The following is a 48,773-nucleotide window of genomic DNA, read 5'->3' as shown; positions in this document are numbered from 1 at the left end:
GATCTGTCGCTTTCGCGGTCCTGACGGTCTAGTAGAGGGCGTTCGCGAGCCGTCGTCGCGCCGCGACCACGCGCGGGTCCTCGGTGCCGATGAGCTCGAAGTACTCCACCAGGCGGACCCGGAGCGCTTCGCGGTCCGGTCCGAACACCGTCGGCACCAGGTCGAGCAGGCGCCCGAAGGCGTCCTCGACGTGCCCGCCGCTGATGTCGAGGTCGGCGACCGCCAGCTGTGCCTGCACGTCCTGCGGGGCGGCACCGGCCGCGGAGCGGATCTCGTCCGCCGTCCGGCCGTTGAGCCGGTCGAGCAGCGACACCTGCGCGAGTCCCGCGACGGCCATCTGGTCGTGCGGGTCCTGTGCGATCGCGGTCGTGTACTCCTGGATCGCCGTGGCGTAGTCGCCCTGCTCGATCGCGTCGTACGCGGCCTGGTGGTGCGGCGGGAGCGGCTCGGGCTCCGGCTCGCCCTGCTCGGCGGCGGCGTCGGGTGCGTCGGCACCGTCGACGGCGACACGCCCGGACACGCCGTTCTGCTCGGCGGCCTGCAGCACCTGCTCGAACACGTCGCGGACCTGCGCCTCGGGCAGTGCGCCGACGAACAGCCCGAGCGGGCGGCCGCCGATCAGCGCGGCCACGGTCGGGATCGACTGCGCCTGGAAGGCCTGTACGAGCTGGGGGTTCGTGTCGGCGTCGACCTTGGCGAGCACGACGCGGCCGTCGTACTCCGCGGTGAGCTGCTCGAGGACCGGTGAGAGCTGCTTGCACGGCCCGCACCACTCTGCCCAGATGTCGACGATGACCGGGACGACCATCGAGAGTTCGAGGACGTCCTGGAAGCTCTGGTCGGTGACGTCGACGACCAGGGACGGCACGGTGACGGCGTCGCCGTTCGCGGCAGCCGGGCCGCCGTTCGCGGCTGTGGCGCCCGCGTTCGGAGCGCCGGCAGGAGCCTGCTGTGCTGCCGGACGTTGGGCCCGCTCGACCAGGGACGACAGGTCGACGGCGCCACGGAGGCCGGACGGGGTCGGGGGGACGTTGCTCATTGCACCTCACTTGCTGCGGTCAGGCCCTGCGTGAACCCGAGCAGGACCAGTTTGTCGTCCGAGCCGACGGCCGGCACGGAGAAGAGCAGTTGGACGCCGTAGGTGGCGCTCACGCCCTTCTTGCTGGAGTCGACGCCGGACAGGGCCTTGACGGCGCCCTCGGTGTTCACCTCGGCGCCGTCGGCGGTCGGCGTGACCTTCTCGATCTCGTCGAGGCTGACCGACACCAGCGCGCCGGCACCGTTCGTCGCGAGCGCGATCGCGGAGTCCGCCGGGGACTGGGACGAGTACTCGATCTTCGCGGTGTCGGGCAGGGACGCGGACTTCTTGTCCTTGTAGTCCTTGCCGATCTTCGCGCGGAGGTCGTCGCCGTCGGACTGGAAGTCCTTCGCGTACTGGCTCTCGGAGTCCTTCGACAGCACGTCGCCGTACGCGGTCCCGATCTGGTCGGGTGCGAGTGCGAGCAGCTTCGAGTCGGACGCGATCTGCGCGGCACCGATCGACACCGGCGCCACGGACGGCAGCTTGGCGTCGGCCTCGAGCGAGACGTCGTACATGACCTTGTAGTCGTCGCGGGCCGATTCCTGCACCAGCGTCAGTGCCTGCGGCGCTGTCTTCTCGTCGGCTGGGTCGGACGCCACGACGAACACGGTGCGCGGCCAGGTGTCGGTCTGCTCGGGCAGCGACACCGACAGGCGGGCGGACGAGATCGCCGGCGGTGCCTGGACGTCCTGGTCCTTGGCACGGATGGCGTAGTTCGCCTTGCGGAGCTCGAGCGCGGGACCGGTGAAGCGGGTCTCGGCGAGGGCGGCGTCCTTATCGGCATCGGCCTTCGTCGCGACCTCGACGACGCGGTCGACGATGCGGCTGATCTGCTGGCGGGTGGCCGCGGTCGGCGCGTCCTGCTGTGCGGCGCCCGTCGCCGAGGCGGTGGGCGTCGGGGTCGCCGACGCGTCGCCGCCGCCTTGGGGCCAGTACTCGGACGAGCAGCCAGCGAGTGCGAGGGTCCCGGCCAGCACGACCGGGACCGCGATCATCGAGCGTCGACCGCGACGGGACCGACTCGGCACCTGCGCCCCGGCTGCGGCGGCGCGGCGCGAGGCACGCACGCGCGGCGGCCGGGTGCCACCGCTGCGCCGACGCGGACCGCGCGAGCGGCGCTGGTGCAGGAACGCCCAGATCAGGAGCGCGATGCCACCGAGGACGAACACGCCACCGGCCGTCATGAGCGGTCCCACGGACGGGGTCGCGGTGTCGCGCGGCCACGTGACGGACACGCTCGACGGAGCGGCGCCGTCCTTGCCGACGATGAGCAACGACACGTCCTGGGGCAGGCGCACGGTGAACTGGCCCGCGTCGTCCCACTCCTGGTACCAGAGGTCACTGCCCGCGGGGTCCGGCACCGACGACTGGCTGCCCGACTGGCGGGCGACGAGCTCGGACTGTTCGGCGTCGTAGCGCAGGGTCTCGTGCTTCGTGGAGCCGACCCAGCCGTCCACGTCACTCGTGCGACCGTAGGCAGCGAACGCGGCGCCGTCGATCTTGATCCGCTGGTAACCGGGGTTGGCGTTGAGCACGGACCCCGGGATGACCGTCACCGGGGCCTTCGTGGTCGCGGACGTCTGTGCGACGATCGAGGACGGTGGAGCGAACACGGTCCGCTGCGCCACACCGAGGCCGACGAGCAGCAACCCGATGACGAAGGCGACGATCGCCAGGACGAATCGCACGGATCTCTCTCCCTCCGCGCCGGGGTGGGGGAATCGGCGCGCGAACCAACGCCCAAGGGTACGCGAGGGACGCTGGGCGGCGCATCCCCGCCCGCTGTCCACGGCCTCAGACGTGCCCGATGGGGCACCACTACAATCGACGCGCGGGCGGCACGGGGCCGTCCGACGGGCGGCACGAGACCGTCCGGTGCGGACCAGTTGGAGCGACACGTGGCGAACGACGAGGCAGAGTTCGGGGTCGAACTGCGGGGCTACCGCAAGGACGAGGTCGACCGCGCCCTGAACGACCTGCGCCGCGAACTCATCAAGTCCAACAACGACCGGGCCGAGGCGGCCAAGGAGATCCGGCTGCTGCAGACCCGGGTCGCCGACATGCAAGGCGAGCTCGACGAAGCGGGCACCCCGACCTACAGCGGTCTCGGCACCCGGCTCGAGTCCACCCTCCGCGTCGCCGAGGAGCAGTCCACCCGCCTCATCAGCCAGGCCGACATCGACGCCCAGCGCCTCCGTGCCTCGAGTCGCTCCGAGGCCGACCGCACGCTGCGCGAGGCCCGCGCCGAGGCCCAGGAGACGCTCGAGGACGCCCGCACCCGCGCCACCAACGAGCTCGCCCGTGCCCGCGCCGAGTCCGAGGACACCGTCGAGCGTGCCCGCGCCGAGGCCGGCATGCGGACGCAGGACGCCCAGAACGAGGCCGCCGCGATCCGCGGTGCCGCCGTCACCGAGGCCGCCGAGACGCGCTCGGTCGCCATCCGCGAGACCAACGCGCTGCGCGCCACCGCCGAGCGTGAGGTAGCCGAGCTGCGCGAAGCCGTCCAGCACGAGGCCGCCGGGGCCCGCGCCGCCGCCGCTGACCTCGACCGCGAGACCGAACACCGCCGGACCGTGTTCGAGGCGGACCACGCACGTCGCGTCGACGACCTCGACCGCGACGAGCAGACCCGCCGCGCTGCGCTCGACCGCGAGGTCACCGACGGGCGCGCCGCCTGGGAGCACGAGCGTGCCGAGGGACTGCGCGCCCACGAACTCGAGCTCGCGACCGGCCGTGCCGACCTGACCGCTGAAGTCGACTCCCGCCGCGCCGACCTGGCCGCCGAGCTCGCCGACCGGCGCCGGGTCCACGACGAGGAGCTCGCTGCTGCCCGCGCCGAGTGGGACCGCGAACTCGCCTCCGCCCGGGTCGCCCTGGCCCAGGAACTCGAGGCCGCACGCGCCCAGCTCCGGGTCGACCAGGAACAGACCGCGGCGGAGAACGCCCGCCTGGTCCAGGAGACCGAGGACCGCATCACGCGGGAGACCGACGAACACGTCGGCCGGATCGAGCGGGAGCGGACCGAAGCCGTCGCCGCCGCCGAGCGTGCCGCGCAGGACCACGACGCCGAACTCGCCGCCCGCCGCGAGCGCGAGCACGCCGAGGTCGACACCGAGATCGCCGAACGTCGCGCCGCCGAGCTCGGCTCCCTCGAAGCCGAGCGCACCGCGCTCCGCCAGGAGATCGACACCGCACGGGCCGACCTGGCCAAGGAACGTGACACCGTCCGCGCCGAGATCGCCCGCGAGCGCGACGAGGCCGGCACCACGCTCGAGTCGGAGCTCGCGAACCGCCGGGACGACGCCGAGCAGGACTACCTGCGCAAGCACCACGAGACCGTCGCCGAGACGCAGAAGTACCTGGACGAGGCGAACCTGCAGCTGGCCGAGGCGACCCGCCGTGCGACCGAGGCACGCGAGCGCGCCGAGCGGCTGCAGCACGAGGCGAACGACCTCGAGCGCACCAGCACCGCCGCGGCCGAGGAACGCGCACGGGTGCTCGTGGCCGAGGCGAACGAACGGGCGCACCGCATCGTGACCGAGGCCGAGGAGCGCACCGCTGCCGAGATCGCCGAGGCCGAGGACCGGCTCGCGACGATCCGCACCGAGCGCGACGCGGTCGCCGGGTACCTGGAGAACCTGCGCGGGGTGCTCTCGCACGCGGCCGGTGTCGCCGACGACGTGGACACGACTCCGGGCGACGCCCGCGCCTGACCGCTCCCGGGCGGCCCCGCGGCGCTGCTGCGTCTGCAGCGCGCGGGCGGGTGTGCTGCGTCTGCAGCGCGCGGGCGGGTGTGCTGCGTCTGCAGCGCACGGGCGGTGTGCTGCGCCTGCAGCGCGCCGGTCAGCCCCAGTGCGTCGGCAGCGGAGCGCTGCCCGGGACGACCAGGTCCGCGATCGCGTCGAGCACGATGCGGACGTACCGCTCGCCGACCCACAGGTGCTTCGCGCCCGCCACCGGGACCACCCGCACGTTCGGTGCGACCGCGAACCGCCGCGCTGCCTCGGCCGGCTGCAGGAAGTCGTCGTGTTCGGGCACGAGTGCCACGACGGGCACGCGGACGTCGGCCCAGCGCGCGAGTTCGGCCTCGGTGGTCCGGTGCAGCGGCGGCGAGAGCAGCACGACGCCGGCCACCGTGCCGGCATCGACGTGTTCCAGCGCGTGCTTCAGCACGACCTCGGTACCGAACGACCATCCGACGAGCCACGGCGTGGGCAGCGCCCGCGCGGTGACGTCGGCGACGGCGGCGCGCAGGTCGAAGCCCTCGGAGACGCCGTCACCGAACGACCCCTCCGACGTGCCGCGCGGCGAGGTGACGGACCGGAAGTTGAAGCGGAGCACCGCGATGTCGGCCAGGGCGGGCAGTCGCGCCGCTGCCTTCTTGAGCACGTGCGAGTCCATGAACCCGTGCGCGGTCGGCAGCGGGTGGAGGGTCACCAGCGTCCCGCGTGCCGGTCGGCCGTCGGGCTCGGCGAGCTCCCCGACCAGCGTCAGGTGGTCGTCGGTGACGAGCTCGACGTCCGTCCGCCGCGCGGGCAGCACGGTGCCGGAGCGGATCTCGGTCGCAGCGGGTGCCTCGTCGCTCATGCGGTCCTCCAGCAGTGCGTGTGCCAGTGCCGACGTGACGCCAGGTCCGCCGCGTCCCCGAGCACGCCGTCGGCACGCCAGACCACCACGTGCGCGGTGCCCGGCTCGACCGTCAGGCCGCAGCCCGGGCAGAGGTACTCCTTCTGCGCCGACGCCGCCGAGACCGGTTGCACGACGTACTCGCGCCCGCGGCGGGTCTCAGTGCGCTTCCACCCGCTCATCAGGCGGTCGAGACCACCTGGCTCGTCCGGGACGTCGACGTGGCGATCACCCCGAGGGCGCCGCGGTCGGTTGCTGCGCGGCACCTGCGGGACTGCCGATCAGTACCAGTTGAAGGACTGGCTGTGACCCCAGGCGCCACACGGGGTGCCGTAGACGCCGGAGATGTAGTTGAGGCCCCAGGTGATCTGCGTCGCCGGGTTCGTCTGCCAGTCCGCTCCGGCCGAGGCCATCTTGCTGCCCGGCAGGGCCTGCGGGATGCCGTAGGCGCCGCTCGGGTTGTAGGCGTTGACGCGCCAGCCCGACTCCTTGTTCCAGAGCGAGACGAGGCAGCTGTACTGGTCGCTCCCCCACCCGCGGGCGGCGACGAGCTGCTGGGCGATCTCCTGCGCGCTGCCCGGGTTCGGCGTGGCCGCTGCGGGAGCGATGCTGTTCGACGGCGTGACCGACTTCTTCGTGGTCGCGGTGCTCGACGTGGTGTCGGTCTGCTCGACCGGCGCGGGGACGACGACCGGCGGCGCGGGCTTGGTGATGTCGTAGCCGTCGCGGGTGATGTCGAACGCGGCGTAGGTGCCGTGCGCGGAGAACTCCTGCGGCGCGGCGGGAACCTTCGTGAGCACGGGCGTGGTCACGGCGGCCTGGGCGACGTCGGCCTGCAGCGGGTTGAAGAGCGAACCGCCGGCCATCAGCGAGACGGCGAAGAACGACAGCGCCGGGATGGTGGCGCGACGACGCATGAAGCCGTTCAGCGTGGTGGTGCGCGTGCCCGTCGTGGCGACGGGGGGCTTCGCGGCCCAGGCACGGCGCTGCTTCACGACGCGCGGGTCCGACAGGGTCACCGGCATCGCGTGCGCGAGGTCCGGGCTGACGCGGTTGTCAGCGACCGACTTCGGCGCAGGGGCCGCCGGAGCGACCGAGGAGCCCGCGGTGCGAGTTCGGTTCTGTGCCGCGCGGCGCTCGCTGACCACGGGGTGGTCGAACTGCTGCCGGGTCGCGCGGTCGGAGCGGATGTCTGCCGTGTGCCTGCCCATGAGTCCGACCAGGATAACGGAACGATCACGGAAAACGAAGCGCATCCTGCCAGCGCGTCGCGATCGACCGCGCGCCGACGTCAGCGGAGGTCAGCGGACGGCGAGCATGACCTCGACGACGGCGTCGAGGAGCGCGTCGACCTGGGCCTCGCGGTAGCCGCCGTGCTTCGGGCGGAACACGATCGACCGGACCTCGGTCAGGCTGAGCGGCTTGCCGTCACGGAAGTACCCGCCCAGACGCCGGGCGAAGGCATCGACGTCCTTCGGGTGGTAGCCGGTCGCGAGCACGTTGACGCGGTGGAAGCGCTGCCCGTCCGGCCGGTCGAGCCGGGCGACGACGTCGGAGGCCTTCGTGCGCGCGTCGGCGTACCAGGACTTCTGCCCGGAGTCAGCGATCTCACGCTCGCGCTCCCGGTTCGCGAAGGCGTCCTCGAGACGCTCGAGCGCGGCGTCGACGTGTTGGGTCGAGTACCCGCCCTTCTTCATCGAGAAGGCGGTGGCACGGATCTTGGCGGCTTCGATCCCGGGCGCGCTGTCGTCGGCCGTGTAGGCGCGGCGCGCGTCCTCCAGGAAACGCTCGACCTCGTCGATGTCGTAGCCGAGGACCGAACGGGGAGCTGTCGGGAACGTCGTGGGCACGGCGACATTCTGCCAGCACACTCCCCTGGCGCCAGCTGGACGCGCGGAGCGCTCACCCCCGGGGTCACTCAGTCGCTCGGTCGCTCCGTCGCTCAGTGGTTGACGATGAGGTACAGCACGTACGCGACGGCGGCCGAGGGCAGGATGCTGTCGATCCGGTCGAGCAGTCCCCCGTGCCCGGGCAGGAACGAGGAGATGTCCTTGATGCCGAGGTCGCGCTTGATCATCGACTCGGTCAGGTCGCCCAGGGTCGCCGAGCCGGAGATCAACACCCCCAGGATGATGCCGAACCACCACGGCATGCCGAGCATCAGCCAGGAGACCAGGATGCCCATGACGATGCTGGCGGCGACCGAGCCGGCGAAGCCCTCCCACGTCTTCTTCGGGCTGATCCGCGGCGCCATCGGGTGTTTCCCGAGGTTCAGTCCGGTGGCGTACGCGCCGGTGTCCACCGCGACGACCACCAGGATGAAGCCGACGACCCACAGGTTGCCCTCGGGCAGCGCGGACAGCAGAACGACGCACGCGCAGAGCAGGGTGACGTACGCCTGCACGAACAGACCGTTCGTCAGGTCCCGGGCGACGTTGCCCGGGGAGGGCTTCTGCCGGGCCACCGCGACCTCGACCAGGCGCCACAGCGTGATGAGCACGATGCCGCCGAGGATCGTGAAGAGCGCCTGGACCTGACCACCGAGGAAGGCCGCGGGCACCATCGCGACACCGACGATGACGCTCGGGACACGCGGGACGTCGCGCCCGGCGAAGCGCATCGCACTCGCCAGCTCGTACACGCCGAACCCGGTCAGGAACGCCGCCACGATCATGAAGACCGGCGGCTGGATCAAGAGCGACCCGAGCATGACCACGGCGAAGGCCAGTGCGATGGCGATGGCGGCCGGCAGGTTCCGGCCGGTCCGTGCGGTCAGGGCCTCGTTGCGCGCGTCGAACGAGGCGCGACGTGCGTCGAACGACGCCCTGCGCTGCCGGAGCTGGGCTTCGAAGTCGTCCCGCGCGGCGCGGGCCCGGGCATCGAAGTCGTGCCTCAGGCCCTTCGCCGCTGGACGGGGGTCATCTGCTGTCGGGCGGTCTGCGCCCTCGTCACGACGCGGCATCAGACCTCGAGGAGTTCGGCTTCCTTCTTCTTGAGCGCTTCGTCGATGAGGTCGACGTGCTTCTTCGTGAGGACCTCGAGGTCCTTGTCGCTGCGGGCGATCTCGTCGTCCGAGATCTCGCCCTTCAGCGCGTCGAGGTCGTCCTTGGCCTTGCGGCGGATGTTGCGGATGACGACCTTGTGGTCCTCGCCCTTGCCGCGGACCAGCTTCACGAACTCCTTGCGGCGGTCCTGCGTGAGCTCCGGGATCGTGACGCGCACGATCTCGCCGTCGTTCGTCGGGCTCGCACCGAGGTTCGGGAAGGTCGCGATGGACCGCTCGATCTCCTTGAGCGCGGTCTTGTCGTACGGCGTCACGATGAGCGTGCGGGCCTCGGGCGTCTGGAGCGACGCCAGCTGCGCGAGGGGCGTCGGGGAACCGTAGTAGTCCACGGGGATCTTCTGGAAGAGCGCGGCGTTGATGCGGCCGGTCCGGACGGTGGCGAAGTCGTCCTTCGCGACGTCGACCGCCTTCGCCATCTTCTCGGTGGCCTCGGTCATGACATCACTGATCACGGTGGTTCTCCTTCGGTACGTCGTCGAGTCTAGTCAGCCGAGGGGGTCAGTTGCTGACCACCGTGCCGATGCGCTCACCGCGGATCGCCGCCTGGACGTTCCCCTCGCCCTCCATGCCGAACACGTGCATGGGCATGCCGTTGTCCATGCAGAGCGAGAACGCGGTGGCGTCGACGACCTTGAGCCCCTTGAGCAGGGCGTCCTGGTACGTCACGTGGTCCAGCTTCTGGGCCGACGGGTCCTTCTTCGGGTCGGCGGAGTAGACCCCGTCGACGCCGTTCTTGGCGACGAGGACCTCGGTCGCGCCGATCTCGAGCGCCCGCTGCGCAGCGACGGTGTCCGTGGAGAAGTACGGCAGTCCCGCACCGGCGCCGAAGATGACGACCCGGCCCTTCTCCAGGTGCCGCTCGGCGCGCCGCGGGATGTAGGGCTCCGCGACCTGGGTCATGCTGATCGCGGACTGCACGCGGGTGGCGGCACCGGCCTGCTCGAGGAAGTCCTGCAGCGCGAGGGCGTTCATCACGGTGCCGAGCATGCCCATGTAGTCGGCGCGGCCACGGTCCATGCCGCGCTGCGAGAGCTCGGCGCCGCGGAAGAAGTTCCCGCCGCCGACCACGATCGCGACCTCGACCTCGCGCGCCGCCACGGCGATCTCCCGCGCGATGGTGCCGATGACGTCGGGGTTCACCCCGAGGGAGCCGGCGCCGAAGGCCTCTCCCGAGAGCTTCAGCAGGACGCGTCGTCGTCCGGTCTTCTCGTCGGTCATGTGTCGCACCCTTCGTCGAATGTCTCGTGGGAATCTACCCGGCCGCAGCCGGTCCGGCGGAGACGCGTCGAGCCTCCAGACCGGTGCACGCGCCGCAGCGCGCAGAAACGGGGCCAGGAACCGATGTGGTTCCTGGCCCCGTCACGGGTTCGTTACGCGCCGACCTTGACGCGGGCGAAGCCCTGGATCGTGATGCCGGCGTTCTCGGCGGCCTTCGCGACGGAGATCTTGTTGTCCTTCGCGTAGTCCTGGTCGAGCAGCGCGATGCCCTTGATGAAGGCGTTCACGCGACCCTCGACGATCTTCGGGAGAGCAGCCTCGGGCTTGCCCTCTTCGCGCGTGATCGCCTCGACGGTCGCGCGCTCCTTCTCGATGGCCTCGGCCGGGACCTCGTCGCGCGTCAGGTACGACGGGTTCGCGAACGCGACGTGCTGTGCGATCGAACGGGCCTCGGCCGCGTTGTCGCCCTGGTAGGCGACGACGACAGCGATCTGCGGGGGCAGGTCCTGGCTGGTCTTGTGCAGGTAGATCTCGAAGGCCGAGCCCTCGACACGGCGGACCGTGCGGACCTCGAGCTTCTCGCCGAGCGCCGCGGCGCTCTCGTTGACGACGTCGAGGACGGTCTTGCCGTCGAGCGGGGCCTGGTTGGCCGACGCGACGTCGGTGGCACCCGCAGCGGCGACCGCGGCGAGGACCTTGTCGGCGAGGGTGGTGAACTTCTCGTTCTTCGCGACGAAGTCGGTCTCGCTGGCGAGCTCGACGACGGTGGCGGCACCGTTGTCGGCGGTCGCGACGACGACACCTTCGGAGGTGGCACGGTCGTCGCGCTTGGCGACGGCCTTGGCACCCTTGATGCGGAGCAGCTCGACGGCCTTGTCGTAGTCGCCGTCGGCCTCGACGAGCGCGTTCTTCGCGTCCATCATGCCGGCCCCGAGGTCCTCGCGGAGCTTCTTCACGTCCTGTGCGGTGAAGTTTGCCATTGCCTGGCGTCCTTTCTGGGACTGTGCGTGTGTGGGAGAGCGGAGCCGAGGGCGCCGGGCCGGGTGGCCCGGCGCCCTCGGACGGTCACTCGGCGGGGGTGGCGTTCTTCGCGTCGGCGGCGATCGGCTCGCCGATCTCCTTCGCGGCGACCTGCGCGTCGGCGTCGTTCTCCTCGACCGGGGTCTCGGCGGCGGGCGCGGCGGTCTCGGCGGCCGGGGCGGCGGTCTCGCCACCGAGGAGCTCCTGCTCCCACTCGGCGAGCGGCTCGGCCTCTTCCTCGTCGCCACCGTTGTGACGGGTCTTGAGGCCCTCGGCAGCGGCGTCCGCGATGATGCGGGTCAGCAGGCCGACGGAGCGGATCGCGTCGTCGTTGCCCGGGATCGGGTAGGCGATCTCGTCGGGGTCGCAGTTGGTGTCGAGGATGCCGATGACCGGGATCCCGAGCTTCTGCGCTTCGTCGACGGCGAGGTGCTCCTTCTTCGTGTCGACGATCCAGAGCGCGCTCGGGGTCCGCGTGAGGTTGCGGATGCCGCCGAGGGTCTTGTGGAGCTTGTCCAGCTCGCGCTTCTTGATGAGGAGCTCCTTCTTGGTGAAGCCCTTCGTCGTGTCGTCGAAGTCGATCTCCTCGAGCTCCTTCATGCGCGCGAGGCGCTTGGAGACCGTCTGGAAGTTCGTGAGCAGACCGCCGAGCCAACGCTGGTTGACGTACGGCTGGCCGACGCGGGTCGCCTGCTCGGCGATGGAGCCCTGGGCCTGCTTCTTGGTGCCCACGAAGAGGATCGTGCCACCGTGCGCGACCGTCTCCTTGACGAAGTCGTACGCGCGGTCGATGAAGGCCAGCGACTGCTGCAGGTCGATGATGTGGATGCCCGAGCGCTCGGCGAGGATGAATCGCTTCACCTTCGGGTTCCACCGACGGGTCTGGTGTCCGAAGTGGACGCCGCTGTCGAGCAGCTGGCGGATGGTGACGACGGCCATGTGCCGTCCTCCTTCATGTGTTCTCGGCGCACGGCATGGCCGTGCACCTGGTGCGGTTGTGTCGATCACGACCGGAGGTCGTGGTCCCTGGTGCCCTGGCACGCGACCGCCCGTTCGAGAACGGGACCGGTGATCGGGTGCGCCACGTGGACACGCGAAGTCAGCGCGCACAGCGCGCTGCTGAAGCGATACTAGCAGGAACAGACAGGAGGCACGGTGCGGGTCGGACCCGCACCGTGCCTCCTGTGTGTGGCTGGGTCTACGCCTTGGCGTCGACCGTGTCGCCCTCGGCGGTGATGCCCATCTCCTCGAGCGAGCGGCCCTTGGTCTCCGGGATCTTCGCGATGACGAAGAACAGCGACAGCAGGGCGAACAGCGCGTAGATGCCGTAGGTGACCGTCAGGTTGAACCCGGACAGCACCGGGAACGTGATCGTGACCAGGAAGTTCGCGATCCAGTTGGCGGACGAGCCGATGCCGAGCGCCGTGGCACGGATGCGGTTCGGGAACATCTCGCCGAGCAGCACCCACATGAGCGGACCCCACGTGGCACCGAACGACACGACGAACAGGTTCGCGAAGACCAACGCGATGATGCCCCACGAGCCGGGCAGCTTCGGCGCACCGTCCACGATGGTCGCCTGCGAGAACGCGATGGCGACCATGAGCAGCGACACGAACATGCCCGCCGACCCGGCGATCAGCAGCGGCTTGCGACCGAGCTTGTCCACCGTGAAGATCGCGATGAACGTCACGGCGACGTTCACCACCGAGGTGATCGTCGAGATCAGGAAGGACTGGTCCTCCTTGAAGCCGACGGCCTGCCACAGCGTCGTCGAGTAGTAGAAGATCACGTTGATGCCGACGAACTGCTGCAGCACGGCCAGGATGATGCCGACCCAGACGATGGGCTGCAGACCGAAGCGGTTGCCCCGGATCGAGCCCTTCTTCTCGTTCGCTTCCTTCTTGATGCCGTCCTGGATCTCCTCCAGGCTCGTGTTCACCGTGTCGCGCGGGACGATCTTGCCCATCACCTCGCGCGCGTCGTCCGTCCGGCCCTTGGTGAGCAGGTACCGCGGCGACTCTGGCAGCGTGATCGCCAGGATGCCGTAGACGACCGACGGGACCACGCCGACCAGGAACATCCAGCGCCACGCGGGCAGACCGAAGACCTCGGCCGAGGCGCTGCCCGCCGTGACGGCGAAGAACTGGTCGGAGAGCAGGGCGGCGAAGATGCCGAGCGTGATCGCGAGCTGCTGGAACGAGGCCAGGCGACCTCGGATGGCCTTCGGCGCGACCTCGGAGATGTACGCCGGAGCGATGACCGACGCGGTGCCGATGCCGAGACCGCCGACCAGGCGCCAGAGGACGAAGTCCCACGTCGCGAACGCGAACGCCGAGCCGATCGAGCTGACGAAGAAGAGCACCGCGGCCCAGAACATGACGCGGGTGCGGCCCCAGCGGTCCGCCAGGCGGCCGGCGAAGTAGGCGCCGAACGCGCAACCGATCAGGGCGGAGGCCACTGCGAAGCCGCTCGCGGCGTCGCTCAGGTCGAACTGTCCCTTGATCGCGTCGACCGCACCGTTGATGACGGACGAGTCGAAACCGAACAGGAAGCCACCGACCGCCGCCGCGATGGCGAACAGTGTGACCTTCCCCTTGAACGCACGGTCTTCGCCGTGCCCGGTGGCTGTGGTGGTCACGATGCTCCTGGGTTCTGCCGCCGTGCTGCTGTGGGCACGGTGCTCCGGCGGTCGGCTGGTTCGCCGTCCGAGCGGCGTTGCGTGTTCCGGAGCGGCCCCGACTGTACTCTCCGATCGGCGAGTGGTCATAACCGGGTCGGGGTGGTGCGTCCGGTGGCGCGCGGTTCGGGTGTCGCGCCGGTTGGTGGCGCGCGGGTTGGTGTCGCACGGGGTGGTGTCGGGCGTGCCGGCCCGCGTCGCCGACTCGGAACGACACCGCCGCTGTCGTACGACGTCGGTTCTGTCGCGCGACCGGCGCGCGTGGTCTCCTCCACATCCGGGAGGCGCGCAGCCCCATCCACAGATCGACCCGCCGCAGGCACTCATCCGGCTCCACCCCGCCAGGCTCGCCACATGACGTGTCCGATCCGCCACCCCCGGCTGCTGGGGCTCGTGCTCGTGCTCGTACTCGTGCTCGTGCTCGTGCTGGTGCTCACCGCGACCGTGCTCGCCGGCCGAGTGCCCGTCGCACCCGGGTCCGCCGTGCTCGCCGCGCCGCCGATGCCGCTGGGGTCGAACGTCGACGGGACACCAGCGAACGCGCTCGCTGCGCAGGTCCCGGACCCCGCGCCGTGGGTGTGGCCGACCGGCAGCCGGGTCGTCGAGCGACCGTGGGAAGCGCCCGACGGCGACTACGGCCCAGGACACCGCGGCATCGACGTCGCCGCGCCGCTCGGGACGCCAGCAGTCGCGGTGGACGACGGCACCGTGACGTTCGCCGGCCAGGTCGCGGGTCGGGGCGTCGTGACGATCGACCACGGATCAGGGCTCGTCAGCACCCTGGACTCGGTCGTCCCGACGGTGACGGCGGGACAGCAGGTGGCACGAGGATCGGACGTCGGCACCGTCGCGGTCGGGCACTGCCCGGCGAGCGCTCCGTGCGTGCACCTCGGCGCTCGACTCGACGACCGGTACGTCGACCCGATGCCGTACCTGCCTCGCGCCGAGTGGCCGGTGCTGCTGCCCGACGCGGACTGGCCGGGGTGAGCGCCGCGCTCAGGCCCGGGGGTGGGCGGTGCGGTAGACCTCGCGCAGACGTGCGGAGGAGACGTGCGTGTAGATCTGCGTCGTGCCGAGACTCGCGTGGCCGAGGAGCTCCTGCACGGCGCGCAGGTCCGCTCCCCCGTCGAGCAGGTGCGTCGCTGCCGTGTGTCGGAACGTGTGCGGCCCGCTCGGCCCTGCACCAGGCAGGTCTCCCAGCAGCCGCGCGACGATGCGGTAGGCGCTCCGGACCCCCAGGCGTGCCCCGCGGTCCCCCAGGAAGAGCGCCGTCGACGGCTCCCCGCCACGCACCAGCATGCTCGGCCGTCCGCGGTCCAGCCACGCCTCGACTGCGTCGCGAGCGGGCACGCCGAACGGGACGATGCGTTCCTTGCCGCCCTTCCCGAGCACCCGCACGGTGAGGCGTCCGCGGTCCAGGTCCCCGACGTCGATGCCGACGAGTTCGCTCACCCGGATGGCGGCGGCGTAGAGCAGTTCGACGAGTGCGAGGTCGCGGAGCGCTCCGGGGTCGTCGGTGCTCGCACGGGCGGCCAGGCCGTCGAGCAGCACGCGCACCTGGTCCTCGGTGACGACCCGCGGCAGGTGCGCCGCACCCTTCGGAGCTCGAAGGCGGACGCCGGGATCCGTCGCCACGTGTCCGGACTCGCTCGCCCACCGGGTGAAGGCCCGTGCCGACGAGGACCGCCGCGCGATGCTCGACCGGGCCATGCCGCGCTCGTTCGCTTCCCAGAGCCAGTCGCGCAGCACCTCGAGCGAGAGCGCGTCGACCCGGTCGACCCCGCGGGCGGCCGCGAAGTGCCGGAGGTCCTCGAGGTCGCCCCGGTACGCCCGGACCGTCTGCTCGCTGAGACCGCGCCCGTGTGCCGCGTGCTGCAGGAAAGCATCGACAGCCACCTCGAGCGGCGCCGCTTCCCGTTCCATGCCGCTCAGCGTAGGCGTCCAGCACGCGCACCTCACCCACGGCGTGCCGTCCCTGCCCCCGACCCGCGACGCCCGGGTGATGCACGACGGCTCCACCCGTCGGACTGACGGTGCACCAGACCCTGCAACTCGGCGAGGGCGAGTGCATCGGTCGCGGCGCCGATCGCGAGGCCGGAGCGCTCGGCCACCTCGGCGACCGGAACGGCCCGACGACCGAGCGCGTCGACGACCCGGAGCACGTCGGGGTCCTCGACCGCCGAGGTCAGCAGCGCGGGCTCGTCCGGGAGCAGACCGGTGCGCCCGGCGACCGCGGCTCGGATCGGGTCGCGCGGTGTGACGGCCAACTCGGCGATGCCCTCAGCGACCAGACGATGACATCCCACCGACGCCGGCGAGGTGAACCGCCCCGGCACCGCGAACACCGGACGGCCGAGCTGCGCCGCGTGGTGCGCGGTGTTGAGCGCTCCGGACCGAGCACCGGCCTCGACCACGACGACCGCGTTCCCGATCGCCGCGATCAGCCGGTTCCGGGCGAGGAACCGCCACCGGGTGGGTGGTGTGCCGGGCGGTGACTCGGCGAGCAGCATGCCCTGTCGGCCGACGTTGCCGAGCAGGTCGACATGGCCGGCCGGGTACAGCTGGTCGATCCCGCCGGCGAGGACCGCGACGGTGGGTGCGCCGGCAGCGATCGCCACACGGTGCGCGACCGCGTCGATGCCGTACGCCCCACCGCTCACCGTCGTGCAGCCCGCGTCCGCAGCGGCCGACGTGATCTCGGCGCAGGCCTCGGCCCCGTCGAGGGTGTTGGAGCGCGCCCCGACGACGGACAGGCACGGCCGCGCGAACACCGGTGTGTCATCGGCACGTCCGTGCCCGCGACGCCAGAGCACGAGGGGCGCATGGACACCGAGGTCGTCGACGCCCTTCGGCCATGCGGGGTCCCCGGGCACGACGAGCGACCCACCGACGACGGCCGCGGCCTCGACCACCTGTGCAGCGGTCCGGCGCCCCATCCGAGGTCGCCACCGCTCCAGCGCTGTCCGGATCGCGGTGCCGAAGGCGTCCTGTTCGCCGTCCGCCAGGGTGCCGACCGCATGGCAGGCGGCGATCAGGGCAGCGCCGTCGGCGATGTACGGATCGGTGACGAACGCGAAGGACCGTTCGGCGCCGAGCATCTGCACGAGCGACCCGGCCACGGCGTCCCCGGGTTCGACCAGGGCGCTCCAGGCCACGCGCGCGAGGGCCTCGTCCGGGAGCCCGGTCACAGTCCGCTCCGGAGCGCCAGCGCTGCGGCCACGTGGACAGCGTCCGGGCGTTCGGCAGCGTCGAGGTCGGCGAGCGTCCATGCCAGGCGCATCACCCGGTCCCACCCGCGCATCGTCAGCGTCCCGAGCTCGAGCGCCCGGTCGAGGACCGCCGTCGCCCCGGGCTCGGCACGCCCGGGACCGCGGAGCCACGCACCCGGCACCTCGGCGTTGCGGGTCCAGCCCGAGCCCGCGAGCCGGAGGGCCATGCGGGACCGCGCGGCCCCGACGACGCCCCGCGCTTCGGCACTCGTCGGCGTCGGCCCCACCGCGCTCCGCAGCACTGCCGCCGTGACTCGTGGCACGTGCACGCGGATGTCGATCCGGTCGAGCAGCGGTCCGGACATCCGCCCGAGGTACCGACGAACGGTCGCCGGGCTGCACTCGCACGCCGGACCGCCGATCTCGGGCCGACTTCCGGCATGACCGCAGGGACACGGATTGGCGGCGAGCACCACCTGGCTGCGCGCCGGGAACTCGGCGGCGCCGGCTGCCCGGTGCACCGTGATCCGCCCGGACTCGAGCGGCTGTCGGAGGGCGTCGAGCACGGCCCGTGGGAACTCCGGGGCCTCGTCCAGGAAGAGCACCCCGCGCGTGGCGCGCGAGACCGCGCCGGGCCGGATGGTCCCCGAACCACCACCGATCAAGGCGATCGCCGAGGCCGAGTGGTGGGGCGCCTCCCACGGTGGACGCGTCGTCCACGACCGTGCGCCGAGGCCGGCGACGGAGCGCACCGCCGCGACCTCGAGCGCCGCTTCGGCGTCCAGGTCCGGCAGGATGCCGGGCAACCGCTCGGCGAGCATGGTCTTGCCCGCGCCCGGGGGCCCGAGCAGCAGCACGTGGTGGCCCCCGGCGGCGGCGGTCAGCAGCGCGCGGACGCCGATCTCGTTGCCGACGACGTCGCCGAGCTCGGCGCTCGGTGCATCCGGGACGTCGACCGGTGGACTCCGCACCGGCTCGACGTCCACGGCGGGCAACAGCGCGCCCGCGTCGATGGCGGCGTTCCGGAGGGAGTCGATCCCGTTCACCTGGACCCCCGGGACGACGCGGGCCTCGTCGAGGTTGGCGACCGGCACCACGACGCGGTCGGCCCCGGCGTCCCGCGCCGCGACCACCATCGGGATCACCCCGGGGATCGGCCGGACACGCCCGTCCAGGCCGAGTTCCCCGACGTACACGACCCGCCCGGTGCACTCCGGAGCGGTCCCCGCCGCCGCGAGCACGGCCATCGCGATCGCCAGGTCGAAGCCCGAGCCGCGTTTCGGGATCGCCGCCGGAGTCAGGTTCACCGTGATGCGCCGCGTCGGCAGCGGACAGCCGGCGTTCGCTGCGGCTGACCGCACGCGTTCCCGGGCCTCACCGAGCGACGTGTCCGGCAGCCCGATGATGCTGAAACCGGGGAGCTGCGACGTCAGGTGCGCCTCGACCTCGACCATGCGGCCGCGCACCCCGAGCAACGCGACGGCAGCGGACCGGCCGATGTCGCTCATGCGACCGCCGCCACGTGCTCGACGACGGTGCGGGACCCGACCAGGTGGACGGCGACCGCGTCGATCCGGATCAGCGCCGCTCCGTGTTCCGGGTGCGCCGTGAACCACGCCGGCACGAGGTGTCGCAGTCGTCGGAGCTTCGACCGGGTGATCGCCTCGAGCGGATGTCCGGCCGAGGTGCCGGTGCGCGTCTTGACCTCGACGAAGACGATCGCTTCGGCAGTCCGCGCAACGATGTCGACCTCGCCACGAGCACACCGCCAGTTGCGGTCGATGACCGTGAAACCGTGTCGTTCCAACCACGCTGTGGCGATGTCCTCGCCCCGTTGACCGATCTCTGCTCTTCCCATCCCCCGAGCCTGGTCACGGCCCTCGACACGCACGACGGCACAGCGCCATCTGTGGACAACCCAGCGAGATCATGCGACCTGTGGAGGAATTGCGGGACAGGATTCGACAAGAACGACGAAACCCGGCCGACCAGAGCGGTCGACCGGGTTCGGACGGAATGCGATCAGTGCGCGGCGGCGTACGCTTCCTGCACCTGCGTGGAGATACGGCCACGGGTCGAGACCTCGTACCCGTTCTCCTTGGCCCATTCCCGGACCTTCGCGAGCTCTTCGGAGTTGCCGCGCTTGGGCGCGGCCTTCGGGGCACCCGTGGTGCTGGTACGACGACCGCTGACCTTGCGCGCAGCGGCGACGTAGTCGGAGATCGCTTCACGGAACTTGTCGACGTTGTCGTTCGACAGGTCGATCTCGTAGGCGGATCCGTCGAATGCGAACTCGACGGTCCGTCCGTCGCCGGGGGTGATCGGCGAGTCGTCGAGGTCGTCGACGAGCTGCACGGTGACCTTCTGTGCCATTGGGAACTCCTTGCGTGGGGGACGTGAAATCACCGACAGCGTATCGTGCATTTCCCGGAAATGCCCGGAACCCACGCAGGAGGACAAATGACGATCACTCGTCGAGAGCGAGTTCCTTCGGCAGTTCGAGTTCGCGCGTGGTGAGTTCCTCGACATTCACGTCCTTGAACGTGAGCACACGCACGGACTTCACGAAGCGGTCGGAACGGTAGACGTCCCACACCCACACGTCGTTCATCGTGAGTTCGAAGTAGAAGTCGTGTTCGGTGTCACGGCGTGCGAGTTCGACCTCGTTCGCGAGGTAGAAGCGCCGCTCGGTCTCGACCACGTAGCGGAACTGCCCCACGACGTCGCGGTACTCACGGTAGAGGGCGAGCTCGACCTCGCGGTCGTAGTCGTCGAATTCGTCGTCATCCATTGCGCCCACAGTCTACGGCGCAGCGAGGGGCCGCGGGCCACCCCGGCGCGACTCCGGAAGCGAGACCGAGCTGCCCGAGGTCAGCCGGTGACCTGCTCCAGGTCGGCGAAGCCGTCCAGCTCGACGGTCGTCGGTGCAGCTGCGGCGTGCAACCAGCTCGTCCGGTGCAGCGCGTGGGCCCCGACCTCGCGGATCGCGGCGTAGTGGGCCCTCGATCCGTAGCCCTTGTTGGACGCCCAGGCGTAGTGCGGCGCCTCGTCGTGGGCAGCGACCATCAGTGCGTCGCGCTCGACCTTCGCCACGACGGACGCTGCGGCCACGGAGGCGCAGTCACGATCGGCCTTGACCCGCACGACCACCTCCAGCGGCGCGTCCGCACCGACAGCCGGCGCGCCGCCCGCCAGCAGCGACGGCGGCATCGCCCGCGAGAGCCAGTCGAACGACCCGTCCAGGATCACGACGGCCCCCGCGAAGGACACCCCTGCCTCCCCCAACGACGCCAACGCCCGCGCTCCCGCCAGGCCGAGCGCCGGAACGATGCCCTGCTCGTCGACGTAGGACGCGGGCGCCATGCCCACGGCGGTCCGGGCCCACCGGGTCACGACGGGGACCAGCTCGGTGCGGCGTGCGGCGGAGAGGAGCTTCGAGTCCGCCAGCCCCTGCGGCACCCGACGGACGTCGATGGTGACCGCGGAAGCCCCCACGGCGACGGGGCCCGCGATCGCACCGCGGCCGACCTCGTCGACTCCGATGACGGTCAGTCGTCCGGCCGCGAAGTGGGACTTCTCGACCCGGAGCGACGGACGGACGGGGCTCACTCGCTCCGCTCCTCCACGCCGGCGAAGACGTCCGGGTAGTCGTTGAGCCAGGTCCACCGGCTGGTCGGCCACGAGATCACGAAGGCCCGTCCGGTGACGTCCGACAGCGGCACGAAGCCCTTGGACGGCGTGTCGCCGTTGTACCGGGAGTCCTTGGAGTCGTAGCGGTTGTCGCCCATCACCCAGATGGTGCCCTTCGGCACGGTCACGGAGAAGTCGGTGCCGGAGGCCCGGGTCTCCCCGGTCGGCAACTTCAGGTACGGCTCCTTGAGCGGGACGCCGTTCACGGTCATCTGGCCGAGGTCGTTGCAGCAGGCGACCTTGTCGCCCGGCAGACCGATCACGCGCTTGATGAGGTGGTCGTCACTGTCGCCCGTGCCGAGCCCGACCTGGGTGAGCAGCCAGTCGATGGCCTTGGCGGGCTGCGTGGTCGGCGTGACGCTCGGGACCTCGGAGCCGCTGAGCCATCCGCCCGGGTCCTTGAACACGACGACGTCGCCGTGCTTGAGCGACACGGTGTCGGGAACGAGTTCGTTGACGATGACCCGGTCGTTGATCTGCAGCGTGTTCTCCATCGACGCCGAAGGGATGTAGAACGAGCGGATCAGGAACGTCTTCACCAGGAACGACACCAGCAGCGCCGCGATGAAGATGATGAGCAGGTCGCGCAGGAACGTCAGCACGCCGTTCCGCTGCTTGGTGGAACGCGGCCGACGCCCGTCGTTCTCGGTCGTGTCGGTCATTCCACCCTCGAGTCAGGAAACACAGGCAACAGGGAAGCCCCCCGCCCGATGCACAACCGTACATCGACGAGGGGCTGCAGCAGGACCCGACTGGCGGGCCTCACTGTGAAGGCGATCAGTTGTCGCGCTTCTCCTTGATCTTGCGACGGGCTGCCTTGCCGCGGAGTTCGCGGAGGTAGTACAGCTTCGCGCGACGGACGTCACCGCGGGTGACGACCTCGATGTGGTCGATGATCGGCGAGTGCACCGGGAACCAGCGCTCGACACCGACCTGGAAGCTGACCTTGCGGACCTTGAAGGTCTCGCCGAGCCCGTGGCCCTGACGGCCGATGACGACACCCTGGAAGACCTGGATACGCGAGCGCGTGCCTTCGATGATGTTCACGTGGACCTTGACGGTGTCACCCGCGCGGAAGTCTGGGACGTCGGTCCGCAGCGATGCTGCGTCGACGTTGTCGAGGAGCTGGCTCATGATGGGTCACTCTCTGCGGACGCGCACGGGTCGCCGCGGATCGAATTCGGAAACGAAGTGGTGATGTGCCCGGTGTCGGCGACTCCCCCGTGGCAGAGTCCAGCCAGGGCACAGCGATCCATCTTGCCACAGAAGCGCCGAGACACGAAACGGAGCCGAGACACGGAACAGCGCCGAAACACGGAACAGCGCCGAGACACGGAAGAGGGCCGAGACGCGAGACGCGGCAGGATGGACGCATGACCGAACTCCGCACCCCCGCCGAACTCGACGGACTCCGCGTCGCGGGTCGGTTCGTCGCCGACGTGCTCGACGAGCTGCTCACGACGGTGGACGTCGGCGTCGACCTCCTCGACCTCGACCAGGTGGCGGCCCGCATGATCGCCGACCAGGGCGCCGAGAGCTGCTACGTCGACTACCACCCGTCCTTCGGCAGGTCGCCGTTCGGCAAGCACCTGTGCACGTCGGTGAACGACGCCGCGCTGCACGGCCTGCCGCACCCGTACGTCCTGCGGGACGGCGACGTGGTGAGCCTCGACTTCGCCGCGAGCGTGGACGGCTGGGTCGCGGACTCCGCCGTCACCGTGCAGGTCGGGACGCCGGACCCCGAGGACCAACGACTCATCGACACCGTCGAACGGGCCCTCGTCGCCGGGATCGCCGAGGCACGTCCCGGCAACAAGCTCGGCGACGTCTCGCATGCCATCGGTGCCGTCGCCCACCGGGGCGGGTACGACGTCAACCTGCAGTTCGGCGGGCACGGCGTCGGCCGGACGATGCACGGCGAGCCGCACGTCCCGAACGACGGCCGTCCGGGCCGGGGCCTGAAGCTCCGTCCGGGGCTCGTCGTCGCGATCGAGCCGTGGCTCATGCGCGGCACCGACGAGCTGTACCAGGACGACGACGGCTGGACGCTCAGGAGCGTCGACGGCTCACGCGCTGCCCACGTCGAGCACACGGTGGCGGTCACCGAGCAGGGTCCGGAGGTCCTGACCCTGCGTCGCGCCCAGCGCGCCCGGTAGACGGACGGGAGGCCCGTGGCGGTGTCGCCACGGGCCTCCTGTCCGTCAGACGGTGCGGCTACGGCAGCAGGTCGGGCCGGACGCGACGCGTCCGCTCCACCTGCTGTTCGTGCCGCCACGCGGCGACCCGACCGTGGTGGCCGCTCAGCAGGACCTCGGGCACGTCGAGGTCACGCCACGAGGCCGGCTTCGTGTACGAGGGGTACTCGAGCAGGCCGTCCTCGTGGGACTCCTCGACCAGCGACTCCGGGTTGCCGACGACGCCGGGCACGAGTCGTCCGACGGCCTCGATCATGGCCATCGCCGCGACCTCGCCGCCGTTCAGCACGTAGTCGCCGAGCGAGAGCTCGACCACGGAGCACCGGGACGCGGCCCAGGCGAACACGCGGGCGTCGATCCCCTCGTACCGCCCGCAGGCGAAGACGAGGTGGTCGGAGTCCGCAGCCAGCGAGCGTGCGATCGACTGCGTGAACGGCGTGCCGGCGGGGGTCGGGACGACGAGCGTCGACAACCCGTCCGGCCGGAGCACGGACTCGAGCGCCTGGGCCCACGGCTCGGGCTTCATCACCATGCCGGCGCCACCGCCGTACGGGGTGTCGTCGACGGTGCGGTGCCGGTCGGTCGTCCACGAGCGCAGGTCGTGCACGTGCAGGTCGAGCAGCCCGCCCTGTCGTGCCCTGCCGAGCAGGGAGACGTCGAGCACCCCGAAGAACTCCGGGAAGATCGTGATGATGTCGATCCGCACGGCGGCTACGACACCGTCTCGGGTCGGGAGGTGTCCTCGGGGTCCTCGAACAACCCCGTCGGCGGCGTCACGGTGACGGTGCGCGCGGCGATGTCGACCGACGGGACGATGGCCGAGACGAACGGCACGAGCACCTCGCCACGGTCAGGGGTGTCCACGGCGAGCAGGTCCTGCGCCGGCAGGTGGTCGACACGGGCGACCGTGCCGACGACGACGCCGTCACGGAGGACCTGGAGGCCGACCAGCTGGTGGTCGTACCAGGCGTCTTCCTCGCCGGTTTCTTCATCGGGGTCCTGGTCGACCCAGAGGATCGCCCGCGCGAGCGTCTCGGCGGCGGAGCGGTCCGCGATGCCCTCGAAGAAGGCGACCGGGTGGCCGTTGTACCAGCGGAGCTCGTCGATGGCGAGGGTCTTGCCCGACCAGGGAGAGTCCTCGGGGACCTGGAGCGTGAAGACCGCTCCGTGCGTGAACCGACGATCCGGGTCGTCGGTGTAGAGCTCGAGCTTGAGACCGCCCTTGAGCCCGTGCGCCTTGGTGATGCGACCCACCCGGAGTTGGGTCGCCTCGTCAGGAATCGGTGTCGACCACGTCGACCCGCACCCGCTTGCCATCGGCCAGGGCCGTGACGAGGGTGCGGAGCGCCTTGGCGGTCCGACCGGCGCGTCCGATCACGCGGCCGAGGTCCTCGGGGTGCACATGCACCTCGAGGACCTCGCCCCGCGCGGAGGTGGAACTGGCGACGCGCACGTCGTCAGGGTGATCGACGATCCCCTTGACGAGGTGCGTCAGCGCAGATGCGAGCAAGGAACTACGCCTCGGTCGTCTCTGCTGCGTCGTCTGCCGGAGCGGCCGGGGCCTTCTTCTCCGACTTGGGCTTCAGGACCGCCTTCTTCGACGAGTCGACGACGAAGGCCTCCTTCGGCTGCTTGACCTTGACCTTGGACTCGGTGTCCTTCTCGCCCTTGAACTTGGCCCAGTCGCCGGTCAGCTTGAGGAGGGCCGCGACCTGCTCGGTCGGCTGTGCGCCGACGCCGAGCCAGTACTGCGCACGGTCCGACTTGACCTCGATGAACGAGGGCTCCTCGGTCGGGTGGTACTTGCCGATCTCCTCGATGACGCGACCATCGCGCTTGGTGCGCGAGTCGGCGACGACGATGCGGTAGTACGGCGCCCGGATCTTACCGAGACGCTTGAGACGGATCTTGACAGCCACAAATGCTCCTGTTGCGTGTTGTTGTGGTTGAACCGGAACCGCGGGCGTGGGGGCACGCGCGGTGGAAGCTCGAATGAGATCGTCATCCGCTGGATAGAGGGTCGAGCGGACACGATTCGACCGTTCATTCTTGCAGATGTCCGGCCGAGAAGCGAGCCAGGGCGCGCCGCGTCGTCAGGGTGCGAGCGCCCGGACGGCCTCGAGCGCCTCGGTCGTCGCCCGGACGGCGTCGACGCTCGCGGCATCGCGGGCGCCACCGACCAGGGCGAACGGCACACCGGCGGCCTCGAGCGCAGCGCCCAGGTCGTGCTCGGCACGCTCCTGCCCGGCGCAGACGACGACGTGGTCGGCCGGGATGCGCTGCTCGGACCCGTCCTCGGCGCGGATCCACAGCGCCCCCGGTTCGATCCGCAGGTACTCCTGCACGCCGCCGACCATCCGCACGCCTGCGTCCCGGAGCCGCCCGAGCGCGACCCACCGCGAGGTGAGGCCGACGCCCTGCCCGAACTTGCCGGAACGCCGCAGGACGGTGACCTGGTCGCCCGGTCGGGGCGTCCGCGGCGCGACGGGTTGCCGCTGCGGGAGGTCCCCGACCACGTCGGGAGCGACCGTGACGTCCCACCGCGCAGCGAACGACGACGCGCGCTCGGCCTCGTCCGGCGACTCGGTGAGGAAGGCCGCGGTGTCGACACCGATGCCGCCGCCGCCGATCACCGCGACGGTGCCCTCGGGGACGCCCTCACGGAGCGCCCGCTCGTAGTCGAGCACGTGCGGCAGCCCGGCGCTCGGCAGGTCGATCCGCCGCGGGACCACCCCGGGCGCGAGCACCACGGCGTCGCTGTCGAGCAGGTCCGACGCGGTCGCCGCCCGGCCGAGGTGCACGGTCGCGCCGCGCTCGTCGAGTTCGGCGCGGGCCGCACGGACGGTCGCGGCGTAGTCCTCCTTCCCCGGGACCAGGGCGGCCAGGCCGAACTGGCCGCCGAGTTCGTCGGCCGCCTCCCAGAGCGTCACCCGGTGGCCACGACGGGCAGCGTCGACGGCGGCCGCGAGCCCGGCCGGTCCCCCACCGACGACGTCGACCCGTTTGGGCGCGACGGTGGGGCGGAGCGGGAAGCGCAGCTCGTGGCCGGCGCGGGGGTTCACCAGGCAGGACACCGGCGCGCCGATGATCGAGCGGTCCAGGCACGCCTGGTTGCACCCGATGCAGGTGTTCACCAGGTCGAACCGACCGGCGAGGGACCGCGACACGATGTCGGGATCGGCGAGGAAGGGCCTGGCCAGGGCGACGGCGTCGACGAGCCCGTCGGCGAGGACCGCCTCGCCGTCGCGCAGGTCCGTCATCCGGTTCGACGCGATGACCCGGACGTCGGGGTGCTCCGACGCGCGGACCACCCGGGCGATGCGCGCCGCGTACGCCAACCACGCACCGTGCGGCACGGCGGCCTGCACGGTCGGGGTGCGGGACTCGTGCCAGCCGATGCCCACCGAGATGCCGTCGAGCCCCAGGGGCAGCAGGTCGTGCACCAGCGCGTCGACCTCGTCGTCGGTCGTCGACCCGGGCATCAGGTCGGCGCCGGAGAGCCGGATCGTGACGGCCAGCTCCGGCACCGCGGCCCGGACTGTCTGGACGACCGCCACCGCGAACCGTCGACGCTTCGCCGGGGTCCCACCCCACTCGTCGTCACGCAGGTTGGTCAGCGGCGACTGGAACTGGTTGATGAGGTAGCCCTCGGACGCCATGATCTCGACGCCGTCGAAGCCGATCGCCGCCGCGCTGCGGGCCGCCGCCGCGAAGTCCTCGATGGTCTGCTCGACCTCGTCGGACGTCAGCGCGGTCGGGACCACGCCACGGGCTGCGGCCCACGGCAGCGCCGTCGGGGCGACCACGCGCTGTGGTGCACCGTGCCGGTCGACCAGCCCGGCGGCGAGCGCGTACCGGCCGGCGTGGAACAGCTGCGCCAGGATCACGGAGCCCGACTCGTGCACTGCATCGACCGCGACGCGGAACCGCTCGTCCGCACCGTCGACCCCGAACACCGCGAAGTCGGGCCCGCCGCGTGCCTCGTCCGACACCGCGATGCCGCCGGTGATGATGCACGCCGCTCCGCCGGCAGCACGCTCGCGGTAGAACGCCGCCATCCCGGCACCACCGTCGTCGCGCACCTCCATCCCGGTGTGCATCGAGCCCATGACGACCCGGTTCGCCAGGTGGAGTGGGCCGAGCGTCCAGGGCGAGGCGACGGTCGAGACGGAGTCGAGAACGGCGGTGTCCATGCCCCTACTCTGCCTGGTCGACGACCGGATCGGCTGCGGCCGACGGAGGCAGCACCGCGTCACGGAGCGGCGACGTCGTGTCGGCCCAGTACGGCGGCGCGATCACGGTCAGCCCGCCGTCCACGGACAGGACCTGCCCGGTGATGTAGGACGCCTTGTCCGACAGCAGGAAGTCCACGGCGTCGGCCATGTCGTCCGCGGTGCCCGGGCGCTGCAGCGGCAGCTTCTCGTAGACGGTCTCGATCGGCGCCTGGCCGGGGACCTTCGTGTAGAAGTACTCGAGCGAGTCGGTGTCGATGAGTCCACCGTTCACGGCGTTGACGGTGATCTGCCGCGGGCCGAACTCGACCGCCATGTACTTCATGTAGGACTCGCTCATGGCCTTCGCGGCGCCGAGCGCGGCGTACGTGGGGAAGGCACGGAGCGACCCGTACGACGTGACGACGACGATCCGGCCGCCCTTGTCCATCAACTGCGCGGCGCGCTGTGCACCGAGTACGAACGAGCGCGCGTTCGTGGCGTAGCTGCGGTCGAGGTGGTGCAGCTTCAGGTCCGCGACGGGCTTGAACGCGCTGGCGGCGGCGTTCGCGACGAACATGTCGAGACGCCCGTAGGTGTCACGCACCAGGTCGAACAGCGCGTCGATCGACTCGGGCTGCTCGATGTCGACCTGCGCCGTGATGCCGTCGCCGCCGGCGGCCTTGACGTCGGCCAGCGACTCCTCGGCCAGGTCGGCGTTGCCCTTGTACGTCACCACGACGGTGACGCCGCGCTGGCCGAGCTTCTGCGCGAGCAGGCGGCCGATGCCGCGGGAGGCTCCGGTGATGAGCGCGATGGGTGCGGTGCTGTCGGTCACGTGTGTCCTTGTCGTAGCGGTGGAGCAGGAGACGGACGGGAGGCCTGGGGCGCGGCCGCCCCGTGCCTCCCGTCCGGTGTTCTGGTGTGGTCTAGAACCCGGCCTGGCCGGTCACGACGGCGCGGCCGACGACCAGCTTCTGGATCTCGTTCGTGCCTTCTTCGAACCGCTGCGCCCGGGCGTCGCGGTAGACGCGCTCGATCGCGTTGCGCTTCCAGTAGCCCTGGCCGCCGTGCACCTGGAGCGCCTTGTCGGTGACCCGGGCGAGCATGTCGACCGCGACCATCTTCGAGGCGCTGGAGAGCGTCCCGGCGTCGGGGCGGCCCTCCTCGTACGCACGTGCGGCCTCGATGACCAGCGCGCGAGCCGCCGCGATGTCGGCGTAGTTCTCGGCGAGGTAGAACTGGATCGCCTGCCGGCTGGAGAGCTTCTTGCCGAAGGTCTCGCGCTCGTTGGCGTACTCGACCGCGAGCTCGTTCGCCCGCTCGGCCAGTCCGACGGCGCTCATCGCCACCGACACGCGGCTCGGCAGCAGGAAGCCGCCGAGTGCGACCTCGAGGCCCTGGCCTTCTTCGCCCAGGCGCGCGCTGGCGGGGATCGGGGTCTCGGTGAAGCGCAGGATCGCGTGGTCGGTGCCGCGGATGCCCATCGTGTCGGAGTCGTCGATCACCTCGGCGCCCGGCAGCCCGCTGTTCGGCATGAGGAACGCGACGGTGCCGTCCTGCCCCGTCGACCCCTCGAGCCGCGCTGCGATGAGCCAGTAGTCGCACTTCACGCCGAACGTGATGAGGTGCTTCTCGCCGTTCATGACGTAGGTGTCGCCCTCGCGGCGGACGGTGGTGCGGATGTCCGCGCCGGTGCCGGCGGTGGCCTCGGTCAGGGTGAACGCGACGAGCTTGTCACCCGCGACGGACGGCTTGACGACCTGCTCGATCTGCTCGGGTGTGGCGTACGGTGCCATCGCCCGCCAGGTGCCGTTGATGACGTGCACGAGCATGCGGATCGACGCGTGCGAGCGCGAGACGATCTCCATGACCTCGAGGTAGCGCGAGAACGGGATCCCCCGTCCGCCCAGCTCGGCCGGTGCCGCCAGGCTCAGCCAGCCCTTGTCCTTGAGCTCCTGGAACAGCTGCGGCGGGACCTGGCCGGTGCGCTCGATCTCGTTCGCCCAGTCCTCGCCCGGTCCGCGGACCCAGGCGGTGACCTCGGCCTTGAGCTGCTCGTGGTCGAGCTCGCTCGGGGCCTGCGTCTGGTTCGGGGTCTGGGTGACCATCGACATCGTCTCAGTTCTCCTTCGTCGTCACGAGTGCCGCGGCCTGCTCGCGCAGCACGTTCTTCTGGACCTTGCCGACCGCGTTGCGGGGCAACTCGTCGAGGTACTCCAGGCGTTCGGGCCAGTAGTACTTGCTGACGCCGGCCTGCTCGAGGTACTGCTGCAGACCGTCGAACCCGAGCGGCTCGTCGGTACGCGCGGACACCACGAACGCACACGCCCGCTCCCCCAGGCGCTCGTCGGGCATCGCCACGATGGCGACGTCGGTCACGAGCGGGTGCTGGTAGAGCAGGTTCTCGATCTCGACGACCGGGATCTTCTCGCCGCCACGGTTGATGACGTCCTTGACGCGCCCGGTGATCGACAGGAAGCCCTTCGCGTCGACCTTCGCCAGGTCGCCGGTCCGGTACCAGCCGTCCTCGGTGAAGACGTCGTCGGTCAGGTCCGGCCGGTCGAGGTACCCGTCGAACATCGTCGGCGAGTGCAGCTCGAAGTTGCCCTCGGTGTCGGCCGGCAGCTCCGTGCCCTCGTCGTCGACGATCCGGATCCGGATGCCGGGCAGCGCGCGGCCGTCGTGCCCGTACGCGTCCGCCGGGTCGTCGTCCGGGCTCGACAGCGCGCCGAGGCAGGTCTCGCTCGTGCCGAACGCGCCGAGGATCGCGGTGCCGAGGACCGTCGACGCACGCTGGGCCAGCGCCCGGGGCACGGCGGCACCGGTCGGCACGAAGATCCGCAGCGATGCCGGGGCAGGCGCTCCCGCCTCGACCAGGTCGACCAGGTCGGTCAGGAACGGCGTCGCGCACTGCACGAAGGTCGCTCCGGCGACACCGAACGCCTGGTCCAGGGCGGCGCGGGCGTCCCACACGGGCTGGATCACCTGCGCGGCGCCGAGGCGGAAGGCCAGCAGCATGCCGTACAGGAACCCGGTCTGGTGGGCCAGGGGCGACGGGATGTAGATCCGGTCGTCCTTGGTCAGGCCGCTCTGGGCGACGTGCATCGCGGTCGCCAGTCCGAGGGTGCGGTGCGGGTGCTGGACGCCCTTCGGCTCGCCGGTGGTGCCCGACGTGAACAGCAGCTGGCAGACGTCGTCCGGGGTCGGCGCGTGCGAGGCGATCTGCTCGACGTCGACCTGCACGCTGCCGAGCGCCGTGTCGTAGTAGCGCCAGTTCCACTCGCTCGCGGCGACCCGCTCGAAGGCGTCGGCCGGCACCGGGGGCTGGTTCGTGGGGGTGTCCCCCTGGCCGCGCGCCTCGGAGCGGATCACGATGACGTGCTCGACGCCGAGTCGACGCTTCTGCGCCTTCGCCTCGTCGATGACGTCGAGCAGTTCGAGCGCGGGCCGGCGCTTGCGGAACACGTTCGGCAGGAAGACCACGCGGGCTCGGGACCGGGCGAGCGTCATCGTCGTCTCGCGGGGTCCGAACACCGGCATGATCGGCGTGGCGACCGCGCCGATCTGGACCGCGCCGAGGGTGATCGCGACGAACTCGCGCCAGTTCGGCAGCTGCATCGCGACGGACTCACCGCGACGGACGCCGAGTTCCAGCAGCAGCGCCGACACCCGGTCGGCCTCGTCCTGCAGCTCGCGCCAGGTGGTGTTGACCGGCTCCGGGCCGCCGACCTCGATGACGGCCAGGCCGTCCGGCTCGGTGTCCGCGAGCATCCGCACCCGCTCGCTGAGGACCAGCGGGTCAGCGTCGACTCCCGTCAGCTCGGGCAGTGCGGCGTCCGCGGTCGGCTCCGGCACCGGCACAGCAGGGAGGCCCTCGCCGAGATCCGTCGGTGCGTCGGCGACCTCAACGCGCTCGGTCCGGTCGGCGCGGTCGTCCGCGTCGGCCTTCGCCACCAGGGCGTCGCCGACCTCCATGTCGAGGCCGACCGAGTTCATCGCCTCGAGGAACGTCGGGTACGAGATGCGGTAGGCGCGGGGGTAGGTCAGCGCGGAGACGCCCTGCGCACCCGACGCAGCGACCGCCAAGGACATCAGCACGCGGTGGTCGTTGAACGAGGACATCGACGCACCGTGCAGGTCGCCGGGTCGGACACCGGTCACGCGGAGTTCGTCGGCGCCCTGCTCGGCGCGTCCACCCATCCGGTTGAGCTGCAGCATCGCGGCGACGCGGTCGGACTCCTTGAGCCGGATGTGCGCCACGTTCCACAGCCGCGTCGTGCCCTCGGCGAAGGTCGCCATCGTCGACAGGACGGGCAGCAGGTCCGGGATCGGCTGGCAGTCGATGTCGAGGGGCCGCAGCGGCGAGCCGTCGTGCTGGATGCGCACGAAGCCGGTCTCCTCGTCGATGTGCATCGGGACGCCCATCGCCGTGGCCAGGTCGAGGAACTCGCTCTCGGGGTGGTCGGTGTCCGCCGTGGTGAACGAGGTCATGCCGCGCAGCAGCACGTCCGAGGGTCGCGTGGCGGCCGCGGCGATGCCGAACGCCGCCGACCCGATGTCCGGCGGGATGACGTAGTCGTGCGGGGTCGCACGTTGGCCGGCCGGGATCCGGTACTCGAGCCAGTCGTCGGAGACCTCGACCTGCAGGCCGAACTGCCGCATCATCCGCACGGTCAGCTCGACGTAGGGCTGCTCGTTGAGCCGCCCGCCGGAGACGTGGATGCGGGTCTCTTCCTCGGCGAAGGGCGCCACGAGCAGCAGCCCGGAGATCCACTGCGACAGCGTGCCGGCGATCTGGACGTCACCGCCGCGGGGGCGACCCGGCTGCACGGTGACCGGCGGGCAGTCGTTCGTGGCCTCGAGTCGGATGCCCATCTGCGTGAGCGACGTCAGCAGCGCCTTGATCGGCCGCCGCTGGAAGTACTTCATGCCCGACAGGGTCATCGGCGCGTCCGCGAGGGAGGCCAGCCCCGTCATGAAGTAGAGCGTGGTCCCGGAGGACCCCATGTTGAGGATGCCGTCGGCGCCACGGGACCCGTGGTCGACGACGTCGGTCGCTGCGTACCGTCCGCCCAGTCCGGTGACGTGGTACTCGTCGCCGCGGCGCTTGACGTCGACGCCGAGGGCACGGAGCGTGCCGACGGTCCACTCGACCTGCCGTGTCGTGCTGATCCCGGAGACGATGCTCGTCCCCTCCGCCAGCGAAGCGAGGACCAGCGCCCGGTGCGCGTGGTACTTCGAGACCGGGATGTCGAGTTCTCCGATGAGCGGTGCGGACGTACCGCGCACGACCAGCTGCATGCGTACCTCTTCCCTGTCAGACGCGCTTCTACGGTATCCCCGGTGGGGAAGTGCTGAGAACCGGATCCGCACGATCGGGACCGTGGTTCGTTGTGCGTGTCCGACAACGAGCCGGGCAGGATGTACAGCATGGACATCCGCTTCTCCGAGTCCCGCCCGTCGACCATCGGCGTCGAGTGGGAGCTCCCCCTGGTCGACCGGGACACCGGCGACCTCGCGCCCCGCGCGCCGGCGGTCATCGCCGCCGTGCACGAGCGGCTCGGCAGTCGCGACAAGGTCACCGAGGAACTGCTGACGAACACCGTCGAGGTGGTGACCGGGGTGCACGAGACCGTGTCGGGCGCCACCGCGGAGCTGTCCAGCACGATCGGCGAGGTCATCGACGCCGCCGCGCCGCTCGACGCCCAGGTCATGTGCTCGGGGACGCATCCGTTCGCGGTGTGGGACCAGCAGGAGATCACCCCGGACAGCGAGCACTACACGACGCTGATCGACCGGACGCGGTGGTGGGGACGGCAGATGCTCATCTGGGGCGTCCACGTGCACGTCGGCATCGACGACCGCGACAAGGCGGTGCCGATCATGAACGCGATGCTCGCGTACGTGCCGCACCTGCAGGCCTTCACCGCCTCGAGCCCGTTCTGGGGCGGGACCGACACCGGGTACGCGTCGAACCGCGCCCTGATGTTCCAACAGCTCCCGACGGGCGGGCTCCCCCCGCAGCTCGGCGCCTGGGCGAACTTCGAAGAGGTGGTGGGCGACCTCACCCACACCGGCGTGATCGAGGGCGTCAAGGACCTGCGCTGGGACATCCGCCCCTCACCGGGCTGGGGCACGCTGGAGAACCGCGTGTCCGACGGACTCTCCACCCTGCACGAGGTCGGCGCCGTGACCGCCCTCGTCCAGTGCCTGGTCACCGCGTGCTCGGACCGGCTCGACGCCGGCGAGACGCTGCCGACGATGCAGCCCTGGTTCATCCGTGAGAACAAGTGGCGCGCTGCCCGCTACGGCATGGAGGCGGAGATCATCACGAACGTCGCCGGCGACGAGCGCCTGGTCACGGACGAGGTGCACGACCTCGTCACCCGGCTGGACCCCATCGCCGAACGGCTGGGCTGCGTCGAGGAGCTGCACCACCTCGACACGATGATCGAGCGCGGGGCGTCGTACCAGCGGCAGCTCGCGGTCGCGCAGCAGCACGGTGGCGACCTGCGCGAGGTCGTCCGCCACCTGGTCCGGGAGTTCGCCGACTCCCTGTAGTCCCACCAGACGGACGGGAGGCCCGGTGCCAGCTGGCACCGGGCCTCCCGTCAGGTGGATGCGCGCGTCAGCGCCCCAGGAACTTCTGCAGGCTGGCCAGCTCTTCCTCGGTCGGCGCCTTGCCCTTCCCGCCACCACCGAGCCCGAGGCCGGAACCGGCCGGCGCCTGCTGCGGCGCAGCCGCCGCACCCGCGGCGAGCGCTGCGCGCTTCGCCGGGTTGCCGACCTTGGCCTTCTTCTTGCCGCCCTGCTGCTGCTTCTTGCCGCCGTGCATGCCCGGGATCGGTCCCATGCCCGGCATCTGCGGCACGCCACCACGGGCGACCGTCTTCATCATCTTGGCCGCCTGCTCGAAGCGGTTCACGAGCTGGTTCACCTCGGTGACGGTCGAGCCGGCGCCCTTGGCGATGCGGAGGCGGCGCGAGCCGTTCAGCAGCTTCGGGAGCTCGCGCTCCTGCGGGGTCATCGACTGGATGATCGCCTCGGTGCGGACGATCTCGCGCTCGTCGAAGTTGTCGAGCGCCTCGCGCATGCCCTTGGCGCCAGGGAGCATCCCGAGCATGCCCTTGATCGAGCCCGCCTTGCGGAGCTGCTGCATCTGCTGGAGGAAGTCGTTCAGCGTGAAGTTGTCGGACGCGATCTTCTCGGCGACCTTGCGGGCTTCTTCTTCGTCGAACGCGCCCTGGGCCTGCTCGATGAGCGAGAGGATGTCGCCGAGGTCGAGGATGCGGCTCGCCATGCGGTCCGGGTGGAACGGCTCGAAGTCGTCGAGCGTCTCACCCGTCGAGGCGAACATGATCGGGCGCCCGGTGATCGACGCGACCGACAGGGCGGCACCACCGCGGGCGTCACCGTCGAGCTTGGAGAGGACGACGCCGGTGAAGTCGACGCCTTCCTGGAACGCGCGGGCCGTGGTGACGGCGTCCTGACCGATCATCGCGTCGATGACGAACAGGACCTCGTCCGGGTCGACGGCCTTGCGGATGTTCGCGGCCTGCTTCATCAGCTCGGCGTCGACACCCAGGCGTCCGGCGGTGTCGACGATGACGGTGTCGTACTGCTGGTCGACGGCGGCCTTGATGGCGTTCTTGGCGACCTTGACCGGGTCACCGACGCCGTTGCCGGGCTCGGGGGCGAAGACGTGGACGCCGGCCTGCTCACCGACGACCTGCAGCTGCTGCACGGCGTTCGGGCGCTGGAGGTCCGCGGCGACGAGCATCGGGGTGTGGCCGTCCTTCTTGAGCCACTTGCCGAGCTTGCCCGCCAGGGTCGTCTTGCCGGCACCCTGCAGGCCCGCGAGCATGATGACCGTCGGCGGACGCTTGGCGAACTCGAGCCGACGCTGCTGCCCGCCGAGGATGCCGACGAGTTCCTCGTTGACGATCTGGACGACCTGCTGCGCGGGGTTCAGCGCCTTGTTGACCTCGTCCGACAGGGCGCGCTCGCGCACCGAGGCGGTGAAGGACTTGACGACCTCGAGTGCGACGTCCGCGTCGAGCAGGGCCCGGCGGATCTCGCGCACCGTCCCGTCGACGTCCGACGGGGAGAGCCGCCCCTTCGTCCGCAGGTTGCGGAAGGTCTCGGTCAGCCGATCAGAGAGGGATCCGAATTGCGCCATGATCCGATGATTCTACAGGCCTGTCCGCTCGACTCGACCGTTGTGGACAAGCGGTTGTTGGACGCCGTCCAGAAACGGTCGTACGCTCGGCACATGCCGGAACTCCAGGTGATCCGCCCGCCCGGGCTGCTGCCGTACGCCGACGGCCTCGCCCTGCAGCGGGAACTGCGCGCTCACGTCGTCGCGGGCCGCTCCCCCGGCGCCCTCGTGCTGTGCGAGCACCCGTCCGTGTACACCGCGGGCCGACGCACCGAACCCGGCGACCTGCCGACCAACGGCGCCGAGGTGGTCGAGGTCGACCGCGGCGGCCGCATCACCTGGCACGGGCCGGGCCAGCTCGTGGCCTACCCGGTCGTCCGCCTCGCCGAGCCCCTCGACGTGGTGGCCTGGGTCCGCGACCTCGAACAGGTCCTCATCGACGCGGCGGCCGCCGTCGACGTGCTGGCCGAGCGGGTCGACGGGCGGAGCGGCGCCTGGGTCCGCACGGGCGCAGCGCTGGCCAAGGTCGGCGCCGTCGGGCTGCACGTCGCCGAGGGCGTGACGAGCCACGGCATCGCCCTGAACTGCGACAACGCGCTCGACGCCTACGCCGCGATCGTCCCGTGCGGCATCGCGGACGCCGGCGTCACCAGCCTCGGGGCCGTCGCCGGCCACCGGGTCACCGTGGACGAGGTCGCCGACGTCGTCGCCCACCACGTCCAGCGCGCCGTGGACGGCATGCACGCCGGCCTCCGCATCAGCACCCCGGAAGAGGTCCCCGCATGACGCTCGCTCCCGAAGGCCGTCGCATGCTCCGGGTCGAGGCCCGGAACGCCGAGACGCCGATCGAGACCAAGCCCGCGTGGATCAAGACCCGCGCCACCCAGGGCCCGGAGTTCCAGGCCGTCTCCGCCCTGGTGAAGGACAAGCAGCTGCACACCGTCTGCCAAGAGGCCGGCTGTCCGAACGTCTTCGAGTGCTGGGAGGACCGCGAGGCCACCTTCCTGATCGGCGGCTCGCAGTGCACCCGCCGTTGCGACTTCTGCCAGATCGACACCGGGAAGCCCGAGCCGCTCGACCGCGACGAGCCCCGCCGCGTGGCCGACTCGGTCGCCGACATGGGCCTGCGCTACGCCACCGTGACCGGCGTCGCACGGGACGACCTGGACGACGGTGGCGCCTGGCTGTACGCCGAGACCATCCGCGCGATCCACGAGCACTCCCCCGGTACCGGCGTCGAGATCCTGGTGCCCGACTTCAACGGTCGCCCGGACCAGCTCGGCCAGGTGTTCGACGCCCGCCCGGAGGTCTTCGCCCACAACGTCGAGACCGTCCCCCGGATCTTCAAGCGCATCCGCCCGGCGTTCCGGTTCGAGCGCTCCCTCGACGTCATCACCCAGGGGCGCGACGCGGGCCTCGTGACGAAGTCGAACCTGATCCTCGGCATGGGTGAGGAGATCGCGGAGATCGAGGACGCGCTGCAGCAGCTGCACGACGCCGGCACGGACATCATCACGCTCACCCAGTACCTCCGCCCGTCACCGCGACACCTGCCGGTCGCGCGGTGGGTGAAGCCGGAGGAGTTCGTCGCACTGCGCGAGCTCGCCGAGGGCATGGGCTTCGCCGGGGTCCTGGCCGGTCCGCTCGTCCGCTCGTCGTATCGCGCCGGGCGGCTCTGGGCACGAGCGACCGTCGCCCGCGGCGGGACGGTGCCGCCGCACCTGGCGCACCTGGTGGACGCGCCGGTCGGTCGACAGGCCGTCTGAGCGCACAGCCGGCCGCCAGGCCGTCTGAGCGCGGTCGGGCTTCGGGACCCGGCCGCGAACCGACGGGAGGCCCGTCACCAGCTGGTGACGGGCCTCCTGTCGGTTGGTGTGGTCGCTGCTAGACCTTGCTGCGCATGCTCCGGACGACGTAGCCGATGACGGCGACGACGATCAGGATGATGCCGATGAACAGCAGGAACTTGAGGGCTGCGACGAAGATCCCGCTGAAGAGCAGGACGACGCCGACGATGATGGCGATGATGAGCAGTGCGGGCATGGCCCCGACCGTACGCGGAACTAGCCCACCAGGTTCTGCACGAACACGTGCGGGGTGAAGCCGGTCAGGTCGTTGATGCCCTCGCCCTGCCCGATGAGCTTGATCGGGATGCCGGTCTTCTCCTGCACGCTCAGCACGAAGCCCGCCTTGGCCGACCCGTCGAGCTTGGTGATGACGAGCCCGGTGACCCCGGCACCCTCGATGAAGGCCTGCGCCTGCGCCAACCCGTTCTGCCCGGTCGTGGCGTCGAGCACCAGGAGCACCTCGGCGATCTCGGTCTGCTTCTCGACGACGCGCTTGATCTTGCCGAGCTCGTCCATCAGCCCGGCCTTGGTGTGCAGCCGGCCCGCGGTGTCGATGACCACGATCTCGGTGCCGTCCCGCATGGCCTTCTCGACCGTCTGGTAGGCCACCGATGCCGGGTCCTGTCCGGGCTGCGACGGCCGGACCACGTCGACCCCGGCGCGCTGGGCCCAGGTGGCGACCTGCTCGACGGCGGCGGCACGGAACGTGTCGGCCGCGCCGACCAGGACCGTCCGGTCGTAGGTCTTCAGGAACTTCGCGAACTTGCCGATCGTGGTGGTCTTGCCGACGCCGTTCACGCCGACGACCAGCACCACGGCGGGACGCGCGCTGAGCTTCAGCGTCGTGTCGAGCTTGGAGAGCCGTTCCTCGAGCACCTCGCGCAGCATCCGCTGCAGGTCGGCGGGGTCGGTCGTGCCGTAGCGGTCGACGCGGGTGTGCAGGTCCTCGATCACCTCTTCGGAGATGTCGGGACCGAAGTCCGCGCCGATCAACGCCGTCTCGAGGTCGTCCCAGGTGGTCTCGTCGATGGTCTTCCGCTGGAAGAGCCCGCGCAGCCGGGAGGACAGTGACCAAGAACTCGCCATGCTCCCAGCTTAGAGCGCGGCAGATGTGCCTGAGCGCCGGTACAGTTGGCTGCACGAAGGGGAGTATTCCCTCTCGGTGTCCCCGTCAGTACGGCCCGGAACGATCCGGACCCGGGGCGCCGGTCGCGGCCCAGCCACACGGGCCGCGGCGGAAGAGACCTTCAGGCATCGGCGTACCCTCCTTGCCCCGCAACGAGCAGCGCCCCTCATCTGAAGGACCACCGTGGACGTTCCCCTGTACGTATGGCTCATCACGATCGCCGGCATCCTAGCGCTCCTGGTGTTCGACTTCTACTCGCACGTGCGGACCCCACACGTCCCACACATCCGCGAGTCCGCCTTCTGGTCGGCCGTGTACATCGCCCTCGCGATCGCGTTCGGCTTCGGCATCCTGGTCTTCGGCGGCGGACAGGCCGGTGGTGAGTACTTCGCCGGGTGGCTGACCGAGAAGGCGTTGTCGGTCGACAACCTGTTCGTCTTCCTCATCATCATGTCGAGCTTCGCGGTGCCGAAGGAGTTCCAGCAGAAGGTCCTGCTGGTCGGTGTCGCCATCGCCCTCGTCGCCCGCGGTGTGTTCATCGCCCTCGGTGTGACGATCATCGACAACTTCTCGTGGGTGTTCTACCTGTTCGGCGCACTGCTGTTCTGGCTCGCCTGGTCGCAGGCACGCAGCGGCAACGACCACAGCGCCGACGAGGGCGACTCGCGGCTCATCCGCATCCTCAAGCGCATCATCCCCACCTCGGACCACTACGACGGCGACCGCCTGACCACCAAGGTCGACGGCAAGCGCCTGTTCACCCCGATGCTGCTCGTCATGGTCGCGATCGGCCTGACCGACGTGCTCTTCGCGCTCGACTCGATCCCCGCGATCTTCGGTCTGACGCAGGACGCCTTCATCGTGTTCACGGCGAACGCGTTCTCACTGCTCGGTCTCCGACAGCTCTACTTCCTGATCGCCGGGCTGCTCGAGCGTCTGATCTACCTGGGACAGGGGCTGGCCGTCATCCTCGGCTTCATCGGTGTGAAGCTCGTCTTCCACGCCATGCACGTCAACGAGCTGCCCTTCATCAACGGCGGTGAGCACATCGAGTGGGCCCCCGAGATCCCGATCTGGTTCTCGCTCGGGTTCATCATGCTGACGATCGCCGTCGCCACGGTGGCCTCGCTCGTCGTCTCGAAGAAGCGCCAGGAGCGCGGGCTGACCCCGACCGGCGAGCCGAAGGCCGCGGTCGAGGCCGACGCGAAGTAGCCGCAGCACAGCACGACAGGAGGCGCGGTGCCAGCTGGCACCGCGCCTCCTGTCCGTCTGCGGTCCTGTCCGGCCGTGTCCGCGTCGCTTCCGCGAAAGCGACAGATCACGCCCAACGGTTGGCGGAGAACTGTCGCTTTCGCGGAGGGGACGGGTCCGGGTCCGCGCGAAGTGTCGCTTCGGCGGACCTGACCGGACTGGACGCGGTCAGGCCGCGTCGGCGGGCTCGCGGCGCTGCACCCGCTGGCCGACGACGGCGGACACACCGTCCTGCCGCATCGACACCCCGTAGAGCGCGTCCGCGATCTCCATCGTGCGCTTCTGGTGCGTGATCACGATGAGCTGCGACGCCTCACGGAGCCGCTCGAACACCGTCAGCAGCCGCCCGAGGTTCGCGTCGTCGAGGGCCGCCTCGACCTCGTCCATGATGTAGAACGGCGACGGCCGCGCGGTGAAGATCGCCACGAGCAGGGCCACCGCGGCCAGGGACCGCTCGCCGCCGGACAGCAGCGTGAGCCGGTCGATCTTCTTGCCGGCGGGGCGGACCTGGACGTCGATGCCCGTCGCGAGGAGATCGGTCGGGTCGGTGAGCGCGATCGACCCGGAGCCGCCCGGGAACAGGATCGGGAAGATGACGTCGAAGGCGTCGCGGGTGTCGTTGAACGCGGCCTCGAAGATGGTCTGCATCTTCGCATCGAGCTCGTCGATGATCGTCATCAGGTCCGTGCGGGTCTTCTGCAGGTCCTCGAGCTGCTCGGTGAGGAACGCGTGGCGCTGCTCGAGGGCCTGGAACTCCTCGAGCGCCAGCGGGTTCACCTTGCCGAGCTGCCCGAGGTCGCGCTCGGCGGCCTTCAGGCGACGCTCCTGTTCGGCACGGACGTACGGCACCGTCTCGACATCTGCGGGATCGACGTCGTCGGTCGCGTCGAACTCGGGCAGCGCGGGACCGCCGGGGAGCGTCGACTCCGGCTCCACGAGGACCTCGTCGGGGTCCGTGGTGTCGTCAGCATCCGTGGTGTCGTCGGCATGCGTGGTGTCGTCGAGCACCGCGCCGTCCTCGGACGCCGAGGCCGCCGAGGCCGCCGCCGCAGCCCGCTCGGCGTCGCGGTGCCGCCGGGCCAGGACCCGCGGGTCGATGAGCACGTCGACGGGGACCGGCACGTGCGGCCCGTACTCCGCCACGAGCACGGCCTCGACCAGCCCGAGCTCGCTCTGCGCCCGGTCGAGCACGCCGGACACGTGCAGCTTCTTCTCGTAGATCTCCATCTCGAGCGAGTGCACCCCGTCGGTGATGGTCTGCAGACGGTCCCGGAGCTCGCGCTCGTCGTTCCGGAACGTCTGCAGCTCGGTGTTCCGCTTCGCACGCTCGGACTCCTCGGTCGCCAGCCGCACCCGGGCCTCGGCGAGCGACCGGTCGACGGCCCCGAGCACCTCGGGCAGGTCCGCCAGCACGTGCTCGGCCGTCGCCATCTGGGACCGCCGGACGACCGCGAGCCGTGCTGCTTCGTCCGCGGCGGCACGTTCGGCCTCGAGCTGCCGGTCGAGCTGGTCGGCGCGGGTGCGCTCCGACCGGGCGCGCTCGCGGACCGTCTCGACCTGGATCCGCTGTTCGATCTCCGCAGCGCGGGCGGCCTCCAGCGCCTCGAGCAGCGCCGGCCGTGCCGAGGCGTCGACCGTGGGCCGCGGGGCAGCAGCGTGGTCGTCCCGCGCGCGCTCCGCTTCGGCGAGCACCGTCTCGGTGGCCTCGACGGCACCGTCGGTCTCCCCCAGCGCGCGGCGCAGGCGCTCCACCTCGGCCGCCGCGTTCTCCGCCTTCGCCCGGACACTGGCGCTCCGACGGTCGTACTCCGCGACGGCGCTGGCGTACGCGCGGCTCGCGCGGTCGGCCTCGTCCGCCTGGCGGCGTGCGTCGTCCGCCTCGGTCCGGGCGGCCTGGAGGCTCGTGGTCGCGTCCTCAACGTCGCCCGAGACCGCATCGCGGCGCGCCACGGCGTCGTCCCGCTCCGCGACGAGCTCGATGCGCGAGGTGGTCCGCTCGCCACCACCGGTGACGCGGACCGCGCGGACCAGGTCACCGGACCGGGTGACGACCGTCGCCTGCGGGACGGCGGTGAGCACGGCCTCCAGGTCGACGTCGTCCGTCTCGGCGATCACGGTGTCGGCGAGCACGGCAGCGAGTGCCGGCGGCCCCGTGACCAGGTCGAGGACTCGCCGGACACCCGCGGGGACGGGGGTCGGCCGGCCGGACTGGCCGCTCGGTCCGGCGTCGGCGACCACGACGTCGACGCGTCCGATGTCGGCGGCGCGGGCGTGCGCGACTGCCTGGAGCGCGACGGTGCGGTCCTCGGCGAGCACCGCATCGGCCAGGCCGTCGAGTGCCGTGGCGACGGCGCGCTCCCAACCGGGCTCGACGGTCAGCTGGTCCGCCAACCGACCGCTGATGCCTGCCCGCCTCGCGTCGATGAGGGCCTGCGAGCCGTCCCGGACGTCGATGGACATGCCCAGGGCGGCGACCCGGGCCTCCAGGGCGTCCCGCTCGCGCTCGAGCGTGTGCAGACGGTCGCGGGCCGTGTCCCGCGCGGTCTGGGCGTGCTCGAGCCGCTCGCGGGCGGTGTCGAGCGTCTGCTGCAGGGTCTCGGGGTCGGCGTTCGCCGACGGGTCGGTGCCGATCTCGGCCAGCGCCGCCTCGGCCAGCCGCGCCCGCTCGGTCGCCTCGGTCAGCGCACGCTCGCGCCGATCGCGGTCGGCCACGGCGGACCCGCGCTTCGAGCGTGCGACCTCGACCGCGCTGCCGAGCCGACCGGCGTCGAGGTCGTGCTGCGACACCAGCGCGGCCTGGGCGGCGATGTGCTCGTCCAGGGCGTCGAGTGCCGCGCGAGCCACGGCGACCTGCTGCGCCGCGGCGGCCATGCTGCCCTGCATCTCGGCGGCGCGTTCGTCCAGACGCACGGCCTCGGCGCGGACCCCGGCGACCTGCTCCGGCGTGATCGTGAGCCCCTGCTGCGGTGCGTCGGCCTGCTGCGCGAGGAACATCAGGCGCTGGTTCGCCAGGCTCGACAGCCCGCGCAGCCGCTCCTGCACGCTCTCCAGCCGGTGCACCACTGTGCGGGCGCGATCGACGTCGTCGCCGACCATGCTCTGTTCGACCTGCTGCTGTCGGACGCGCGTCTGCTCGAGCCGTTCGGTCAGCACCAGACGCTCGGACTTGCGCCCTGCCTCGACCTCCTGGTGCTCGTGCAGCTCGCGGCGCAGCCGGACGACGTCGTCGGCCAGGATCCGGGCCTTGGCGTCGCGGGCGACGGCGGCGACGGACTGGGCCTTGCGCGCGACCTCGGCCTGGCGTCCCAGCGGCTTGAGCTGCCGGCGGATCTCCCCGGCCAGGTCGGACAGCCGCGTCAGGTTGGTCTGCATCGCCTCGAGCTTCCGGAGCGTCTTCTCCTTGCGCCGCCGGTGCTTCAGGATGCCGGCGGCCTCTTCGATGAAGCCACGGCGGTCCTCCGGGGTCGCGTGCAGGACCTTGTCGAGCTGGCCCTGGCCGACGATGACGTGCATCTCACGGCCGAGCCCGGTGTCGCTCAGCAGCTCCTGCACGTCGAGCAGACGGCAGTTCTCACCGTTGATGGCGTACTCGCTGCCACCGTTCCGGAAGAGCGTGCGCGAGATCGTCACCTCGCTGTAGTCGATCGGCAGGAGCCCGTCGGTGTTGTCGATCGTCAGCAGGACCTGCGCACGACCGAGCGGGCCCCGGGTCGAGGTGCCGGCGAAGATGACGTCCTCCATCTTGCCGCCGCGCAGGGTCTTCGCGCCCTGCTCCCCCATCACCCAGGCCAGGGCGTCGACGACGTTGGACTTGCCCGACCCGTTCGGACCGACGATGCACGTGACGCCGGGCTCGAACGCGAACGTCGTCGGCTGCGCGAAGGACTTGAACCCCTTGATGGTCAGGCTCTTCAAGTACATGCGGTCTCCGGGTGTGCTGCGCGGCTGGTGCGGTTCCGGGCAGGCTAGCGCGTGCTGAGGCGCGGGCTCGGTTGGCACACGGGGCACCGGTGGCTGGAGCGGTTCATCCACGACTCACGGACGATCTCGGTGCCGCACCGCGGACACGGCTTCCCCTGCTGGCCGTACACGTTGAGGCGCTGCGAGAAGTACCCGGACTGCCCGTTCACGTTCACGTACTGGGCGTCGAAGCTGGTGCCGCCGTCCACCAGCGCCCGGCGGAGCACAGTCCGGACCTCGTCGAGCAGCAGCTGGACGGTGGCTCGCGGCAGCCGGTCGGCGGGCCGGTCGTGGTGCAGCTTCGCCGCCCAGAGCGACTCGTCGGCGTAGATGTTCCCGATGCCGCTGATGACGCCCTGGTCGAGCAGGACGCGCTTGATGCCGCTGGAGCGCTTCCGTGCCAGCTGAATGAACCGGGCGTCGTCGAAGGCGGGGTCGAGCGGGTCGCGGGCGATGTGCGACACCTGGCCGGGGATGCTCGCCCGCCACGGTGCGTCCGGGTCACGCTCGTCGACCGCGCCCGCGAACCCGGCCGCGGCACCGTCGATCGTCGGGACCATCCGGTCGATCGCCATCGAGCCGAACGTGCGCTGGTCGACGAACTCCAGCTCGACGGCCGGCTCGGGAGCGCCGTCGCGGGTCGTCCCGGACGGCTGGACGGCGAGCAGGATCCGACGGTGCTTCGCGGCGGGGCGGTCCCGGCCGAGCAGGATCTGCCCGCTCATGCCGAGGTGGGCGACCAGCGCCTCGGGTGCGTCGTCGGGGTGCACGGCGCGCAGGGGGAACCAGAGGAACTTGCCTCGGCGGACGGCGGCCTCGATCGTCCGGCCGGTCAGGCGGTGGGCGAAGTCCTCGCCGGGGCCGTCGTGTCGGGTCAGGGCGCGTTCGTCGAGCACCTGCACGGCGGTGACGAGCGCTCCGCTGACGGCGGGTTCGAGACCGGCGCGGACGACCTCGACCTCGGGGAGTTCCGGCACGCTAGCCCTTGGCGGGCACGGTGGCCTCGGCGGACGCTGCGGCCTCGGTGGGCACGGCGGCCCCGGCTGGCGTCTCCGTGGTGCGGCCCGACAGGCGCGTCCACGAGTCGAGCGCCGCGGACATCTCTGCGGTCTTCTTGCTCGTGCCGGAGCCGGTGGCGATGTCCACGCCCTGCAGCACGACGGTCGCGTGGAAGACCTTGTCGTGGTCCGGGCCCTCTTCCGTCACGCGGTACGACGGGTTGCCGAGCGACAGCGACGAGGCGAGTTCCTGCAGGCTGGTCTTCGGGTCCATCGCCGCGCCGAACCGGTCCGGGTCGACGAGCAACGGCTGCACGAGGCGCAGGACGAGCGCAGTGGCTTCATCGGGGCCAGCCGACAGGTAGGTCGCTCCGATCACGGCCTCGACGGTGTCGGCCAGGATCGAGGACTTGTCGCGGCCGCCGGTCAGTTCTTCGCCCTTGCCGAGCCGGACGAAGGCACCGAGGCCGATCATCCGGGCGATCTCCGCCAGGGCGACCGTCGAGACGAGGCTCGCCCGGCGCTTGGCCAGGTCGCCTTCGTCGAGATCCGGGAAGTCGCGGTAGAGCTTCACCGTCACGGCCTGGCCGAGGATCGAGTCGCCGAGGAACTCGAGGCGCTCGTTGTGCCCGATCCCGCCGTGCTCGTACGCGAACGAGCGGTGGGTCAGGGCGAGCTGGAGCAGCTCAGGGTCGATCTGCACGTCCAACAGGGCCTGCAGACGGACGACGTCCGACCCCGCGGGGTCGGACCCCACGGAACCGGACGTCGCCTTCATGCGTGTCGTCACTCAGACGTCGGCGACCTTGCGGCCCTTGTACTCCATGTACAGGGGGGTGCCGGCCGAGTCCTCGACGACCTTCGCGCGGTGCGGGAGGCTGTACGTGACCTGACCGTTCTCGATGGTCTTCACGAGCTGGACCGGCGCGGCCTTCCACTGCGAACGACGGGCGTGCGTGTTGGCACGGGACTGCTTGCGCTTCGGAACGGCCATGGTAGATCTCTTTCGGTTGGTCGGTGGTCAGTCGGTGGGGGTGCGGTCTGCATCGTCGAACGAGAGTCCGTCGAGCGCGGCCCAGCGGGGATCCGTCGGCGCGGGGGCCGGGCGATCACCCAGGTCTGCCAGGCGCTCACCCGTCACCGGGTCGAGTCCTGGGCAGTCCGGTCGGCAGACCGGCTGGAACGGCAGCGACAGCACCACCGCATCTCGAACGACCGGTTCACAATCCACGTGGTCTTCGTGAACATGGAAGTCGAAATCCTCCGAGGGATCATACGCGAACAGCTCGGCGAAATCGACTTCGACGGGTTCGGCGATGTCGATCAGGCAGCGTGAGCACTGTCCGGTCGCCTCTGCCGATGCGTGTCCGGAGACGAGCACCCCTTCGTGGAGCCCTTCGAGCCGGAGCTCGATGTGCATCTCGGCGCCTTCCTGGACCGCCACGACACCGGCACCGAGGGCTTCGGGGACGGCGATGTCGAGCGTGTGCTCGCGCATCTCGCCCGGGCGGTGCGCGAGGTCACGCACGCGCAGGGCGTAGGGGCTGTTCACGGGGGAAGACACGATCGACCATCCTAGCGCGGACCGGGGCGGACGTCGAGGAGCGGCGTGGCGCGGACGTCAGGCCAGTCGACGCCGGAGCGCCGCGCCCACGACCGCGGGCACGTACGGTGTCACGTCCCCGCCGAGGGTCGCGACCTGCCGGATCAGCGAGCTGGAGACGTGCGCACGCGACGCCTCGGGCAGCAGGAACACCGTCTCGACGTCGGCCAGGTGCCGGTTCATGATCGCCATCGGGGTCTCGTACGCGACGTCCTCGCCCGATCGGACGCCCTTGACCAGCACCGAGGCGCCGACCTGACGGCAGTAGTCGACCAGCAGCCCTGCGGTCCACTCCCCGACGCGGATGGTGTCCGGTGCGCCGACCTCGACCAACGACTCCTGGATGAGCCGCACGCGGTCGACGGCGTCGAACATCGCGGTCTTCTTGTCGGGGTTGTGCACGACGAGCACGTGCACCTCGTCGAAGAGCCCGGCGGCACGGCCGATCACGTCGAGGTGCCCGAGGGTCACGGGGTCGAAGGAACCGGGGACGACCGCGATCTGCGTCATGCGCCCGACCCTACCGGGCAGCTCGCCGTGTCCGTCTGCTCGTCAGTTCGTGCTGCTCGTCGGTTGTTGCTGCTCGTCGGTTCTGGCTGCTCGTCAGTTCTTGCCGAGGAACGCCGCGTCCGACTCGTCGAGTCGTCGCGCCAGGGCGTCGCGCAGCTCGGCCTGGTCCTGGAGGCTGGGGTCGCGTTCCAGGAGCCGCTCGGCTTCCTCGCGCGCGTCCATGATGAGGTCGGCGTCGCGGACGACGCGGAGCAGGTTGAGCGAGGAGCGCCCACCGGACTGCCGCTCCCCCAGGACGTCGCCCTCACGCCGGAGCTCCAGGTCGACGCGCGCCAGCTCGAAGCCGTCGTCCGAGGCCGCCACGGCGTCCACACGCTCCCGCGAGGGCGTCTCGACCTCGGCGGTGGTGACGAGCAGGCACACGCCGGCCCACTGCCCGCGGCCGATGCGCCCGCGCAGCTGGTGGAGCTGTGAGACGCCGAAGCGGTCGGCGTCGAGGATCGCCATCATCGACGCGTTCGGCACGTCGACCCCGACCTCGATCACGGTCGTCGCGACGAGGACGTCGACGTCGCCGGCGGCGAACGCGGTCATCACGCGGTCCTTCTCGTCGCCGGACATCCGGCCGTGCAGCACCTCGATCCGCCGCCCCTGCAGCACGGGCATCGTCCGCATCCGCTCCGCCGTCGCCAGCACCGTCGCCGGTGCGCGCTTCGGGGCGTCGTCGGCATCGTCGGGTACTGGCTCGCCGTCGTCCTCGGCGTGCGCGTCGTCGATGGCCGGGCACACGACGAAGGCCTGCCGCCCGGTGGCGAGTTCCTCGGCCATGCGGGTCCAGATGCGCGACTCCCATCCGGGGTGCTCGGCCAGTCCCACCGCGTGGGTCTCGACGCCGGCACGCCCCGACGGCATGCCCGCGATGGTGGAGACGTCCAGGTCGCCGAACACCGTCATCGCCACCGTGCGCGGGATCGGCGTCGCAGTGAGGACCAGCACGTGCGGGGGTGTCTGCCCCTTCGTGCGGAGCGCCTCGCGTTGTTCGACCCCGAAGCGGTGCTGTTCGTCGACCACCACGAGCCCGAGCTCGGCGAAGTCCACGCGGTCGCCGAGCAGCGCGTGCGTCCCGACCACCAGCCGCGACCCCCCGGACGCGGCCGCCAGCAGTGCCCGACGACGTTCGTCCGTCGACTGCGACCCGGTCAGGATCACCGGCCGCAGCTCGGCCGCCAGGTCCGGACCGAGGAACTTCACGATCGACCGCAGGTGCTGGGCTGCCAGGACCTCGGTCGGGGCGATCAGCGCGGACTGCCCGCCGGACTCCGCCACGGTGAGCATCGCCCGGATGGCCACCAGGGTCTTGCCGGACCCGACCTCGCCCTGCACCAGGCGGTGCATCGGCCACGACCCGGCCAGGTCGTGCGCGATCTCGGCGCCGACGCTCTGCTGGTCGTCCGTCAGCGTGAAGGGCAGCATGGCGTCGAAGCGTTCCAGCACCCCACCGGGAGCGGCCGTCCGGGGCGTCGAGGCCGTCGCGCGCGCGGCGATGCGGCGCTGCACCAGGGCGGTCTGCAGCACGAACGCCTCGCGGTAGCGCAGCGCGTCCTGCGCCCGCTTGAAGTCAGCGACCTTCTCTGGGCGGTGCAGCAGCTCGAGTGCCCGCCGGAACGGCACGAGGTCCATCCGGGTGCGGACCCACGACGGGATCGGGTCGGCGATGTCCGGCAGGGTGTCGAGCACGACGGCCATGGCCTTGGCGATCTGCCACGAGGACAGCGACGCGGTGGCGGGGTAGATCGGGATCGGTTGCCGCGAGAACCGGATCGCCTCGTCCGACTCGGGGTCGGCGGTGGCCCGGGGGTCGTCGGCGTCGAAGAGCTCGTAGTCCGGGTGCGCGAGCTGCCGGGCGCCGCGGTAGTCGCCGACCTTGCCGGCGAAGATGCCCCGCGCACCGACGACCAGGTCCTTCGTGCGCCATCCCTGGTTGAAGAACGTCAGCGTCAGCAGCCCCTTGCCGTCGCCGATCTTGGCTTCGAGGATCGACCCGCGCCGCTGGCGCATCGTACGTTCGCGGACGTCGACCACCTCGGCGACGATCGTGACCGACTCCCCGATCGCGAGCGAGTCGAGTGCCGTCAGGGCGCCGCGCTCGGCGTAGCGCCGCGGTGCGTGTTCGAGGAACTCGCCGACCGTGCGGTACCCGAAGGCCTTCTCGACCGCCTTCGCCGTGCGACCCCCCAGCACGGTCGCCAGCCGGGTGTCGAGCGGCGCCGGTCCCCACTCCGTCGGCGCGGGAGTGGACGCGACGGGAGCGGCGTCGGCGGGA

General features: G+C 71.0%; 46 protein-coding genes. 7 read left to right on the top strand and 39 right to left on the bottom strand.

Going from position 1 to position 48,773, the window contains the following annotated elements; genetic code table 11:
• Positions 1 to 28: 28 nt before the first annotated feature.
• Positions 29 to 1,039: a tetratricopeptide repeat protein gene (locus tag BIU90_RS12430; protein WP_071300543.1), complete on the bottom strand. Its 1,011-nt coding sequence runs from the start codon at positions 1,037 to 1,039 to the stop codon at positions 29 to 31.
• Positions 1,036 to 2,769 (bottom strand): hypothetical protein, encoded by a 1,734-nt coding sequence (locus BIU90_RS12425; RefSeq protein WP_071300542.1) that lies wholly within the window; start codon positions 2,767 to 2,769, stop codon positions 1,036 to 1,038. Before BIU90_RS12425 ends, BIU90_RS12430 begins: the two co-directional genes overlap by 4 nt.
• A gap of 210 nt (positions 2,770 to 2,979) precedes the next feature.
• Here BIU90_RS12425 and BIU90_RS12420 point away from each other — a divergent pair, with 210 nt between their 5' ends.
• On the top strand, positions 2,980 to 4,794 hold the full coding sequence (locus BIU90_RS12420) for a hypothetical protein (RefSeq protein ID WP_071300541.1): 1,815 nt from the start codon (positions 2,980 to 2,982) through the stop codon (positions 4,792 to 4,794).
• A gap of 130 nt (positions 4,795 to 4,924) precedes the next feature.
• On the opposite strand, the gene BIU90_RS12415 is transcribed toward BIU90_RS12420, so the two are convergent.
• The 10 genes from BIU90_RS12415 to BIU90_RS12370 all read right to left on the bottom strand — a co-directional run bounded on the left by BIU90_RS12415 (position 4,925) and on the right by BIU90_RS12370 (position 13,650).
• Positions 4,925 to 5,668 carry an alpha/beta hydrolase gene (locus BIU90_RS12415; RefSeq protein WP_071300540.1) on the bottom strand — a complete coding sequence of 248 codons (744 nt, stop codon included), beginning with the start codon at positions 5,666 to 5,668 and terminating at the stop codon, positions 4,925 to 4,927.
• Complete coding sequence (locus BIU90_RS12410; protein ID WP_071300539.1) at positions 5,665 to 5,973, bottom strand: hypothetical protein; 309 nt, start codon at positions 5,971 to 5,973, stop codon at positions 5,665 to 5,667. The genes BIU90_RS12415 and BIU90_RS12410 overlap by 4 nt, the downstream gene beginning before the upstream one ends.
• Before the next feature lie 15 nt (positions 5,974 to 5,988).
• Positions 5,989 to 6,918 (bottom strand): transglycosylase SLT domain-containing protein, encoded by a 930-nt coding sequence (locus BIU90_RS19030; RefSeq protein WP_254787042.1) that lies wholly within the window; start codon positions 6,916 to 6,918, stop codon positions 5,989 to 5,991.
• A gap of 90 nt (positions 6,919 to 7,008) precedes the next feature.
• Complete coding sequence (locus tag BIU90_RS12400; RefSeq protein ID WP_071300538.1) at positions 7,009 to 7,557, bottom strand: DivIVA domain-containing protein; 549 nt, start codon at positions 7,555 to 7,557, stop codon at positions 7,009 to 7,011.
• A gap of 92 nt (positions 7,558 to 7,649) precedes the next feature.
• Positions 7,650 to 8,669 (bottom strand): phosphatidate cytidylyltransferase, encoded by a 1,020-nt coding sequence (locus tag BIU90_RS12395; protein ID WP_083403938.1) that lies wholly within the window; start codon positions 8,667 to 8,669, stop codon positions 7,650 to 7,652.
• Positions 8,669 to 9,223, bottom strand: a complete 555-nt coding sequence (gene frr, locus BIU90_RS12390) for a ribosome recycling factor (protein ID WP_071300537.1) — start codon at positions 9,221 to 9,223, stop codon at positions 8,669 to 8,671. The genes BIU90_RS12395 and frr overlap by 1 nt, the downstream gene beginning before the upstream one ends.
• 46 nt (positions 9,224 to 9,269) lie before the next feature.
• Positions 9,270 to 9,989: a UMP kinase gene (gene pyrH, locus BIU90_RS12385; RefSeq protein ID WP_071300536.1), complete on the bottom strand. Its 720-nt coding sequence runs from the start codon at positions 9,987 to 9,989 to the stop codon at positions 9,270 to 9,272.
• A 152-nt stretch (positions 9,990 to 10,141) separates the two neighbouring features.
• Positions 10,142 to 10,969, bottom strand: a complete 828-nt coding sequence (gene tsf / locus BIU90_RS12380; RefSeq protein ID WP_071300535.1) for a translation elongation factor Ts — start codon at positions 10,967 to 10,969, stop codon at positions 10,142 to 10,144.
• A gap of 85 nt (positions 10,970 to 11,054) precedes the next feature.
• Positions 11,055 to 11,948, bottom strand: a complete 894-nt coding sequence (rpsB, locus tag BIU90_RS12375) for a 30S ribosomal protein S2 (RefSeq protein WP_071300534.1) — start codon at positions 11,946 to 11,948, stop codon at positions 11,055 to 11,057.
• Positions 11,949 to 12,207: 259 nt separating this feature from the next.
• Positions 12,208 to 13,650 carry a sugar porter family MFS transporter gene (locus tag BIU90_RS12370; protein ID WP_254787041.1) on the bottom strand — a complete coding sequence of 481 codons (1,443 nt, stop codon included), beginning with the start codon at positions 13,648 to 13,650 and terminating at the stop codon, positions 12,208 to 12,210.
• Positions 13,651 to 14,043: 393 nt separating this feature from the next.
• On the opposite strand from BIU90_RS12370, the gene BIU90_RS12365 reads away from it, so the two are divergent.
• Positions 14,044 to 14,676 carry a murein hydrolase activator EnvC gene (locus BIU90_RS12365; RefSeq protein ID WP_254787040.1) on the top strand — a complete coding sequence of 211 codons (633 nt, stop codon included), beginning with the start codon at positions 14,044 to 14,046 and terminating at the stop codon, positions 14,674 to 14,676.
• A gap of 9 nt (positions 14,677 to 14,685) precedes the next feature.
• Here the strand turns inward: BIU90_RS12365 and BIU90_RS12360 are convergent, their stop codons facing one another.
• From BIU90_RS12360 to rplS, 9 genes are all read right to left on the bottom strand, one after another.
• A complete protein-coding gene (locus BIU90_RS12360; protein WP_071300533.1) occupies positions 14,686 to 15,612 on the bottom strand; it encodes a tyrosine recombinase XerC in 927 nt (308 codons plus the stop codon).
• Positions 15,613 to 15,644: 32 nt separating this feature from the next.
• Positions 15,645 to 16,877 carry a DNA-processing protein DprA gene (locus BIU90_RS12355; RefSeq protein ID WP_217640922.1) on the bottom strand — a complete coding sequence of 411 codons (1,233 nt, stop codon included), beginning with the start codon at positions 16,875 to 16,877 and terminating at the stop codon, positions 15,645 to 15,647.
• Positions 16,874 to 18,406 (bottom strand): YifB family Mg chelatase-like AAA ATPase, encoded by a 1,533-nt coding sequence (locus tag BIU90_RS12350; RefSeq protein WP_071300531.1) that lies wholly within the window; start codon positions 18,404 to 18,406, stop codon positions 16,874 to 16,876. The genes BIU90_RS12355 and BIU90_RS12350 overlap by 4 nt, the downstream gene beginning before the upstream one ends.
• On the bottom strand, positions 18,403 to 18,756 hold the full coding sequence (locus tag BIU90_RS12345) for a YraN family protein (protein WP_071300530.1): 354 nt from the start codon (positions 18,754 to 18,756) through the stop codon (positions 18,403 to 18,405). The genes BIU90_RS12350 and BIU90_RS12345 overlap by 4 nt, the downstream gene beginning before the upstream one ends.
• A gap of 164 nt (positions 18,757 to 18,920) precedes the next feature.
• The gene (locus BIU90_RS12340) at positions 18,921 to 19,271 is read right to left on the bottom strand and encodes an Lsr2 family protein (RefSeq protein ID WP_071300529.1); all 351 of its coding nucleotides are present in this window, start codon (positions 19,269 to 19,271) and stop codon (positions 18,921 to 18,923) included.
• 94 nt (positions 19,272 to 19,365) lie between these two features.
• Positions 19,366 to 19,689: a DUF2469 family protein gene (locus BIU90_RS12335; RefSeq protein WP_071300528.1), complete on the bottom strand. Its 324-nt coding sequence runs from the start codon at positions 19,687 to 19,689 to the stop codon at positions 19,366 to 19,368.
• A gap of 80 nt (positions 19,690 to 19,769) precedes the next feature.
• Positions 19,770 to 20,507 (bottom strand): ribonuclease HII, encoded by a 738-nt coding sequence (locus tag BIU90_RS12330; protein WP_071300527.1) that lies wholly within the window; start codon positions 20,505 to 20,507, stop codon positions 19,770 to 19,772.
• Positions 20,504 to 21,250, bottom strand: coding sequence for a signal peptidase I (gene lepB / locus BIU90_RS12325; RefSeq protein ID WP_071300526.1), 747 nt, complete (start codon positions 21,248 to 21,250; stop codon positions 20,504 to 20,506). The genes BIU90_RS12330 and lepB overlap by 4 nt, the downstream gene beginning before the upstream one ends.
• Before the next feature lie 115 nt (positions 21,251 to 21,365).
• Entirely contained in the window at positions 21,366 to 21,722 is a 357-nt protein-coding gene (gene rplS, locus BIU90_RS12320; RefSeq protein WP_056126034.1) for a 50S ribosomal protein L19, read from the bottom strand.
• Positions 21,723 to 21,961: 239 nt separating this feature from the next.
• On the opposite strand from rplS, the gene map reads away from it, so the two are divergent.
• Positions 21,962 to 22,744, top strand: coding sequence for a type I methionyl aminopeptidase (map, locus tag BIU90_RS12315; RefSeq protein WP_071300525.1), 783 nt, complete (start codon positions 21,962 to 21,964; stop codon positions 22,742 to 22,744).
• 58 nt (positions 22,745 to 22,802) lie between these two features.
• On the opposite strand, the gene trmD is transcribed toward map, so the two are convergent.
• From trmD to aroA, 8 genes are all read right to left on the bottom strand, one after another.
• Positions 22,803 to 23,489 carry a tRNA (guanosine(37)-N1)-methyltransferase TrmD gene (gene trmD, locus BIU90_RS12310; RefSeq protein WP_071300524.1) on the bottom strand — a complete coding sequence of 229 codons (687 nt, stop codon included), beginning with the start codon at positions 23,487 to 23,489 and terminating at the stop codon, positions 22,803 to 22,805.
• A 5-nt stretch (positions 23,490 to 23,494) separates the two neighbouring features.
• Complete coding sequence (rimM, locus tag BIU90_RS12305) at positions 23,495 to 24,100, bottom strand: ribosome maturation factor RimM (protein ID WP_071300523.1); 606 nt, start codon at positions 24,098 to 24,100, stop codon at positions 23,495 to 23,497.
• Positions 24,057 to 24,293, bottom strand: coding sequence for an RNA-binding protein (locus BIU90_RS12300; protein WP_071300522.1), 237 nt, complete (start codon positions 24,291 to 24,293; stop codon positions 24,057 to 24,059). The genes rimM and BIU90_RS12300 overlap by 44 nt, the downstream gene beginning before the upstream one ends.
• A gap of 4 nt (positions 24,294 to 24,297) precedes the next feature.
• Positions 24,298 to 24,702 (bottom strand): 30S ribosomal protein S16, encoded by a 405-nt coding sequence (gene rpsP, locus BIU90_RS12295; protein ID WP_071300521.1) that lies wholly within the window; start codon positions 24,700 to 24,702, stop codon positions 24,298 to 24,300.
• Between the two features lie 174 nt (positions 24,703 to 24,876).
• Complete coding sequence (locus BIU90_RS12290; protein WP_071300520.1) at positions 24,877 to 26,976, bottom strand: FAD-dependent oxidoreductase; 2,100 nt, start codon at positions 26,974 to 26,976, stop codon at positions 24,877 to 24,879.
• 4 nt (positions 26,977 to 26,980) lie between these two features.
• Positions 26,981 to 27,832 carry an SDR family oxidoreductase gene (locus tag BIU90_RS12285; protein WP_071300519.1) on the bottom strand — a complete coding sequence of 284 codons (852 nt, stop codon included), beginning with the start codon at positions 27,830 to 27,832 and terminating at the stop codon, positions 26,981 to 26,983.
• 91 nt (positions 27,833 to 27,923) lie between these two features.
• The gene (locus tag BIU90_RS12280) at positions 27,924 to 29,111 is read right to left on the bottom strand and encodes an acyl-CoA dehydrogenase family protein (protein ID WP_217640921.1); all 1,188 of its coding nucleotides are present in this window, start codon (positions 29,109 to 29,111) and stop codon (positions 27,924 to 27,926) included.
• A 4-nt stretch (positions 29,112 to 29,115) separates the two neighbouring features.
• Positions 29,116 to 32,298, bottom strand: a complete 3,183-nt coding sequence (gene aroA / locus BIU90_RS12275) for a 3-phosphoshikimate 1-carboxyvinyltransferase (RefSeq protein ID WP_071300518.1) — start codon at positions 32,296 to 32,298, stop codon at positions 29,116 to 29,118.
• A gap of 120 nt (positions 32,299 to 32,418) precedes the next feature.
• Here aroA and BIU90_RS12270 point away from each other — a divergent pair, with 120 nt between their 5' ends.
• Positions 32,419 to 33,558: a glutamate--cysteine ligase gene (locus BIU90_RS12270; RefSeq protein WP_217640920.1), complete on the top strand. Its 1,140-nt coding sequence runs from the start codon at positions 32,419 to 32,421 to the stop codon at positions 33,556 to 33,558.
• Positions 33,559 to 33,625: 67 nt separating this feature from the next.
• On the opposite strand, the gene ffh is transcribed toward BIU90_RS12270, so the two are convergent.
• On the bottom strand, positions 33,626 to 35,176 hold the full coding sequence (gene ffh, locus BIU90_RS12265) for a signal recognition particle protein (protein ID WP_071300517.1): 1,551 nt from the start codon (positions 35,174 to 35,176) through the stop codon (positions 33,626 to 33,628).
• A gap of 93 nt (positions 35,177 to 35,269) precedes the next feature.
• Here ffh and lipB point away from each other — a divergent pair, with 93 nt between their 5' ends.
• The gene (lipB, locus tag BIU90_RS12260) at positions 35,270 to 35,941 is read left to right on the top strand and encodes a lipoyl(octanoyl) transferase LipB (protein ID WP_071300992.1); all 672 of its coding nucleotides are present in this window, start codon (positions 35,270 to 35,272) and stop codon (positions 35,939 to 35,941) included.
• On the top strand, positions 35,938 to 36,921 hold the full coding sequence (lipA, locus tag BIU90_RS12255) for a lipoyl synthase (RefSeq protein WP_071300516.1): 984 nt from the start codon (positions 35,938 to 35,940) through the stop codon (positions 36,919 to 36,921). Before lipB ends, lipA begins: the two co-directional genes overlap by 4 nt.
• Positions 36,922 to 37,039: 118 nt before the next feature.
• Here lipA and BIU90_RS18740 read toward each other — a convergent pair whose 3' ends face one another.
• Positions 37,040 to 37,198: a hypothetical protein gene (locus tag BIU90_RS18740; RefSeq protein WP_175470208.1), complete on the bottom strand. Its 159-nt coding sequence runs from the start codon at positions 37,196 to 37,198 to the stop codon at positions 37,040 to 37,042.
• Positions 37,199 to 37,218: 20 nt separating this feature from the next.
• Positions 37,219 to 38,088: a signal recognition particle-docking protein FtsY gene (gene ftsY, locus BIU90_RS12250; protein WP_071300515.1), complete on the bottom strand. Its 870-nt coding sequence runs from the start codon at positions 38,086 to 38,088 to the stop codon at positions 37,219 to 37,221.
• A 223-nt stretch (positions 38,089 to 38,311) separates the two neighbouring features.
• Between ftsY and BIU90_RS12245 the strand changes: the two genes are divergently transcribed.
• On the top strand, positions 38,312 to 39,340 hold the full coding sequence (locus BIU90_RS12245; protein WP_071300514.1) for a TerC family protein: 1,029 nt from the start codon (positions 38,312 to 38,314) through the stop codon (positions 39,338 to 39,340).
• Between the two features lie 207 nt (positions 39,341 to 39,547).
• On the opposite strand, the gene BIU90_RS12240 is transcribed toward BIU90_RS12245, so the two are convergent.
• From BIU90_RS12240 to BIU90_RS12210, 7 genes are all read right to left on the bottom strand, one after another.
• Positions 39,548 to 43,300: an AAA family ATPase gene (locus BIU90_RS12240; protein WP_071300513.1), complete on the bottom strand. Its 3,753-nt coding sequence runs from the start codon at positions 43,298 to 43,300 to the stop codon at positions 39,548 to 39,550.
• A gap of 44 nt (positions 43,301 to 43,344) precedes the next feature.
• Positions 43,345 to 44,316, bottom strand: a complete 972-nt coding sequence (mutM, locus tag BIU90_RS12235) for a bifunctional DNA-formamidopyrimidine glycosylase/DNA-(apurinic or apyrimidinic site) lyase (RefSeq protein ID WP_071300512.1) — start codon at positions 44,314 to 44,316, stop codon at positions 43,345 to 43,347.
• Between the two features lies 1 nt (position 44,317).
• On the bottom strand, positions 44,318 to 45,115 hold the full coding sequence (gene rnc, locus BIU90_RS12230) for a ribonuclease III (protein WP_083403937.1): 798 nt from the start codon (positions 45,113 to 45,115) through the stop codon (positions 44,318 to 44,320).
• Positions 45,116 to 45,127: 12 nt separating this feature from the next.
• Positions 45,128 to 45,331, bottom strand: coding sequence for a 50S ribosomal protein L32 (gene rpmF / locus BIU90_RS12225; RefSeq protein ID WP_056126067.1), 204 nt, complete (start codon positions 45,329 to 45,331; stop codon positions 45,128 to 45,130).
• 27 nt (positions 45,332 to 45,358) lie between these two features.
• Positions 45,359 to 45,889, bottom strand: a complete 531-nt coding sequence (locus BIU90_RS12220) for a DUF177 domain-containing protein (protein WP_071300511.1) — start codon at positions 45,887 to 45,889, stop codon at positions 45,359 to 45,361.
• 69 nt (positions 45,890 to 45,958) lie between these two features.
• Positions 45,959 to 46,450, bottom strand: a complete 492-nt coding sequence (coaD, locus tag BIU90_RS12215; protein WP_071300510.1) for a pantetheine-phosphate adenylyltransferase — start codon at positions 46,448 to 46,450, stop codon at positions 45,959 to 45,961.
• Positions 46,451 to 46,543: 93 nt separating this feature from the next.
• Positions 46,544 to 48,700, bottom strand: coding sequence for an ATP-dependent DNA helicase RecG (locus tag BIU90_RS12210; protein ID WP_071300991.1), 2,157 nt, complete (start codon positions 48,698 to 48,700; stop codon positions 46,544 to 46,546).
• Between the last annotated feature and the right edge of the window lie 73 nt (positions 48,701 to 48,773).

This window comes from Curtobacterium sp. MCBA15_001, assembly GCF_001864835.1.
Taxonomy (GTDB): Bacteria; Actinomycetota; Actinomycetes; order Actinomycetales; family Microbacteriaceae; genus Curtobacterium.
This window is presented reverse-complemented; position numbering and strand designations above follow the sequence as displayed.

What these genes read in the sequence shown, in the direction of transcription:
- tsf (WP_071300535.1), bottom strand. Translation starts at nt 10,969, where the DNA reads ATGGCAAACTTCACCGCACAGGACGTGAAGAAGCTCCGCGAGGACCTC.
- BIU90_RS12240 (WP_071300513.1), bottom strand. Translation starts at nt 43,300, where the DNA reads ATGTACTTGAAGAGCCTGACCATCAAGGGGTTCAAGTCCTTCGCGCAG.
- lepB (WP_071300526.1), bottom strand. Translation starts at nt 21,250, where the DNA reads ATGACCGACACGACCGAGAACGACGGGCGTCGGCCGCGTTCCACCAAG.
- BIU90_RS12270 (WP_217640920.1), top strand. Translation starts at nt 32,419, where the DNA reads ATGTACAGCATGGACATCCGCTTCTCCGAGTCCCGCCCGTCGACCATC.
- BIU90_RS12395 (WP_083403938.1), bottom strand. Translation starts at nt 8,669, where the DNA reads ATGCCGCGTCGTGACGAGGGCGCAGACCGCCCGACAGCAGATGACCCC.
- BIU90_RS12335 (WP_071300528.1), bottom strand. Translation starts at nt 19,689, where the DNA reads ATGGATGACGACGAATTCGACGACTACGACCGCGAGGTCGAGCTCGCC.
- BIU90_RS12415 (WP_071300540.1), bottom strand. Translation starts at nt 5,668, where the DNA reads ATGAGCGACGAGGCACCCGCTGCGACCGAGATCCGCTCCGGCACCGTG.
- rimM (WP_071300523.1), bottom strand. Translation starts at nt 24,100, where the DNA reads ATGGCAAGCGGGTGCGGGTCGACGTGGTCGACACCGATTCCTGACGAG.
- BIU90_RS12290 (WP_071300520.1), bottom strand. Translation starts at nt 26,976, where the DNA reads ATGGACACCGCCGTTCTCGACTCCGTCTCGACCGTCGCCTCGCCCTGG.
- lipB (WP_071300992.1), top strand. Translation starts at nt 35,270, where the DNA reads ATGCCGGAACTCCAGGTGATCCGCCCGCCCGGGCTGCTGCCGTACGCC.
- BIU90_RS12365 (WP_254787040.1), top strand. Translation starts at nt 14,044, where the DNA reads ATGACGTGTCCGATCCGCCACCCCCGGCTGCTGGGGCTCGTGCTCGTG.
- rpsB (WP_071300534.1), bottom strand. Translation starts at nt 11,948, where the DNA reads ATGGCCGTCGTCACCATCCGCCAGCTGCTCGACAGCGGCGTCCACTTC.
- BIU90_RS12360 (WP_071300533.1), bottom strand. Translation starts at nt 15,612, where the DNA reads ATGGAACGGGAAGCGGCGCCGCTCGAGGTGGCTGTCGATGCTTTCCTG.
- ftsY (WP_071300515.1), bottom strand. Translation starts at nt 38,088, where the DNA reads ATGGCGAGTTCTTGGTCACTGTCCTCCCGGCTGCGCGGGCTCTTCCAG.
- map (WP_071300525.1), top strand. Translation starts at nt 21,962, where the DNA reads ATGACCGAACTCCGCACCCCCGCCGAACTCGACGGACTCCGCGTCGCG.
- BIU90_RS12340 (WP_071300529.1), bottom strand. Translation starts at nt 19,271, where the DNA reads ATGGCACAGAAGGTCACCGTGCAGCTCGTCGACGACCTCGACGACTCG.
- BIU90_RS12350 (WP_071300531.1), bottom strand. Translation starts at nt 18,406, where the DNA reads ATGAGCGACATCGGCCGGTCCGCTGCCGTCGCGTTGCTCGGGGTGCGC.
- lipA (WP_071300516.1), top strand. Translation starts at nt 35,938, where the DNA reads ATGACGCTCGCTCCCGAAGGCCGTCGCATGCTCCGGGTCGAGGCCCGG.
- BIU90_RS18740 (WP_175470208.1), bottom strand. Translation starts at nt 37,198, where the DNA reads ATGCCCGCACTGCTCATCATCGCCATCATCGTCGGCGTCGTCCTGCTC.
- rnc (WP_083403937.1), bottom strand. Translation starts at nt 45,115, where the DNA reads ATGAAGGCGACGTCCGGTTCCGTGGGGTCCGACCCCGCGGGGTCGGAC.
- aroA (WP_071300518.1), bottom strand. Translation starts at nt 32,298, where the DNA reads ATGCAGCTGGTCGTGCGCGGTACGTCCGCACCGCTCATCGGAGAACTC.
- ffh (WP_071300517.1), bottom strand. Translation starts at nt 35,176, where the DNA reads ATGGCGCAATTCGGATCCCTCTCTGATCGGCTGACCGAGACCTTCCGC.
- pyrH (WP_071300536.1), bottom strand. Translation starts at nt 9,989, where the DNA reads ATGACCGACGAGAAGACCGGACGACGACGCGTCCTGCTGAAGCTCTCG.
- coaD (WP_071300510.1), bottom strand. Translation starts at nt 46,450, where the DNA reads ATGACGCAGATCGCGGTCGTCCCCGGTTCCTTCGACCCCGTGACCCTC.
- BIU90_RS12280 (WP_217640921.1), bottom strand. Translation starts at nt 29,111, where the DNA reads ATGTCGATGGTCACCCAGACCCCGAACCAGACGCAGGCCCCGAGCGAG.
- rpmF (WP_056126067.1), bottom strand. Translation starts at nt 45,331, where the DNA reads ATGGCCGTTCCGAAGCGCAAGCAGTCCCGTGCCAACACGCACGCCCGT.
- rplS (WP_056126034.1), bottom strand. Translation starts at nt 21,722, where the DNA reads ATGAGCCAGCTCCTCGACAACGTCGACGCAGCATCGCTGCGGACCGAC.
- BIU90_RS12345 (WP_071300530.1), bottom strand. Translation starts at nt 18,756, where the DNA reads ATGGGAAGAGCAGAGATCGGTCAACGGGGCGAGGACATCGCCACAGCG.
- BIU90_RS12430 (WP_071300543.1), bottom strand. Translation starts at nt 1,039, where the DNA reads ATGAGCAACGTCCCCCCGACCCCGTCCGGCCTCCGTGGCGCCGTCGAC.
- BIU90_RS19030 (WP_254787042.1), bottom strand. Translation starts at nt 6,918, where the DNA reads ATGGGCAGGCACACGGCAGACATCCGCTCCGACCGCGCGACCCGGCAG.